The 56,467-nt window shown below is 62.9% G+C and carries 56 protein-coding genes and 1 tRNA gene (1 of these 57 only partly in view); 29 read left to right on the forward strand and 28 right to left on the reverse strand.

What is annotated here, in order from left to right; translation table 11 throughout:
- From F812_RS0115890 to F812_RS0115900, 3 genes are all read left to right on the forward strand, one after another.
- On the forward strand, window positions 1–774 hold the final stretch of the coding sequence (locus F812_RS0115890) for a PAS domain S-box protein (RefSeq protein ID WP_020086975.1). 1,689 nt of this gene lie to the left of the window's left edge; 774 of the gene's 2,463 nt are visible here — the last part of the coding sequence; its start codon lies off the left edge, out of view; the stop codon is at window positions 772–774.
- Between the two features lies 1 nt (window position 775).
- The gene (locus F812_RS0115895; protein WP_020086976.1) at window positions 776–1,399 is read left to right on the forward strand and encodes a response regulator transcription factor; all 624 of its coding nucleotides are present in this window, start codon (window positions 776–778) and stop codon (window positions 1,397–1,399) included.
- 443 nt (window positions 1,400–1,842) lie between these two features.
- Window positions 1,843–2,799 carry a LysR family transcriptional regulator gene (locus F812_RS0115900; protein WP_020086977.1) on the forward strand — a complete coding sequence of 319 codons (957 nt, stop codon included), beginning with the start codon at window positions 1,843–1,845 and terminating at the stop codon, window positions 2,797–2,799.
- An 82-nt stretch (window positions 2,800–2,881) separates the two neighbouring features.
- Here F812_RS0115900 and F812_RS24245 read toward each other — a convergent pair whose 3' ends face one another.
- Window positions 2,882–3,850: a LysR family transcriptional regulator gene (locus tag F812_RS24245; protein ID WP_020086978.1), complete on the reverse strand. Its 969-nt coding sequence runs from the start codon at window positions 3,848–3,850 to the stop codon at window positions 2,882–2,884.
- Window positions 3,851–4,112: 262 nt separating this feature from the next.
- Between F812_RS24245 and F812_RS0115910 the strand changes: the two genes are divergently transcribed.
- Window positions 4,113–4,931 (forward strand): LssY C-terminal domain-containing protein, encoded by an 819-nt coding sequence (locus F812_RS0115910; protein WP_020086979.1) that lies wholly within the window; start codon window positions 4,113–4,115, stop codon window positions 4,929–4,931.
- 98 nt (window positions 4,932–5,029) lie between these two features.
- Here F812_RS0115910 and F812_RS0115915 read toward each other — a convergent pair.
- Window positions 5,030–5,105 (reverse strand) — tRNA-Arg (locus F812_RS0115915).
- A gap of 110 nt (window positions 5,106–5,215) precedes the next feature.
- A complete protein-coding gene (locus F812_RS0115920) occupies window positions 5,216–6,142 on the reverse strand; it encodes a LysR family transcriptional regulator (protein WP_040498533.1) in 927 nt (308 codons plus the stop codon).
- 86 nt (window positions 6,143–6,228) lie between these two features.
- Between F812_RS0115920 and F812_RS0115925 the strand changes: the two genes are divergently transcribed.
- The 5 genes from F812_RS0115925 to fae all read left to right on the forward strand — a co-directional run bounded on the left by F812_RS0115925 (window position 6,229) and on the right by fae (window position 12,018).
- The gene (locus F812_RS0115925) at window positions 6,229–7,488 is read left to right on the forward strand and encodes a sarcosine oxidase subunit beta family protein (protein ID WP_020086981.1); all 1,260 of its coding nucleotides are present in this window, start codon (window positions 6,229–6,231) and stop codon (window positions 7,486–7,488) included.
- 28 nt (window positions 7,489–7,516) lie between these two features.
- The gene (locus F812_RS0115930) at window positions 7,517–7,813 is read left to right on the forward strand and encodes a sarcosine oxidase subunit delta (RefSeq protein WP_020086982.1); all 297 of its coding nucleotides are present in this window, start codon (window positions 7,517–7,519) and stop codon (window positions 7,811–7,813) included.
- Window positions 7,813–10,821 (forward strand): sarcosine oxidase subunit alpha family protein, encoded by a 3,009-nt coding sequence (locus F812_RS0115935; RefSeq protein ID WP_020086983.1) that lies wholly within the window; start codon window positions 7,813–7,815, stop codon window positions 10,819–10,821. The genes F812_RS0115930 and F812_RS0115935 overlap by 1 nt, the downstream gene beginning before the upstream one ends.
- Complete coding sequence (locus tag F812_RS0115940; protein WP_020086984.1) at window positions 10,814–11,401, forward strand: sarcosine oxidase subunit gamma; 588 nt, start codon at window positions 10,814–10,816, stop codon at window positions 11,399–11,401. Before F812_RS0115935 ends, F812_RS0115940 begins: the two co-directional genes overlap by 8 nt.
- A gap of 68 nt (window positions 11,402–11,469) precedes the next feature.
- Entirely contained in the window at window positions 11,470–12,018 is a 549-nt protein-coding gene (gene fae, locus F812_RS0115945) for a formaldehyde-activating enzyme (RefSeq protein ID WP_020086985.1), read from the forward strand.
- A 124-nt stretch (window positions 12,019–12,142) separates the two neighbouring features.
- On the opposite strand, the gene F812_RS0115950 is transcribed toward fae, so the two are convergent.
- From F812_RS0115950 to F812_RS0115975, 6 genes are all read right to left on the reverse strand, one after another.
- The gene (locus F812_RS0115950) at window positions 12,143–12,628 is read right to left on the reverse strand and encodes a group II truncated hemoglobin (RefSeq protein ID WP_020086986.1); all 486 of its coding nucleotides are present in this window, start codon (window positions 12,626–12,628) and stop codon (window positions 12,143–12,145) included.
- A gap of 139 nt (window positions 12,629–12,767) precedes the next feature.
- Window positions 12,768–14,075 carry a type III glutamate--ammonia ligase gene (gene glnT / locus F812_RS0115955; RefSeq protein WP_020086987.1) on the reverse strand — a complete coding sequence of 436 codons (1,308 nt, stop codon included), beginning with the start codon at window positions 14,073–14,075 and terminating at the stop codon, window positions 12,768–12,770.
- A 55-nt stretch (window positions 14,076–14,130) separates the two neighbouring features.
- Window positions 14,131–15,465 (reverse strand): FMN-binding glutamate synthase family protein, encoded by a 1,335-nt coding sequence (locus tag F812_RS0115960; protein WP_020086988.1) that lies wholly within the window; start codon window positions 15,463–15,465, stop codon window positions 14,131–14,133.
- Window positions 15,465–16,151, reverse strand: a complete 687-nt coding sequence (locus F812_RS0115965; RefSeq protein ID WP_026868188.1) for a GltB/FmdC/FwdC-like GXGXG domain-containing protein — start codon at window positions 16,149–16,151, stop codon at window positions 15,465–15,467. Before F812_RS0115965 ends, F812_RS0115960 begins: the two co-directional genes overlap by 1 nt.
- 24 nt (window positions 16,152–16,175) lie before the next feature.
- A complete protein-coding gene (locus F812_RS0115970; RefSeq protein ID WP_020086990.1) occupies window positions 16,176–17,072 on the reverse strand; it encodes a class II glutamine amidotransferase in 897 nt (298 codons plus the stop codon).
- Window positions 17,073–17,361: 289 nt separating this feature from the next.
- The gene (locus F812_RS0115975) at window positions 17,362–18,027 is read right to left on the reverse strand and encodes a helix-turn-helix domain-containing protein (protein WP_020086991.1); all 666 of its coding nucleotides are present in this window, start codon (window positions 18,025–18,027) and stop codon (window positions 17,362–17,364) included.
- Between the two features lie 370 nt (window positions 18,028–18,397).
- Between F812_RS0115975 and F812_RS0115980 the strand changes: the two genes are divergently transcribed.
- From F812_RS0115980 to F812_RS0116005, 6 genes are all read left to right on the forward strand, one after another.
- Window positions 18,398–20,173 (forward strand): trimethylamine N-oxide permease, encoded by a 1,776-nt coding sequence (locus tag F812_RS0115980; RefSeq protein WP_026868190.1) that lies wholly within the window; start codon window positions 18,398–18,400, stop codon window positions 20,171–20,173.
- Window positions 20,174–20,347: 174 nt separating this feature from the next.
- Complete coding sequence (locus F812_RS0115985; RefSeq protein WP_020086993.1) at window positions 20,348–20,953, forward strand: dimethylamine monooxygenase subunit DmmA family protein; 606 nt, start codon at window positions 20,348–20,350, stop codon at window positions 20,951–20,953.
- Window positions 20,950–21,909, forward strand: coding sequence for a PDR/VanB family oxidoreductase (locus F812_RS0115990; protein WP_020086994.1), 960 nt, complete (start codon window positions 20,950–20,952; stop codon window positions 21,907–21,909). Before F812_RS0115985 ends, F812_RS0115990 begins: the two co-directional genes overlap by 4 nt.
- Before the next feature lie 36 nt (window positions 21,910–21,945).
- Entirely contained in the window at window positions 21,946–22,986 is a 1,041-nt protein-coding gene (locus F812_RS0115995; protein ID WP_020086995.1) for a heme-dependent oxidative N-demethylase family protein, read from the forward strand.
- A 211-nt stretch (window positions 22,987–23,197) separates the two neighbouring features.
- Window positions 23,198–24,322: an aminomethyl transferase family protein gene (locus F812_RS0116000; RefSeq protein WP_020086996.1), complete on the forward strand. Its 1,125-nt coding sequence runs from the start codon at window positions 23,198–23,200 to the stop codon at window positions 24,320–24,322.
- 261 nt (window positions 24,323–24,583) lie between these two features.
- Window positions 24,584–25,105 (forward strand): SixA phosphatase family protein, encoded by a 522-nt coding sequence (locus F812_RS0116005; protein WP_020086997.1) that lies wholly within the window; start codon window positions 24,584–24,586, stop codon window positions 25,103–25,105.
- Between the two features lie 9 nt (window positions 25,106–25,114).
- On the opposite strand, the gene F812_RS25625 is transcribed toward F812_RS0116005, so the two are convergent.
- From F812_RS25625 to F812_RS24255, 5 genes are all read right to left on the reverse strand, one after another.
- On the reverse strand, window positions 25,115–26,188 hold the full coding sequence (locus tag F812_RS25625) for a sensor histidine kinase (protein ID WP_020086998.1): 1,074 nt from the start codon (window positions 26,186–26,188) through the stop codon (window positions 25,115–25,117).
- A 130-nt stretch (window positions 26,189–26,318) separates the two neighbouring features.
- On the reverse strand, window positions 26,319–26,678 hold the full coding sequence (locus F812_RS0116015) for a response regulator (RefSeq protein ID WP_020086999.1): 360 nt from the start codon (window positions 26,676–26,678) through the stop codon (window positions 26,319–26,321).
- Between the two features lie 303 nt (window positions 26,679–26,981).
- Window positions 26,982–27,845, reverse strand: coding sequence for a response regulator (locus F812_RS0116020; RefSeq protein ID WP_020087000.1), 864 nt, complete (start codon window positions 27,843–27,845; stop codon window positions 26,982–26,984).
- Window positions 27,846–27,979: 134 nt separating this feature from the next.
- On the reverse strand, window positions 27,980–28,537 hold the full coding sequence (locus tag F812_RS0116025) for a sigma-70 family RNA polymerase sigma factor (protein ID WP_020087001.1): 558 nt from the start codon (window positions 28,535–28,537) through the stop codon (window positions 27,980–27,982).
- A gap of 8 nt (window positions 28,538–28,545) precedes the next feature.
- Window positions 28,546–28,764, reverse strand: a complete 219-nt coding sequence (locus F812_RS24255) for a NepR family anti-sigma factor (RefSeq protein ID WP_020087002.1) — start codon at window positions 28,762–28,764, stop codon at window positions 28,546–28,548.
- A 692-nt stretch (window positions 28,765–29,456) separates the two neighbouring features.
- On the opposite strand from F812_RS24255, the gene F812_RS0116035 reads away from it, so the two are divergent.
- The 3 genes from F812_RS0116035 to modA all read left to right on the forward strand — a co-directional run bounded on the left by F812_RS0116035 (window position 29,457) and on the right by modA (window position 33,028).
- Window positions 29,457–30,350, forward strand: coding sequence for a GGDEF domain-containing response regulator (locus F812_RS0116035; RefSeq protein ID WP_020087003.1), 894 nt, complete (start codon window positions 29,457–29,459; stop codon window positions 30,348–30,350).
- 130 nt (window positions 30,351–30,480) lie between these two features.
- The gene (gene eat / locus F812_RS0116040; protein WP_020087004.1) at window positions 30,481–31,974 is read left to right on the forward strand and encodes an ethanolamine permease; all 1,494 of its coding nucleotides are present in this window, start codon (window positions 30,481–30,483) and stop codon (window positions 31,972–31,974) included.
- 253 nt (window positions 31,975–32,227) lie between these two features.
- A complete protein-coding gene (gene modA, locus F812_RS0116045) occupies window positions 32,228–33,028 on the forward strand; it encodes a molybdate ABC transporter substrate-binding protein (protein ID WP_245257691.1) in 801 nt (266 codons plus the stop codon).
- Between the two features lie 54 nt (window positions 33,029–33,082).
- On the opposite strand, the gene F812_RS0116050 is transcribed toward modA, so the two are convergent.
- A complete protein-coding gene (locus F812_RS0116050; protein WP_020087006.1) occupies window positions 33,083–33,493 on the reverse strand; it encodes a winged helix-turn-helix domain-containing protein in 411 nt (136 codons plus the stop codon).
- A 223-nt stretch (window positions 33,494–33,716) separates the two neighbouring features.
- Between F812_RS0116050 and F812_RS0116055 the strand changes: the two genes are divergently transcribed.
- Window positions 33,717–34,712, forward strand: coding sequence for a phosphotransferase enzyme family protein (locus F812_RS0116055; protein WP_020087007.1), 996 nt, complete (start codon window positions 33,717–33,719; stop codon window positions 34,710–34,712).
- Between the two features lie 31 nt (window positions 34,713–34,743).
- Window positions 34,744–36,216, forward strand: coding sequence for an aldehyde dehydrogenase family protein (locus F812_RS0116060; protein WP_020087008.1), 1,473 nt, complete (start codon window positions 34,744–34,746; stop codon window positions 36,214–36,216).
- A 12-nt stretch (window positions 36,217–36,228) separates the two neighbouring features.
- Here the strand turns inward: F812_RS0116060 and F812_RS0116065 are convergent, their stop codons facing one another.
- A complete protein-coding gene (locus tag F812_RS0116065; protein ID WP_020087009.1) occupies window positions 36,229–36,600 on the reverse strand; it encodes a hypothetical protein in 372 nt (123 codons plus the stop codon).
- Window positions 36,601–36,889: 289 nt separating this feature from the next.
- Between F812_RS0116065 and F812_RS0116070 the strand changes: the two genes are divergently transcribed.
- Window positions 36,890–38,560, forward strand: coding sequence for a hybrid sensor histidine kinase/response regulator (locus tag F812_RS0116070; RefSeq protein ID WP_020087010.1), 1,671 nt, complete (start codon window positions 36,890–36,892; stop codon window positions 38,558–38,560).
- Window positions 38,561–38,588: 28 nt separating this feature from the next.
- Here the strand turns inward: F812_RS0116070 and F812_RS0116075 are convergent, their stop codons facing one another.
- Window positions 38,589–39,326 (reverse strand): response regulator, encoded by a 738-nt coding sequence (locus tag F812_RS0116075; protein WP_020087011.1) that lies wholly within the window; start codon window positions 39,324–39,326, stop codon window positions 38,589–38,591.
- Window positions 39,327–39,549: 223 nt separating this feature from the next.
- Between F812_RS0116075 and F812_RS0116080 the strand changes: the two genes are divergently transcribed.
- From F812_RS0116080 to F812_RS0116090, 3 genes are all read left to right on the forward strand, one after another.
- Window positions 39,550–40,089, forward strand: coding sequence for a hypothetical protein (locus tag F812_RS0116080; protein WP_156827461.1), 540 nt, complete (start codon window positions 39,550–39,552; stop codon window positions 40,087–40,089).
- 46 nt (window positions 40,090–40,135) lie between these two features.
- On the forward strand, window positions 40,136–40,438 hold the full coding sequence (locus F812_RS0116085) for a hypothetical protein (protein ID WP_020665385.1): 303 nt from the start codon (window positions 40,136–40,138) through the stop codon (window positions 40,436–40,438).
- 211 nt (window positions 40,439–40,649) lie between these two features.
- Window positions 40,650–43,361: a bifunctional acetate--CoA ligase family protein/GNAT family N-acetyltransferase gene (locus F812_RS0116090; protein ID WP_020087014.1), complete on the forward strand. Its 2,712-nt coding sequence runs from the start codon at window positions 40,650–40,652 to the stop codon at window positions 43,359–43,361.
- An 18-nt stretch (window positions 43,362–43,379) separates the two neighbouring features.
- On the opposite strand, the gene ccoS is transcribed toward F812_RS0116090, so the two are convergent.
- The 9 genes from ccoS to F812_RS0116140 form a co-directional block, all read right to left on the reverse strand.
- The gene (gene ccoS, locus F812_RS0116095; RefSeq protein ID WP_020087015.1) at window positions 43,380–43,559 is read right to left on the reverse strand and encodes a cbb3-type cytochrome oxidase assembly protein CcoS; all 180 of its coding nucleotides are present in this window, start codon (window positions 43,557–43,559) and stop codon (window positions 43,380–43,382) included.
- Window positions 43,556–45,781, reverse strand: coding sequence for a heavy metal translocating P-type ATPase (locus F812_RS0116100; RefSeq protein WP_245257692.1), 2,226 nt, complete (start codon window positions 45,779–45,781; stop codon window positions 43,556–43,558). Before F812_RS0116100 ends, ccoS begins: the two co-directional genes overlap by 4 nt.
- A complete protein-coding gene (locus tag F812_RS0116105; RefSeq protein WP_026868192.1) occupies window positions 45,766–46,278 on the reverse strand; it encodes a FixH family protein in 513 nt (170 codons plus the stop codon). The genes F812_RS0116100 and F812_RS0116105 overlap by 16 nt, the downstream gene beginning before the upstream one ends.
- Complete coding sequence (ccoG, locus tag F812_RS0116110; RefSeq protein WP_020087018.1) at window positions 46,275–47,774, reverse strand: cytochrome c oxidase accessory protein CcoG; 1,500 nt, start codon at window positions 47,772–47,774, stop codon at window positions 46,275–46,277. The genes F812_RS0116105 and ccoG overlap by 4 nt, the downstream gene beginning before the upstream one ends.
- 27 nt (window positions 47,775–47,801) lie before the next feature.
- Entirely contained in the window at window positions 47,802–48,674 is an 873-nt protein-coding gene (ccoP, locus tag F812_RS0116115) for a cytochrome-c oxidase, cbb3-type subunit III (protein WP_020087019.1), read from the reverse strand.
- Complete coding sequence (locus F812_RS0116120) at window positions 48,661–48,843, reverse strand: cbb3-type cytochrome c oxidase subunit 3 (RefSeq protein WP_020087020.1); 183 nt, start codon at window positions 48,841–48,843, stop codon at window positions 48,661–48,663. The genes ccoP and F812_RS0116120 overlap by 14 nt, the downstream gene beginning before the upstream one ends.
- 10 nt (window positions 48,844–48,853) lie before the next feature.
- Complete coding sequence (gene ccoO / locus F812_RS0116125) at window positions 48,854–49,582, reverse strand: cytochrome-c oxidase, cbb3-type subunit II (protein WP_020087021.1); 729 nt, start codon at window positions 49,580–49,582, stop codon at window positions 48,854–48,856.
- Between the two features lie 15 nt (window positions 49,583–49,597).
- Complete coding sequence (gene ccoN, locus F812_RS0116130; protein WP_020087022.1) at window positions 49,598–51,211, reverse strand: cytochrome-c oxidase, cbb3-type subunit I; 1,614 nt, start codon at window positions 51,209–51,211, stop codon at window positions 49,598–49,600.
- Window positions 51,212–51,547: 336 nt separating this feature from the next.
- Complete coding sequence (locus F812_RS0116140; protein WP_020087024.1) at window positions 51,548–52,246, reverse strand: Crp/Fnr family transcriptional regulator; 699 nt, start codon at window positions 52,244–52,246, stop codon at window positions 51,548–51,550.
- A gap of 220 nt (window positions 52,247–52,466) precedes the next feature.
- Here F812_RS0116140 and F812_RS0116145 point away from each other — a divergent pair, with 220 nt between their 5' ends.
- A complete protein-coding gene (locus tag F812_RS0116145) occupies window positions 52,467–53,060 on the forward strand; it encodes a hypothetical protein (protein ID WP_020087025.1) in 594 nt (197 codons plus the stop codon).
- 36 nt (window positions 53,061–53,096) lie between these two features.
- On the opposite strand, the gene F812_RS0116150 is transcribed toward F812_RS0116145, so the two are convergent.
- Together F812_RS0116150 and F812_RS0116155 are read right to left on the reverse strand one after the other, a co-directional pair.
- Entirely contained in the window at window positions 53,097–53,915 is an 819-nt protein-coding gene (locus tag F812_RS0116150; protein WP_020087026.1) for a universal stress protein, read from the reverse strand.
- A gap of 21 nt (window positions 53,916–53,936) precedes the next feature.
- A complete protein-coding gene (locus F812_RS0116155; RefSeq protein WP_020087027.1) occupies window positions 53,937–54,251 on the reverse strand; it encodes a hypothetical protein in 315 nt (104 codons plus the stop codon).
- 174 nt (window positions 54,252–54,425) lie between these two features.
- Between F812_RS0116155 and F812_RS0116160 the strand changes: the two genes are divergently transcribed.
- Genes F812_RS0116160 through F812_RS0116175 form a run of 4 tightly spaced genes read left to right on the forward strand, consistent with a single transcriptional unit; the run spans window position 54,426 to window position 56,458 of the window.
- Complete coding sequence (locus F812_RS0116160; protein ID WP_020087028.1) at window positions 54,426–54,920, forward strand: DUF805 domain-containing protein; 495 nt, start codon at window positions 54,426–54,428, stop codon at window positions 54,918–54,920.
- A gap of 44 nt (window positions 54,921–54,964) precedes the next feature.
- Window positions 54,965–55,702, forward strand: a complete 738-nt coding sequence (locus F812_RS24260; protein WP_020087029.1) for a sulfite exporter TauE/SafE family protein — start codon at window positions 54,965–54,967, stop codon at window positions 55,700–55,702.
- A 30-nt stretch (window positions 55,703–55,732) separates the two neighbouring features.
- The gene (locus F812_RS0116170) at window positions 55,733–56,065 is read left to right on the forward strand and encodes a c-type cytochrome (RefSeq protein ID WP_245257693.1); all 333 of its coding nucleotides are present in this window, start codon (window positions 55,733–55,735) and stop codon (window positions 56,063–56,065) included.
- A gap of 54 nt (window positions 56,066–56,119) precedes the next feature.
- The gene (locus tag F812_RS0116175; protein ID WP_020087031.1) at window positions 56,120–56,458 is read left to right on the forward strand and encodes a c-type cytochrome; all 339 of its coding nucleotides are present in this window, start codon (window positions 56,120–56,122) and stop codon (window positions 56,456–56,458) included.
- The last annotated feature ends 9 nt before the right edge of the window (window positions 56,459–56,467 follow it).

Consider the following 56,467-nt stretch of genomic DNA (forward strand, 5'->3'; position numbering starts at 1 on the left):
ATCGCGACGGGCCGGGATGTGACAGGCCTCATCGAGGCGAAAGCGACCGATCGCAAGCGCCAGGCCGAGCTCACGCACGTGGCGCGTCTCAGCACCCTCGGCGGCATGGTCTCCGGCCTTGCGCACGAGTTGAACCAGCCACTTTGCGCGATCATGACCTACGCGCAAACCTGCCTTCGCAAGATTGGCGGAGAGAATCCGGATCTCGACGATCTGAAACACGGACTGAACCAGATCGTCCGGCAAGCCGAGCGGGCAGACGAGATATTCGTCCGCATCAGGAATTTCTCGCGCAAGCGGGAAATCAAGCGGCAACGAACCGACGTGCGGGAAATACTCAACAACTCGCTCGCCTTCGTGGAGACGGAAATCCACCACAACAACATCAAGCTTCAGATCCGCGCGCCCAAGAAAGCACGATTGGTCTTCGTAGACGCGGTTCAGATTCAACAGGTGCTGATCAACCTCATCCGCAACAGCATCGACGCGCTGAGCGGTGTCGACGAGGCAAAGCGCACTTTAAAAATAAACGTGACGGCGGACGGCGACAGCCTGACCAAGATTTCCGTGTCCGACAATGGGTGCGGATGTCAGGAGGCACACATGGACCGTCTCTTCGAGCCGTTTTTTACGACAAAGGAAGCCGGCCTCGGTGTCGGTCTCAGCATAAGCCAGGGAATCGTCGAGGCCCACGGCGGGAAGCTATGGCTTCACCAGACCTCGCCAAAGGGATCGACGTTCTGTGTGACCGTACCCAATTGGAAACGAGCCTGATATGTCCTCAGCAGCTAGCAAGAAAGCAACACCTACCGTCTTCATCGTCGACGACGATTTGGCCGTGCGGGATGCAATCCGCTGGTTGATGGAGCAGGTCAAACTCAAGGTTCAGGTCTTCGCATCTGCCGATGAGTTCCTCGCCAACTATGTTCCAGGCACGCGGGGATGCATCATTCTCGATATCCGGATGCCTGGAATGAGCGGGCTCGAGCTGCAGGAGCGCCTGAAGGCCTCAAAGGCGCTCATCCCCATCATCATCATAACCGGCCATGGCGATGTGCCGATCGCTGTTCGCGCCATGAAAGGCGGCGCGATCGAATTTCTGCAGAAGCCGTTCAACGATCAGCTCCTTCTCGACACCGTGCAATCGGCCTTGTCCACCTACGCGGAAATCTGGGATCAGGAGGCACGCCGGCAGGAGTGCAACAAGAACCTTTCCTCCCTCACCAAGCGCGAGATGGAGGTGTTGAACCTGTTGAGGACGGGCAAGCCCAACAAGCTTATCGCGACCGCCCTCAACATCTCCGTGCGAACGGTGGAAGGCCATCGCGCCACCATAATGGCCAAGACCGGCGCAAAATCGCTGGGAGCGCTGATCGAAATGCTGCACGCGCAAAGCTAGCCCGATGCAGACAGTCTCAAGGCGTGCGGACAGCAACCCGCGTCATGCGGGCTCGGAACGAACGAGCCATTTCAGCTTACCGCTTCAAGATTAGGGGCGCTGGTGGCTACGTCCAGCCTACTGTCCTACCCGGGGAGACCGTTTCGAATACAGCAACGACAGAACGTAGCCGACCAGCTGGCGACGGGGAGCGTCGCGTTGGCAACCTCAATAATCGAACGAAGCGAAATATCGGAACTCGCAAAAGAGACAGTCGGCCGTGTCGGCTAGTTTCATCTTCGCCACCGGCCTCAGACAGTTTATCGACTGTTTTCATCGCAACACCAAGATGCCCAAAACACTTGCATTTGCGCATCCAATACGCGTTGCGGAACGTGTTTTCACGGGGTTGCACGAAAGCAGCGCATAGCTCATGGCATTGGAAGCCCGGCAGGGAGGGCGCCATGGACCTAGAACAGCTAAAATTCGTAAAGGCGCTCGCAGACGAGGGCAGCTTTGAAGCGGCTGCGGCCCGGTGCGCAGTCGCTCTCCCGGCCATTTTGACCGCCATCACTCAACTCGAGGCCGAGTTTGGAAAACGTCTTTTCCGGCGCACGGCGACAAGCGTCCGATTGACCCCGTACGGCGAACACCTGCTCCCGCACATACTGGTTGCGATCCAGGTCCTGGATTCTCTCACTCACCACTCCCAAACGCCACCCACCAAATCCCACACCAGCGTGCATGTCGGGTTGTCACCGATCATTGGCATCCGCCGCGCCGAGGCGATCCTCTCGAGGTTTCGCGCCAAACACCCCGAAACGGACGTCATCTATCACGAGCGGAACTTCAACGAGCTGTGCCTTCTGCTCCAACAGCGTCAGCTTGATATTATTCTAGCGCCCTACGATCTGGACACGTCGCTCAACTTGGAGCTCTTCTGCGTCTCTTTGGAATGCGATCCTCTGATCTTTCTGCCGACGCCGTCGAGCAAACCTAAGTGGGAGCTGTTCGACAGCGTAACACTGGCCGATATCGCCAACGAAACGTTCGTAATGCTCTCCGACGGTTGCGGGCTCGCGAGCTTCACAAAACAGATCTTCAAGTCCCACAACATCGTGCTGCGTCAGCACTCAGGCGAGGCGAGCGGCTATGGCGCACTATACGAGTGGACACAAGCCGGCATTGGCTCCGGCATTCTTCCCCGGTCCTGCATCGCCGATAAGGAGTTCCCCGGAATACCAATCGTTCAGAACGGACATCCCGTCACGATCGAATATTTCGCGCTCGGAAGGCCATCGACAATCTCGCCGCGTCTTTTTTCCCAGCTTTGGGATTCTCTGCTCGAGACGAAGATCGTGCTTCCTCAGCTTACGGGGTCATTACCGCGGCTGCTGCGCCTGCTGAAGACGACGCTATAAGTCCGCGAGATCCGCAGCGCACGCCGGCCCACCGCCGCGCTGGACGCACCAGCGCCGTTCACTCATTCGATTTGGAGACGATCTAAGGCGCCGTCTTGATCAATCGGAGCTCCCGCTTGCGAGCAAGAGGGCCAGGGGCCTGGCGTGTGGAAACTGTTCTGGCTTCCCGCAGGGCCTCCCACAATTCGGAGAAGGGCGCGCGCGTAATAGTGGACGGTTTGCCCATCGTGAAATAGTCGATCGAGACCTCGCATCCATCGTGCACGATGGGAAGTGCCAGCGGAGCTTTTTCCGGCATACGGGACTTGGGAAGAATGCCGGAGCCGATCCCCGTCTCGGCCCATTCGATGATAGATTCATAGCTTCCGACATCTCCGATGTGCCGGCGCAGCATCATATCGTTCGATTCGAAGATGGCCTTCGTGAAGCTGGTCAGCCCACACGTGTCGGGAACCAGCACGAAGGTCTCGTTCACAATGTCGTGGAGCGTCACGCTGCCGGCATCGAGCCACCGTTGACGGTCCGACGACTTCGGAACGAACACCAACGGATCACGCTCCATCAGGATTTCCATGTGCTCGGTGTCGAGCCGCAATCCTTTGTCGTAGGGCGATATGATGATATCGACCTGGCCACCCCGCAGAAGCTCATAGAGCTCGCGGAAATTGTACTCCCTGTAGGCGATGTGGATATCTGGATGCTTCGACCTGAAGCCCGCCAGCATGGCTTCGGCACGCCGGATGCCGACGAGTGGCGACAGTCCGACCTGGATGCTGTTGACGACGCTCTTTTCGACGGCAGCTTTGGATCGCGCCTTCAAGGCTTCGATCGACTGCAGCACCTCGACAACGAACGGCAGCAGGTGCTCACCGTAGGCAGTCAGGCGAACGCTTCTCGTCGTCCGCTGAAAAAGCCGCTGTCCGAACTCGGCCTCGAGTTGGGCGATTCCATTCGACAATGTGGGTTGGGTGACGTTGCAGCGCGCCGCTGCCCCTCCAAAGCTTCCCTCGTCGACGAGGGCCTTGACGTACTTGAGTTGTTGGAAGTTCATGGCAACATCCCACGTGGGCTACCTATGCCATGCGATAAATTGTTCTCGTGAAGCAACCCCGTAAAAACACCTGTGATCATAGGGGTACATGGCTCGAAAGAGCCGGAAACTGTGCTGAAAAGCGGCTTGCTGGCCAAGACTTAGGCTCGGGGCCCCCACGCAATCAACTTGGCAGGGTGACGCATTTGCCGTCAGCTATCACAGAGCCCTTTATGGTCATGCCGCCAGCAAGAACACCCGGCCGAATGCTTGAGAGCACCCCATGAAAGCCGTCGCAAGGCTTCTTCAGCGACTGGCCGTGCTAGGCGTCGGCGTACTCGGCATCTGGCTGATCGTCTATGTCTTCGAGCTCACGGACAAGAGGGTGCCCACTCTTCTGGCACTCGGCATCACCTATGGCATCGCAGCCTACGTCATCCTGCCCCGCGTGGTTCGCATGGGGCTCAAAATTCTCCAGCGCAAGCATGTGCCGCACTTCACGGTCACGGGCGACGGGCTTCTCGGCGATCCCGTCAATCTCGCCCTCGTGGGCACGTTAGACCAGCTCCGCGCCGCCTTCTCCGCGACCGGCTGGGTCGAAGCGGATCCGCTCAATATCAACACCTCGTGGCGTATGGCTCAGGCCTTTGTCCTGAACAGACCCTACCCGACGGCGCCGTTCAGCACGCTCTACCTGTTTGGACGCGGACAGGACATCGGCTTTCAGAAGGCCATCGGCGATAGCCCGCGCAAGCGCCACCATGTCCGCTTCTGGGCGCAGGACGTCACCAATGCCGAGGCCAACGCAAACACACTCGACTTCTGGCTCAACACCGACCGGCCAGAAGATTCGGAGCTGGCGCTTTGGGTGGGCGCCGGCACGCGCGATACGGGCTTCTCGCTGACGCGCCTCACATTCCAGATTACGCATGCAACGGATGCCGACACCAATGCCGAGCGCGATTTCATCATCGGCGAGCTCACGCGATCGGGCACAATCCGGCATGCGATGCTGGTGAAGCCCGGAGACCGCCTGGAACGCGCCGCCAGTCACTACATCTGCGACGGCGAGATCGCGGTCGCGGAGATCGTGAAATCCTGAGAGCAAAATTCACGCGGGTGGATCGCAGCGTGATGCGCGCCCTCCACGTGGAAAGCCGCAACGAAAATCCAAGCGTTTTCAATGAAAATTCAGAAAAATGGCGACCCCGGCAGGATTTGAACCTGCGACCCTCAGATTAGGAATCTGATGCTCTATCCACTGAGCTACGGGGCCCGCCTGGCACCTATGAATACATGAGCCGCGTGGCAATTTCACAGTGAAAAAAGCGCGCAACGGCGGGGGCAAATGCGAGCTGCGCGGAGCCTCTGGACGCACCCAGGTTGCTACTGCAGCGCCCCGGCATCGAGAAGCACCCGCCGCGCCATCTCGCCGAGGTCACGGGGAATACGCCCCAGCTCACGATGACGCGCGACCAAAGTCAGTTTGCGGGTGATCTGTGGCCCGGGAAGCTGCGCCGTAATGAGGCCTGCCTCGGGCAACGCCGCCTCCCGGATGCAGAGCGGCGTGGTGATCGCAAACCCCAATCCGTTCGCCACCATCGAGGCCACACCGTAGGGCGTGTCGAACTCGAAGGACCGCGGCACATCGAGGCCGAGCCTGCGAATATGCGACTCGATATCGAGCCCGGTCTGGGAACGGCTGCTGAAACGGATCAGCGGCTGGGATTGCGCGAGCTTCCTGAGCGCCCCGACCGTGCGAGGCGCTTCCGTGCCCGCCGGAAGAAGCAGAACATAAGGCTCCTTGGCGAGCTGCCAGCGCTCGAGCCCCGCCCAGTCCTCGAGGTCGTCCACACCGAGGAACAGGTCGAGCCGCCGCGTCAGCAGATCGCTCGCGTGCGACGCTGTGAGCCCCGAGAGGATCCACACTTCGTCTGCCTTCGATGCGAGATAGGAGGCGAGCGGCGCCGTGAGTGCGCGCGCGAGCGAATCGACGAGCCCGACGCGAATGAGAGGCAGCTTGCCGTGCTCCGTTTCGCGCAGCAGCGGACCGATCTGACGCGCTTCCGCCAGAAGGGCGCTCGCACGCTGCCGCAAGAGCCCACCCGCGAGCGTAACGGCCAGCGGCCGCACGGTGCGATCGAACAGCTCGTGCCCGAGCTTCCGCTCGAGATCGGAGATGGCAAGAGACACAGCCGGCTGGGTCAATCCAAGCGCCCGCGCGGCCGAAGACATGGCCCCCGTCTCGCAGACGGACAGGAAAATTTCGAGCGACCTGAGGTCGAAAGGAAGTGAGGCAGAAGCGTCTCTCATGACGACAGTATAAATAACACTTATATCCCCCACAACCGCATTCGCCGTTAAGGGTAGAAGCCTCAGTCTCGAGGAGCGAGCAGACGATGTCTTGGTCCCACTACTCCATCTTTTCCGTCCTACGCGAATCCCTCCGCGGGCATACGGGCTGGGGCCCGGCCTGGCGCGATGCGGCCCCGAAATCCGATTACGACGTGGTGATCGTGGGCGGCGGCGGCCATGGCCTCGCGACCGCCTTCTACCTCGCCAAGCACTACGGCCCGCTGCGCATCGCAGTCGTCGAGAAGGGCTGGATCGGCGGCGGTAACGTCGGCCGTAACACCACCATCGTCCGCTCGAACTACCTGCTGCCCGGCAACATCCCCTTCTACGAGCTCTCTATGCAGCTCTGGGAGCAGCTCGAGCACGAGCTCAACTATAACGCGATGGTGAGCCAGCGCGGCGTGCTGAACCTTTACCATTCGGACGCCCAGCGCGACGCCTTCGCCCGCCGCGGCAACGCCATGCGCCTCCACGGCGTGGACGCCGAGCTGCTCGACCAGGACGCGGTCCGTAAGATGGTTCCGTTCCTCAACTTCGAGAACGGCCGCTTCCCCATTCACGGCGGTCTCCTCCAGCGCCGCGGCGGCACCGTACGCCATGACGCCGTCGCCTGGGGCTACGCCCGCGCCGCCGACAAGCTCGGCGTCGACATCATCCAGAACTGCGAGGTCAAAGGCTTCAAGCGCGAAGGCGATCGCATCGTCGGCGTTGAGACCACGCGCGGCTATATCGGCGCGCGCAAGATCGGCATGGCCGTCGCCGGCAGCTCCTCGCGCGTTGCCGCCATGGCGGGCCTGCGCCTTCCCATCGAGAGCCACGTGCTGCAAGCCTTCGTCTCCGAAGCCATCAAGCCGTTCATCGACGGCGTCGTGACCTTCGGCGCCGGCCACTTCTACATCAGCCAGTCCGACAAGGGCGGCCTCGTGTTCGGCGGCGATCTCGACGGCTATAACAGCTACGCCCAGCGCGGCAACCTTCCCGTCGTGGAGGATGTCTGCGAAGGCGGTATGGCGCTGATGCCGCGCATCGGCCGCGTGCGTTTGCTGCGCCACTGGGGCGGCATCATGGACATGTCGATGGACGGCAGCCCGATCATCGACCACACGCCGGTCCAGGGCCTCTACATCAACGCCGGCTGGTGCTACGGCGGCTTCAAGGCGACCCCGGCTTCGGGCCTCTGCTTCGCCCACCTGATCGCCCGCGACGCGCCTCATCCGGTCGCCAAGGCCTACCGTCTGGATCGCTTCGCCACGGGCCACGCGATCGACGAAAAGGGCATGGGCCCGCACCCGAACCTGCACTGACATCAACCCTGATAGGAAAGTCCCGGCGATGCGAATCGCATGTCCCTACTGCGGCGAACGGAGTCTCGACGAGTTCCTGTACTCGGGAGACGCCACGGTGAAACGGCCCGACTTCGCGAGCCCCACCGCGACCGAAGAATTTGTCAGCTACGTGTATGAGCGCACCAACCCGCCGGGCATGCACCGCGAGCTCTGGTACCACGCGGCGGGCTGCCACGCCTGGCTGGTCGTCACGCGCGGCGTGGCCACCCACCAGATCACGTCGGTCGAGGCCGCGCGTGAAGTCGCCCTCAAGGAAAAGTCTGCAACGAAGGACACTAAGTAATGGCCACGCCTGGACACCGCTCGGGCACGGGTTCGCAGCCGAACCGCCTCGACAGAGGCGGCCTGATCGACCGTAGCCGCACCATTCGCTTCACCTTCGACGGCAAGACCTACACCGGCCACCCCGGAGACACGCTTGCCTCCGCGCTTCTCGCCAATGGCGTGGTTCTGACCGGCCGCTCGTTCAAGTATCACCGTCCGCGCGGCATCCTGAGCGCAGGCTCCGAGGAACCGAACGCCCTCGTCGAGCTGCGTGACGGCGCGCGCCGTGAGCCCAACACCAAGGCCACCATGGCCGAGCTGTTCGACGGGCTGAGCGCGACCAGCCAGAACCGCTGGCCTTCGCTCGAGTTCGACGTCATGTCGATCAACTCGCTGCTGTCTCCGGTCTTCGTCGCAGGCTTCTACTACAAGACGTTCATGTGGCCCTCGGCGCTCTGGGAGAAGTTGTACGAACCCATGATCCGCCGCGCCGCCGGTCTCGGCCGGGCGAGCGACGATGCCGACCCCGACACATACGACAAAGCGACCGCTTTCGCAGACGTGCTCGTCATAGGTGCGGGATCGGCTGGCCTGATGGCCGCCCTCTCGGCCGCGCGCACCGGCGCCCGCGTCATCCTGGTGGATGAGAACGCCGCGCTCGGCGGACGCGCCATTGACGACGCGGCAGAGATCGACGGCAAGCCCGCCGCCGACTGGGTCCGATCGGTAGAGACCGAGCTTTCGCAGGCCAAGAACGTGCGCATCCTGCGCCGCACGACGGCGTTCGGCGCCTATGACGGCGGCACATACGGTGCCGTCGAGCGCGTCAGCGATCACCTTCCCAAAGCGGCCGAAGGCGCGCCCCGCCAGCGCTTGTGGCGCCTCGTCGCCAAGCAGACCGTACTCGCCTCCGGCGCAACCGAGCGGCCGATCGTGTTCGGCGGCAACGATCGCCCCGGCGTCATGCTGGCAGGTGCCGTCCGCACGTATCTCAACCGCTTCGGCGTCGCCCCCGGCCAGCGCGCCGTGGTGTTCACGAACAACGACTACGGCGCAACCACGGTAACCGCCCTCAAACGGGCAGGCGTGGATGTCGTAGCCCTCGTCGACAGCCGCCCCGAACTCTCCGAACAGGTGAAGCGCATCGCGGGAGAAGCCGGGACCAAGCTGATCTCGGGGGGCGTCGTGACCGGCGCCGTCGGCAAGAAGCGCGTGACCGGCGTGACCATCCAGACGCGCACCGACGACGAGATCAAGCTCGAGTGCGATCTGGTAGCCGTCTCGGGCGGCTGGAATCCCAACATCCAGCTCACAACGCATCAGGGCAGCAGGCCGGTCTGGAACGATACGCTCCATTGCTTCCTGCCGGGCGTCCTGCCCCACGGCATGTCGCTGGCCGGCGCCGTGGCGGGCGACCTCGCTTTACACAAAGCACTCGCCGGCGGCGCAACCGCGGGCGCCAGCGCAGCCACCTCCACCGGACGCCAGGCCACGCCCACGGCCGTGCCGAAGGCCGCCGAGGAGAGCGAGGCCATCACCCCGCTCTGGCGCGTCAAGAACCCGAACGGCAAGGCGTTCGTCGATCAGCAGAACGACGTCACCGCTTCCGACGTCGAGCTTGCCGAGCGCGAAGGCTTCCGCGCGGTCGAGCATCTGAAGCGCTACACCACGCTCGGCATGGCGACCGACCAGGGCCGCACCGCCAACGTCAACGCGCTCGCCATCATGGCCGAGATCACGGGCAGGTCGATCCCGGAGACCGGTATCACCGTGGCACGTCCGCCCTACACGCCTGTCGCGCTCGGAGCCCTCGCTGGCCATCACCGCGAGAAGAACTTCAAGCCCACGCGCCTTCCGCCCTCCTATCGCTGGGCGAAGGAGCAGGGCGCCGTGTTCGTGGAAACCGGCCTGTGGCTGCGCCCGGCCTACTTCCCGCGTCCCGGCGAGAAGGACTGGCTCGAGACCGTCAAGCGCGAGGTGACCACCGTCCGCAGCGCCGTAGGCATCTGCGACGTGTCCACCCTCGGCAAGGTCGATCTCCAGGGCGCGGACGCAGCCGCATTCCTCGACAAGATCTACATGAACGGCCTCAAGACGCTCGGCATCGGCAAGGCTCGCTACGGCGGCATGTTGCGCGAGGACGGCATCTTCCTGGACGACGGCACCGTCGCGCGCTTCGGTGAGAACCACTACTTCATCACCACGACCACGGCCAACGCCGTGAAGGCTGTGCAGCACATGGAGTATTGCCACCAGTGGCTCTTCCCCGAGATGGACGTGCAGATCGTCTCGGCCACGGAGCAATGGGCGCAGTATGCCGTCGCTGGCCCCAAATCGCGCGAGCTGCTGCAGAAGGTCGTCGACCCCGAGTTCGACATCACGGACGCGGGCTTCAACTACCTGCAGGTGGGCGAGATCACCGTCTGCGGTGGCATCAAGGCGCGTCTCTACCGCCTGTCGTTCTCCGGTGAGCGCGCCTACGAGATCGGCGTTCCGGCCCGCTACGGCGATGCCCTGATCCGCCGCCTCATGGAGGCGGGGCAGGAGTTCGGCGCCTGCGCTTACGGCACGGAAGCCCTCGGCGTCATGCGTATTGAGAAGGGCCACATCAGCGGCCCCGAGCTCAACGGTACGACGACGCCGCGCGACGTGGGCCTCGGCGGGATGGTGTCGTCCAAGAAGGACTTCATCGGCCACGTGCTCGGCAAGCGTCCGGGTCTCACCGATCCCGACCGGCCGACGCTTGTCGGCTTCCGTCCGGTGGACCGGCAGGCACGGCTTCGCTCTGGCGCGCACTTCATCGCCCGCGACGCCGTCCCGAGCGCCAGCACCGACGAAGGTTACATGACCTCCGTCGCCTTCTCGCCCTCGAACGGCCACTGGGTCGGCCTCGGCTTCCTGAAGCGCGGCCCAGACCGCATCGGTGAGATCGTGCGTGCCTACGATCCGGTCCGCGGCGGCGACACGTTGGTCGAAGTCGTATCCCCCGTATTCGTCGATCCAGAAGGAGTGAGAGTCCGTGGCTAAGCAGGGACTGACAGCAACCTCGGCCTTCCTCCACTGGAAGCCCGTCGCAAATTCGAACCTCACCGTCGATGCGCGCGAGACCCTGACCATGGCGAGCTTCGCGGCCGCCAAGGGCAAGAAGGACGAGCTCAACGCCGCAGTTCGCGCCGCCTACGGCGTGGATCTGCCCAAGACGCCGTCGCGTGTCGAAGGCCAGCAGGGCGTCGCCTTCGTGTGGGCCGGCCCGGAGCAGTGGCTCGCCGTAGCGGAGCGAAAGGACGGTCGCGATCTCGAGACCGAGTTCAAGAAGACCTTTGGCCCGCTCGCCTCCGTCGTGGACCAGTCCGATGGCCGCGTCGTGGTGCGCATCTCCGGACCCCGCGCCCGTGAGGTGCTCGCCAAGGGCATCCCGCTCGATCTCCACGAAACCGCATTCCGGCCCGGCAGCGCGGCCATCACGCACGCGAGCCACATCGGCGTGATCCTCTGGCAGATCGATGACAAGCCCACCTACGAGGTGGCGCTGTTCCGGAGCTACGTCGACAGCTTCGCCCACTGGCTGCTCGACTCGGCCGCCGAATACGGTGTGGCGCACGCCTAGGCGCGCCCCGCATAAGCAACGAAGGACGCCCGGCGCACCCGCACCGGCGCGCATCACGGGAGATCTCGATGAGTGGACGAATTGGAATCCGCGTTGGAGAAGCGCTCGTAGCCGGCGGCCCTCCGGGCACCGCGGCCGAGCCCGAGGTGGCCATCGGCGATCTCGACGGCCCGTTCGGGACGGCCTTCGCGAACCTGCTCGGCAACCAGGTGGTGGGCCACAGCCGTGTGCTCGCCCTCCTCAACACCGACGTGATGGTGCGCCCTGCCACGCTCTGCGTAAGCAAGGTCACCGTCACCAACGAGCGCTACACCAATATCCTGATGGGTACGGTGCAGTACGCGACCGCCATGGGCGTGCTCGACGCGGTGCGCAGCGGCGACCTTCCGAAGGCCATCGTCAACGACATCGGCATCATCATCTCGGTGTGGCTGAACCCCTCCGTCGCCACAATCGACAATCTGGATCACAAGATCCTGTTCAACATCCATCGCGAGGCGACCGCCCGCGCCATTCAGAAGGCCATGTCGAACGAGCCGTCCATCGACTGGCTCCTCGAGAACCAGGACAAGATCATTCACAAGTACTTCGAGAAGGGTCTCAAAGGCGAGATCTGAGATTGCGTTCCCAAGCCCAGTAACTAATTCGCCGCCGGCCCTTGGGTTCGGCGGCTTTTTCTTGCCTGAGTTTTGCGGAAAGCAAGGGCGAGAAAGAGCAGAGCCCTCGCCCTCTCGAAAGACACTAGTCCCGATTGACCAGCATCGTTGCGACGCGCGTGAACGGCGCCATCAGGCGCGCCTTCACATCGGCGGAAAGGCCGACGCGATCGATGGCGATCGACATGCAGTTGAGCCAGGCATCCTTAGCCTCGGCGTTGATCTCGACATGCTCGTGCATCTGGCGCACGTCCGAATGTCCGTACTTCTGGACGTAAAGGCTGGGACCGCCGAAGAAGCCCGAAAGAAAGTTGAACTGCTCGATGCGGGAGTGCGCTACGCCATGCCCGCGCAGATGCAGCACGAGGAGCACGCGCCCTTCCGGCTCGAATTCGATGATGTCGTAGAAGGTCTCGATGAGATTGCGCAGCCCCTCCTCGCCACCAACGAGGTCGTAGAGAACGGGCTCTGCGGAAGCGGAGCGGCGAGCATGAAAGCGAGTGCCGGAGGAGGAGTCCGCGTGTTCGGATTGAACCGCGAAAGATGAGTCGCTAGAGGCAGCGCTACCCATTAGTTTTCCTCCATAATCTCCATTTTTCTTGAATTATACTGCTGTTCGTCAGTCGCGACTTGCGCACCATCAAGTGAATTCACAAAGTTTGGGCTCGCATGGCACCCCGCTGCGCCATGCGAGCCCTTCGCCCTCGCGATTAGACGTCGAGCGTGTTCGCGCGTTCCCACTCGGTGAGATGCGACGTGTAGGAGTTCCACTCGGTCATCTTGAGCTTGATGTACGAGTTTGCGAAATCCTCGCCGAGCATCTGCTTCAGCTCGGTGTCCTTGTCGAAGTTGCGCAGCGCATCGAGCAGGTTGAGCGGCAGCTTCGGCGCATCCGTCACGGTATGGCCAAGCTGGTACATGTCGATGTCGTAGCGCTTGCCCGGGTGAGCCTTACGGTGGATGCCCGAGAGACCGGCCGCGATGATGACGGCCTGCAGGAGATACGGGTTCGCCGCACCGTCCGGCAGACGCAGCTCGAAGCGGCCCTTGCCCGGAACGCGAACCATGTGCGTGCGGTTGTTGCCAGTCCAGGTAACCGTGTTCGGCGCCCACGTCGCACCCGACACCGTACGCGGCGCGTTGATGCGCTTGTAGGAGTTCACCGTCGGATTGGTGATCGCCGACAGCGACTCCGCGTGGCGCATGATGCCGCCGAGGAAGTGATAGCCCTGCTGGGACAGGCCCATCTCGTCCGTATTGTCGTAGAACATGTTGGTCTTGCCGGCCTTGTCCCAGACCGAGATGTGCGCGTGGCAGCCCGAGCCCGTGAGACCCATGAAGGGCTTCGGCATGAACGTCGCGCGCAGGCCGTGCTTCTCGGCAATGGCCTTGGTCATGAACTTGAAGAACGCATGACGATCCGCCGTGAGCAGGCTGTCGTCGAAGTTCCAGTTCATCTCCCACTGGCCGTTGGCGTCCTCGTGGTCGTTCTGGTACGGACCCCAGCCGAGCTCCAGCATGTAGTCGCAGATCTCGGAGATCACGTCGTAACGGCGCATCAGCGCCTGCTGGTCGTAGCAGGACTTCGTTGCGCGGTCGGCGTCATCGGAGATCTGCGTCCCGCACGGCTTGGTCAGGAAGAACTCGCACTCGACGCCGGTCTTGACGTAGAGACCCTCTTTCGCAGCTTCCGCCATCACGTTCTTGAGAACGACGCGCGGAGCCTGCGAGACGGGCCGGTCCTCCATCATGCAGTCGGCCGCAACCCAGGCAACGTCCTTGCGCCAGGGAAGCTGGATGAAAGAAGACGGATCCGGCAGGCCGAACATGTCCGGGTGCGCCGGCGTCATATCGAACCAGGTTGCGAAGCCGGCAAAACCAGCGCCGTCCTTCTGCATGTCCGCGATGGCGACAGCCGGCACCAGCTTTGCGCGCTGGCTGCCGAACAGATCGGTAAAAGAGATGAGGAAGTACTTGACGCCGCGTTCTTTCGCGAGCGCCGCGAGATCCTGAACCATGAACGTTTCCTATTAATCTTGCTTCTTCGTTTGCGTCAGAAAGGAAAAGGGGCGGCTAAAGCCCGCCCCCTCCAACACCCGGAATCCAGGTTGTGCCTGCCAACGGAACGCGGGCCATCGCCGCGGCCTCGACAGTCAGCGCGCAAAGATCCTCCGGCTCGAGGTTGTGAATGTGATTATGGCCGCAAGCACGTGCGATCGTCTGCACCTCGAGCGTCATCACCTTGAGGTAGTTCGCCAGACGGCGGCCACCCTTCACCGGATCGAACCGCGACATGAGCTCGGGGTCCTGCGTCGTGATGCCAGCAGGATCCTTGCCCTCGTGCCAGTCGTCGTAGGAGCCGGCCGTGGTGCCGAGCTGCCGGTATTCCTTCTCGTGCGACGGATCGTTGTCGCCGAGCGCGACCAGAGCTGCGATACCGATGGCCACGGCGTCCGCGCCGAGCGCGAGTGCCTTCGCCACATCCGCGCCGTTGCGAATGCCGCCCGACACGATGAGCTGCACCTTGCGGTGCATACCGAGATCCTGCAGCGCCTGAACGGCAGGACGGATGCAAGCCATCGTGGGCAGACCGACGTGCTCGATGAACACTTCCTGCGTGGCAGCCGTGCCGCCCTGCATGCCGTCGAGAACGACCACGTCGGCGCCGGCCTTAACTGCCAGAGCAACGTCGTAGTAAGGACGGGTGCCGCCGATCTTCACGTAGATAGGCTTCTGCCAGTCGGTGATCTCGCGGATCTCCTGGATCTTGATCTCGAGATCGTCCGGACCGGTCCAGTCGGGGTGACGGCAGGCCGAGCGCTGGTCGATGCCCTTCGGCAGGTTGCGCATCTCGGCGACGCGGTCGGAGATCTTCTGACCCAGCAGCATGCCGCCGCCGCCGGGCTTGGCGCCCTGACCGACCACGACCTCGATCGCGTCAGCGCGGCGAAGATCGTCCGGGTTCATGCCGTAACGCGACGGCAGGTACTGATAGATGAGCGTCTTCGACTGACCACGCTCCTCGGGCGTCATGCCGCCGTCACCGGTCGTCGTCGACGTACCGGCGATCGAGGCGCCACGGCCGAGCGCTTCCTTTGCGTGCGCCGAAAGCGCGCCGAAGCTCATGCCTGCGATGGTGATCGGAATCTTGAGCTCGATCGGCTTCTTGGCAAAACGCGTTCCGAGCGTCACGCCCGTCGAGCAGCGCTCGCGATAACCTTCGAGCGGATAGCGCGAGATCGAGGCACCGAGGAACAGCAGGTCGTCGAAATGCGGGACCTTGCGCTTCGCGCCGCCGCCACGAATGTCGTAGATGCCGGTTTGCGCGGCACGACGGATTTCGGACAGCGTGTAATCGTCGAAGGTCGAGGATTTGCGCGGCGTTGTCGGAGGGTTATGGTATGACATCAGTATGCGTCCGCGTTATCGATGTTGAAGTTGTAGAGCTTGCGGGCTGAGCCGTAGCGCTTGAACTCGCTCGTCTTCACACCCTTGACCCCGGCGTTTTCCAGAAGCTTCGCGAGCGCCTCGTGATGCTCCGGACGCATCTCCTTCTCGATGCAGTCGGCACCCAGGCTCTTCACCTTGCCGCGCACGAACAGCTTCGCCTCGTAGATGGAATCTCCGAGCGCGTCGCCCGCATCGCCCAGAACGACGAGGTGGCCGCTCTGCGCCATGAACGCCGACATGTGGCCGATGTTGCCCTTGACGACGATATCGATGCCCTTCATCGAGACGCCGCAACGCGACGAGGCATTACCCTCGATCACGAGCAGGCCGCCGCGGCCCGTAGCGCCTGCATACTGGCTCGCATCGCCAGTGATGCGAACCTTGCCCGACATCATGTTCTCGGCGACGCCGGGCCCGGCCGAGCCGTGCACCGTAACGGTCGCCTGCTTGTTCATGCCGGCGCAGTAATAGCCGACGTTGCCGCGGATGTTGACATCGATGGGTGCATCGATGCCGACGGCGACGGCATGAAAGCCCATCGGGTTGAGAACTTCCCACGCCTTCTCGTTCGAGCCTTCCGACTGCCGATGAAGATCCTGGTTGAGGTCGCGAAGTGGGGTCTTCGCCAAATCTACTGTTTGCATGATGATGAATGCTCCCGTCTTTTCTTATCTTTCCCAGAAGTACACGGTCGCAGGCTCAGGCTCCCAGACCCGGGCCTTTTCGATGCCGGGCAGGTTGGCAAGCGCGCGATATTCGGAGCCGAACGCAACATACTGATCAGTCTCAGCCATGACTGCAGGCTTGCATGCGATCGGATCGCGGATGACACCGAAGCCGTCCTTGGTACCGACGACGAAGGTGAAGAAGCCGTCGAGGTCATCGAGGCTGTTGGTCAGCGCTTCGCCAAGGTTCTTGCCCTGGTTCATGCGCCACGTGAGATAAGCGGCAGCGACTTCGCTGTCGTTCTGCGTCTCGAAAGTCATGCCGTCGTGCTTGAGATCGCGCCGCAGATTGTTGTGGTTCGACAGCGAGCCGTTGTGAACGAGGCACTGATCAGCGCCCGTCGAGAACGGATGCGAGCCCATCGTAGTGACGGCGCTCTCGGTGGCCATGCGCGTATGACCGATGGCGTGCGTGCCGGTCATCTTCGCGAGATCGAAGCGCTTGGCGACTTCGGTCGGATAGCCGACCTCCTTGTAGATCTCGATAGAGGCGCCAGTCGCCATGATGCGAACCGAGGGGAACTCCGCGCGGATCGTAGCCTTCGCTGCGTCAGCCTTGTCCTCGGGAACAGTCAACACCGCATGGGTGGACTTCAGCGAGAAATCGACATTGCTGCCGATTGCCTTGCTGACGGCGGCATCGAGGCCCTTGAAGTCGGCGTCCGGGTTGGGAGACGAAATCGTGATCTTGACCTTCCCCTTCTCCGGGGTGCCGTAGATCGCAAAGCCTGCTGAGTCCGGGCCGCGGTCGCACATGGTGGCGAGCATCTCGGCCGTAAGCGCGCCGAGCTGCGGCTCGAGCGCCTTGTCCTTCAGAAATAATCCGACAATTCCACACATCTGACGCGTGCCCTCGGGTTGTTGATTATGAGGAAACACTACAAGAGACAAATGGCCGCGTCAATGTTCGAGAAACAAATTTTCTTCTAAAGAAACTCCCCGTCTCATCCAACTCAAGCATCCGGCCGCGCGACACGCCTCGCGCAGCAGCCGGATTCTCCGCATCGGCCCGCAACTTGAGCGATGCCGGGGAAGCGCGGCTCCGCCCTCGCTGCGTAACCGAACGCGCCTGTGCACACGTCCGCTGTGCGGTGCAATACACGGCTGAAGGGAAGCGGAGAGCTCTCCGTTACGCCTTCCGGCGCTCGTAAATGATGATCGAAAGATAGATCGCCGGCAGCTCGATCAGCTTGTCGGGGCCGTGCAGCTCGGCGGAATCGAACATGATCGAGTCGCCAGGCTCGAGAACATACGAGCGGTCGCCGTGCGCGTACGACACCTTACCGCTCAGCATGTAGAGGAACTCGATGCCCTCGTGGCGGAATTCCGTGTAGGTGTCCGCGTCCTTGTTGAGCGTGATGATGTACGGCTCGACGGCGATGTCGCCTCCCAGCGATTGACCGAGAAGCTGATAGTTGTGGCCGACCTTCGTGCCGCGGCGGCGAATGGCGACGCCTTCACCCTTCTTCACATACGAGCAGCCCCGCCCGCTGTCGTAAGTCGCAAGCAGCATCGTAAGCGGCAGATTGAGCGCCGACGCCAAGAGCTGCAGCGTGGAAAGAGAAGGCGAAATCTGGCCGTTCTCGATTTTAGAAAGCATGCCGGACGAAATATCCGCAACGGATGCGAGCTCCGAAACTGTGAGCCCCGCGTGCTTGCGATAGTCGCGCACCTGCGCGCCGATCGCGTTTTCGAGGGTACGAATGACGATGTCCGGCGCGCCGGATCCCGTCGTCAGATGCGCAGCCTTGGCTTTCGTGCCTGGCTTCTTCGTCACTTTACGCTTGGCCATCATCGCTATCGTTTTTGTTTCACATTGAGAGACGGCGAGACCCGCCTCTGTGCTCTGCGCTGACCTGAAAAGCTCGGTATTCCAGCGCAAACACCGACTTCTCCAAACATCCCCGCTCCGAAGATGCATCATTCTTCGCGAGGTGACAAACGGGGAAGACGCGGAGAAAGATGTTTCCTCTCGCGAATATTTGTTGACACAGAAACAACCGCTGCGTCATTATTGCCCAGGGGGTTGCATCAGGGGTCCGGTAACAGACGGCACCCCAAAAAGCGATGCGCCCGCCATTGCCCGTCTGCGACACCGAAGCGCTCAACGCATGTCCGATGGCGCTCTCGCAGAGGGAAACAAAAAAAGCTCTGGGGAGTAAAAAATGAATGTCGTAACGGGCGCGTTGGCGGCTGACTCGCCAACATTACATCGATCAATTGACTGGAGAGGCGCGTTCTGGGTCGCCAGTGGCGTTCCTGCTCTCGTTCTCTTTTCCATTGGCGGCATCGCTGGAACCACCGGCAATGTCGCCTTTCTTGTCTGGATGGCCAGCATGTGCATGGGCTTCATCCAGTCGTTTACCTACGCCGAGATCGCTGGCCTCTTCCCGAACAAGTCGGGCGGCGCATCCGTTTACGGCGCCTCTGCCTGGGTTCGTTACTCGAAGCTGATTGCTCCGCTTTCCGTCTGGTGCAACTGGCTGGCCTGGACGCCGGTGCTCTCGCTCGGTTGCTCCATCGCAGCCGCCTACATCCTGAACGCACTTGGTCCGATCCCAGGCGCGGAGTCGCCGGAAGTCCTCGCCTGGGTAAAGGCGAACGCCAGCTCTCTCGCCGCCGATAGCCCGCGCATCGCAGAATGGCTGGCAGCCAACGCCGGCAAGACGGCCGAGGATGCACGCGCGGCACTGCTCGCGGCCGACGGCGTCTCGGCACTCACACCCGCGTTCCGCAACTGGACTCTTGTCAGCGGCTCGCTCGGTCCGGTCTCCTTCTCCCTCAACTGGACGTTCTTCATCGGCGTCGCGCTGATGCTGATGACGTTCGCGATCCAGCATCGCGGCATTCTGGGCACCGCCAACGTACAGAAGTACATCGGTCTGCTCGTGATCGTCCCGATGCTCATCGTCGGCATCGCGCCCATCGTGACCGGCCAGATCAACTGGGACAACTACACGCCTCTCGCACCCTTGAAGCAGGCCTACGTGCCTGAACATGGCGAGTGGAACATCGGTGGCTGGACGCTGGTGCTCGGCGGCATGTTCATCGCGGCCTGGTCGACCTACGCGTTTGAGACCGCGATCTGCTACACGAGCGAGTTCAAGAATCCGAAGACCGATACCTTCCGCGCGATCTTCTACTCGGGCCTGCTTTGCCTCGTGCTCTACACGCTCGTCCCCTTCACCTTCCAGGGCGTGCTGGGCCTCAACGGAATGCTCGACGCCTCGATTGTCGACGGCTCGGGCGTTGCGGCCGCTATGGGCAACATGGTGGGCGGAGGCGGCTTCGTCACGTCAATCATGGTCATGTTGATGATCTTCGCGCTCATCCTCGCGATCATGACGGCGATGGGCGGCTCCTCGCGCACGCTGTACCAGGGCTCCGTCGACGGCTGGCTTCCGCGCTACCTGTCTCGCGTGAACACGCACGGCGCTCCCACCGCGGCGATGTGGTCCGACCTCATCTTCAACCTCGGCCTTCTTGCCATCGCCGCGGCCGATGCGACGAGCTACTTCTTCATCCTCGCCGTATCGAACTGCTGCTACATCATCTTCAACTTCCTGAACCTGAACTCGGGCTGGATCCACCGGATCGACAACGGCCACATCGAGCGGCCGTGGAAAGCTCCCACGATCCTGCTCGCGATCGGCGTACTTTTCTCCTTCGTCAACGCCGTGTTCCTCGGCGCAGGCGCCAAGGTCTGGAACCCGGTTGCACTCTGGGCAGCCACCATCGCGGCCGGCCTCATCATTCCGGTGTTCATGTTCCGCCACTATGTGCAGGACAAGGGCCGCTTCCCCGCTCACATGCTGGACGACCTCAACCTCACCGAGGCCGACCTCAAGGTGCGCAAGGCCGGCATCCTGCCCTATCTGACGCTCATCGCAGGCGTCACTGTTGTTCTTCTCGCCAACTGGTTCTTCCAGCTTCCGGCGTGATGACGAAAGGACGGTGGGCCGCCAGGCCCGCCGTCACACGACACTGACCGAACAAGAAACTGATAAGAAACTGCACCAATAAAAAAAGACACAGCGCTAGGGCGATCTCCGAGCACAGCGAGGAAATCGCCCGAAGCGCCGTAAGAAACCAATAATCCTAGCGGAGAACTGCGCATGCTTGTCGAGGGCATCAAAAGCAGGCCACAGTATCCTGGCTTGATCGCCGACTGCTACGCGAACCATCACGTCATCGCTGCAGATGGCGATGGAGCACAAGCCATCATCGATCTCTTCAATCAACACGGTCCGCAGATAAAAGGCCGCGTCACCATCGTCTACGCCGAGACCCTGCCCAACAGCGCCGACTACACGACACGCCTGAAGCAACTGCCCGTCGAGATCGTCCATGCGCTGCCGACGGTCGTCACGGCGATCCGGCGCCTGACCGGCGTGCTCCACGTGGCGCGCATGGGAACCCGCATCTACGCCGCGGGAACCGAAACCATGATCGGCCTCACCGTCCAACTCGCACAGGAGCTTGGCATGGACCCGCAAGCGGTCCTGACCGAGCATCGCGGCACTATGGCCCGCCGCGTACAGTGCGTTCATTGCAAGGGATTTACCGAGAACGTGAAGACGAACATCGTCAAGTGCGCGCACTGCGGCGCAAATCTTCTCGTCCGCGATCACTACTCGAAGCGCCTCGCAGCCTTCCAGGGCGTGTGCGTCGACGCCGAGGTTCCCGGCGAGCTCCCCGAGATCGTCGAGGTGTTCAAATGAGTGGCGCTGAAATTCCCGTCCGCGTCGCCCGCGTCGAAACCGTCGCAGAGCGCATCAAGCGCATCCGCTTCGTCCCCATCGACGGACGCCCGCTGCCCACCTTCTCGGCCGGCGCCCACACCGTGGTCACGATGCGCGACGGCGCCAAGACCATCAAGAACCCCTACTCGCTCATGGGTTCGCTGAGCGACACCACCGGCTACGAGATCAGCGTCCTCAAGACCAATAATTCGCACGGCGGATCGCTGTACGTGCACGAGAAGCTATACGAAGGCGCTTTCGTCACCATCAGCCACCCCTCGAATCTGTTCGCGCTCGACCTTCGCGCGCGCAAGCATCTCCTCATCGCGGGCGGCATCGGCATCACGCCGATCATGGCGATGGCCGAGCAGCTTCAGCAGATCGGCGCGCCCTTCGAGCTGCACTACTCCACCCGCACGCCGAGCTCGGGCGCATACGTGGATGAGTTGAAGCGGAAATACGGCCGCAAGCTTCACCACTATCAGACCGTCTCCGCCCAGCGGATCGATCTCACCAATCTCCTCGGTCAGCAGCCCCTCGGAACGCATCTCTATGTCTGCGGTCCCGACGCGATGATCGAGGATGTGCTGCGGCTCGCCAAGGAAGCCGGCTGGCCAAGCCAGCACGTCCACGCCGAGCACTTCACCGCCCCGCGCGGCGGCCTGCCGTTCGATGTGGAGCTCACGAAATCGGGCCGAACCATCCGCGTGAAGGAGGACGAAAGCATCCTCCAGGCACTCGAATCCGCTGGCCTCGAGCCTCCGTATCTCTGCCGCGGCGGGGCATGCGGACAGTGCGAGACGGCCGTGGTGAGCTGCGACGGCAGCATTCTCCACTACGACCACTATCTGACCGACGAGGAAAAGCAGGCTGGAAACAAAATCATGATCTGCGTTTCTCGCCTCAAAGGATCGCGGATCACTCTCGATCTCTGATGTCACCTCCCGAAAAGCGGTCTTAGGAGCAAGCTAATGAATCAGGAATTCAAGAAAGAGACCTTCCGGGACGATTACACGTTCTCGAACAGCCCGGAGTCGATCAGGCGCTTCCCCTTCCCGTTCTGGGAAGACAAGTACATGTACTCGGTGAACATCGAGCCGCACACCAAGGGCCCTGCGGGCTCGGTGTTCGAGTTCCCCATCGACATCAACGAGCACTACGTCTCCGAGATGGCGGATCGCGCCATCGTCCTCAAGGAGGACCCGCTCCGCTGCCAGGCCCTTCCTCACATGATGCTGGCGCAGTGGGACTTTCTCGAGCTGCTGATGACCTCCATGGCGCGGGATTACCCGCAGTGGTTCTCGCTCAAGACCGAGGGCGACAACTGGCACTGGATCAACCGCCCGCTCAACATCGACCAGAAGTTCGTCTTCGGCGATCCCTCGACGCTGCCCTACGAGCCGATGGAGTACATCGGCCGCCAGTGCCAGGGTGACTTCTCGATCCAGGACCAGCGCGACGGACAGCTCTGGATGGATGCGGGAATCATCACCACCCAGGCCGATTGGTCGCTCGATTTCGACGTCGGCATGAACTTCATGGAATGGCACGGCCCGGTGCCGCTCGCCCATGACATGAAGGTGTTCGATCGCGCGCTGAAGTTCCTCTTGAACCTCCAGCTCGGCCAGCCTGTGCGCCGCCTCAACTGGACGATGACCATCAACCCGCGTCTCGATACCAGCCCGGAGAACTACAACAAGTGGGGCAAGGACCGCACCACGGTCACGCCGGAGAATGTCGGCGACAAGGTGCACCTGCGCGTCGAGCTGCAGGCGCTGTGGCGCCTCCCGCGCTCGAACGCCATCCTCTTCTCCATCCGCGGCTATCTGATCAAGATGCGCGAGCTGGTCACGGTGCCGAAGTGGGGCCGCCGCATGCATCGCGTTCTGAAATCGCTCCCGCAGGAGCTCATCGACTACAAGGGCATCACACGCTACCGCGACACCACCCTCGAATGGCTGTCTCAGTATGACGACGGCGCACCGACCTCTCAGGGCGGCGGTCCTGATTGAGATCTGAAACTTGCAGCGGACGATTGAGCTTCCACGCACAATCGTCCGCTGCGCTCATTCCGGACGTTTCCGCTATGCGTCCCGCATTCAAATTTCCCGAATTTTGAATTTCTCACTAAGAAAAAAAGTTGACTCAAAAGAAACGACGTGCGAGAAATTTGAAAAAGCTCGGCATGCGTATGCGCAGCAGCCCAAAAAGTACTCGGAGGAAATGATGTCGAATATCACCCGCAAAACTGCGCTCGAAAGCCGCCACCGCGCGCTCGGGTCGGACCTGACCCAGTCCTGGAACGGCATGCCGATTCCTCAGAACTACGCCACCGATCCCTATGACGAGGTTGCAGCAACGCGCTATCGCGCAGGCCTCATCGAGGTCACCGGCCTCAACATCGTCAACGTCTCCGGTCCGGACGCCACGAAGTTCCTGAACTATCTCCTCACCACCGACGTTTCGAAGGCCGCCGTCGGCGACTCGCATATCTCGAACACCGTCAACGATGCTGGCGCACTCATCGACGACGTTCTCGTGTACGTCGACGGCCAGAACACGTTCCGCATCTCCCATGGCGGCGGCGCCTTCGGCGAAGCGCTGAAGGAGTACGCGTCGAAGTACGACGTCAAGATCGAGCCCGATGACGATGTGCACATTCTCTCGCTGCAGGGCCCCGTCGCGCTCGATGTGTTGGCTCCCCATACGCCGGCCGATCTGTCGAAGCTCGGCTACTTCAAGCATCTGAAGACAACGCTTTTCGGCCGCCCGGTTTCGATCGCACGCGGCGGCTACTCCGGCGAGCGCGGCTACGAAGTCTTCACCAGCCGCGAAGACGCGGGCTTCATCTGGGATTCGATCCTCGAAGCCGGAAAGGCAAAGGGCGTCATGCCGGTCTCCTGGACCTGCCTCGACATCGTCCGCGTCGAATCCGGCCTGCTGTTCTTCCCGTTCGATATGCCCCATGGCGACACCACGCCTTGGGAAGTGCGCGCCGACTGGACCATCGATCTCAGCAAGCCTGACTTCCGCGGCAAGGCGGCCGTAGCCGCGAGCAAGGGCAAGGAGCGCTCGTTCATCACCGGCCTGGAAGTGGATTCCCACGAAGCCGTCACCCCCGGCGCGAAGGTTTTCGCAGGCGGCAAGGAAGTCGGCATCGTGACCAGCACCACCTTCAGCCAGCATCTCGGCAAGTCGCTGGCCATGGCCCAGATCGCGCCGTCGCACACGGCACTCGGCACGGCCGTCGAGATCAACGACGGCGGCAAGGTGCTCAACGCTCACGTCGTGCGGATGCCGTTCTACGACCCGCTGCGTTTCCGGACCCATCCGGCCTCGGAGCGCTGATTACCTCACGCCTCCAACACTACTTCACTACGTCTTCCTCCCAAGTACGATGCTGTTTGGTGCCGATCTTTTGACCATCGAGGTTCCCCTGGTTTCTTTAGACGGCAATGTCCATCCAAACAGCTAAACTGGAGCCCAAGCCAAACTTGGGCTCCTTTTTTTATCCTCGGCCGCTCACGCTTTTTGAGCCGCTCGGATGGGGGTGCTCACATTGGCCGTCAGGGCCCTTGACGCCGCGCTGCAATCCGCCATGCTCGCGGCATGCTGACTCTTTCCATCCTCCGCCACGCAAAGTCGAGCTGGTCCGATCCCGAGCTTGACGATCACGACCGTCCGCTCGCCAAGCGCGGCGCGAAAGCAATTCCCGCGCTCGCCAAGTTCATCCGCCATGAAAAGCTGAGACCGACGCTGGCCTTGTGCTCGGATGCCATGCGCACGCGCGCGACCTTGACGCTGCTGCTCGCCGAGCTAGGCCCGCCCGCGCCGCGCGTGGTTTACGACGAAGCGCTGTACCTTGCCTCGCCCGAGGTCACGCGCACCGTGCTCGGCCAGTACGCCGAGGACGAGCCGCACGTGCTGCTGGTGGGCCACAACCCCGGCCTTCACGCGCTCGCGCTCGAGCTTGCAGGCGATGGAGACCGCAAGACGCTCGCCGCCCTCGCGCAAGAGTTCCCCACGGGAGCGCTGGCCGTGCTCACCTTCAAGGCTTCGAGCTGGAAGGACATCACGTCGGCCAGCGGGCACCTGGAGCATTTCACGACCCCGCGTCGCCTCGAATCCTGAGCGGTTACGTTACTCGGAGACGATCATTTCTTGCGGAAACCTGAGACGGCAGGAGAAACCCTCCCCATCGAAGCTGATATTGGGGCTCGCCGCACCGGGTCCCGCCAGCGACGAGATCAGACTGAGACCGAAACCACGGCGTGGCGTCACGGCCGGCACTGTCCCGCCCTGCTCGGACCATTCGAATTCGAGATACCGCTCGGCTTCCGTCTCGAACAGGGTCCAGCCCACGTTCACGGTGCCGGACTGACCGGAGAGCGCGCCGTGCTGCATCGCATTCGTAGCCAGTTCGTGCACGGCAAGTGTGAAGGTTTGCACCACCGAGCCGCGTAGCCGCACCGGCGGCCCGGATGTGGTTACGCGATGGATGACCTCGTGCAGCTCCCCGTCCATGATCTCGCCGATACCGGCCCCGCTTCCATCCCCCGCCGTCAGCATTTGATAGGCGCGCGAAATCGCCCGCAGCCGCCCGATCAAGGCACCACGCGCTTCATCCATCGGACGGCCCTCGCTCAAGGTCCTGAGCGAGATGGACTGCATGATCGCGAGAAGATTCTTGCCGCGGTGGACGTGCTCGCTCGCGAGCGAGCCTAATCTGTCCGCACGCCGGACTTCCTCCGCAGCCGTTGCCTGAAGCCGATCCAGGTCTGAGCCGAGCGTGGCAACGGATCCGGACAAGCGCGCCAACTCGCCATGCAGCCGCGCCCGTTCGAGCAAGAGGCTTGCCTTTGCGCGCAGAAGCCGTGGCGGAACAGGCCAGGGAAGATAGTCGAAAGGTGCAGCAAGACCGTCCGTGATCGCCTCTACACGCTCCGCATCAGCGGAAAGGAACACCACGGGGGTGCCAGCCAAGGCACCGAGCATATCGCCCATCTGCCGCAGCCTCGAACCGTCCATCCCGTCGAGTTGGACCAGCACAGCCGCGAACTGCTGGCTATCGCCGAGAGCTGCGGCGATGTCGTCCGACGGTGTCAGGAATTCGATGCGATCGGCGAGCCCCGCCAGAGCCTCCCGGTAGAAGGCATGCCGCGCAACCGCAGGATCGAGGACGAGAAGGCCAGCAATGGCCGAAGGACGTGTCATCCCAAGACCCGATATTGGTGGTTCGCACGGCGAACTCTGGTCAATCGATAGCGCACCGCGGCAACCAAAGTTCCCAAGGATTTGGGGTCCGGAACGCGGATCCCGTGGAGAGGCTCACGACGCTCGAGGATCATGCCTGATTTTGAGACGTCACGAGCTCGTTGACGAGCTTGCGCACCACGTCGAAGTCGAACGGTTTGGAGACCGTCATGCGCTCTCGAAATGCATCCGGCATGGCATGGGCGCCATGGCCCGTGGCGAACGCGAACGGAATGCCGCGCTCGCCCAGCGCCTCGGCCACCGCGAAGCAATCGTGATCGCCAAGCGTCACATCGAGGATCGCCGCATCGATCGGCGTGGAAGCCACGAGCTCCAGCGCCTGACTTTCCGAGTGCGCCGGCCCAACGGTTTCATGCCCGTACTCCGTGAGCAGGTCGCAGAGCATCATGGCAATGAGGGCTTCGTCATCGACAACCAGAACACGCGCCATTCTAGGTCCACCAATTACGGCTCGACGAGCAATGACATAGAAAGCAAGCCGGCAGGCATCCGGTGACTCGCGAAATATAGAACGCGAACCTCGGCCCGGATCGGCAAGCGCGAGCGTGAATCACGTCTGCTTTCAATTCAATGAAAAAGGCGATCATCCTTTTCGCGTTTATGTGATCGGAAGGAGCGGCCGGGGAGGCCTCTCGCTTCGCGCATCCGGGAGAATGCGCCTGGAACACCCCAGGCGACCAGAAGACGGCACGATACTCCCGGCGCCGGAGCGCCGGAAGAGACGCCGTTATGCTTAAGGCCTTGCGGACCGGCCGCCAGCCGAAGACGCGCCAGCGCCGAGACGCGGCCCTCTCTGGCTGCCAATGCCCGCCGGCGTCTCGGGAACGTGTGCATTCGTGCCGAAGAACAGCGCTTGGCTGACCAGCGCCCGAACGGTATTGGGCTCGAAAGGCTTGGTGATGAGAAAGGTCGGCTCCGGGCGCTCGCCCGTCAAAAGGCGCTCCGGGAAAGCCGTAATGAAGATCACGGGCACATTGAACCCGAGCAGGATCTCGTTAACCGCATCGAGACCCGAGCTGCCATCGGCCAGATGAATATCGGCGAGCACGAGACCTGGCTTTTTCTTCCGGACCTCCGCCAGCGCCTCGCGGTGCGTGCGTGCAATGCCCGACACCCTGTGGCCGAGACCTTTGACGAGGGCTTCGAGATCCATGGAGATCAGCGGCTCGTCCTCGATGATGAGAACGTCCGTTGCGGTCTGCTCCGCGATCTGCTCACCCGCCTCCTCGATCAAACGCGTAACGGCATCGTTCGAACACTCAAGAATTTCGGCGATCTGCTGCGTCGTGAACCCCTCTACGGAAGCGAGAAGAAAAGCCTGGCGCGGCAGCGGCGTGATAGCTTCCAGGCTGCGATCGGCCTGGGTTTTCGGCACCGCCGGCTCGTGGTTGACGCTGATCGAGTTCCAAACCTTGAGGAAGCACTTGTAGAGGCCGACGCGTTTCAGGCTGCCCTGCGGAAAGCTGTCTGGATCAGCCACAAGCGTTTCGAGCACGGCCACCACATAGGCATCCCCGCTCTCCTGGCTGCCGGTCAACGCGCGCGCAAAACGCCTGAGATAAGGCAGCTGAGGCGCAATCGTTTCAGCAAGCGACATGGTGTTTTCTCCCTACAAAGCAGACCATCACTGGCATGCGGACGGCCGCGACCCTCGTCATTAACGCCGGGCCGGGGGCAAAAGTTCCGAAACCAAATTTAAATGTTCCATATCAAACAACTAGGTGTCGGGCCTCAACCCCTCGCACTGTCCTTGACCAGCCCCGCGATCTGTGACGGAACGGTCGAGTGCGTGCCGGATTTGAGATCCTCGTCGCCGAGCAGCTCCACCAGTCTGTTGCGCGCGCGGTTTACGCGGCTCTTGATGGTGCCCACGGCGCAGCCGCAGATTTCCGCGGCCTCCTCGTAGGAAAAGCCTTCCGCGCCGACCAGCACCAGCGCCTCGCGTTGATCCGACGGAAGCGTCGAAAGCGCCGACCGGAAATCCGCGAGATCGAGATGGCCATACTGCTCGGGCTGAACGGCGAGCGAGTTCTGGTAATGATCTTCTGGGTCGTCCACCTCGCGGCGTAACTTCCGATGCTGCGAAAAATAGACGTTTCTGAGAATGGTGAACAGCCACGCCCGGAAGTTGGTGCCAGGCGTAAAGGAGTCCCGGCTGTTCCAGGCCTTGACGAGCGTTTCCTGTACCAAATCGTCCGCGCGCGCGGGATCGTTCGCGAACGAGCGGGCGAAGGCGCGAAGATGTGAAATCGCGCCGACCAGGGCTTCTTCGAAATCAGGTGCTGCCATTGGGACTTTCACCCGCCTTTGCCGCTGGTCTCGGACTTCTTGAGTTGATCGAGCAGGTGCAGGAACTTGTCAGGCACCTTCTCGCGCACAACCTCCTCGTAGCTCTCGCGCAACCTCCGCCCGAGCGCTCCCTGGATAGCCGCGTCGACGCTCGCCGGCGGCTCCGTATCGACGGCGCTCTCGGCTGTCACGCTCTGAGCCGGTTGAACGGATTTAGGTGTCGTCATCTTGATGAGATCCCTCGGAACCTTTTCACTTTCTCCAACCCAAGTTGCCCCGTCGCAGAACTCAGGACCATGACCGCACGCGCAGGACCGCCTCGGTCGTCTCCACACCCATGCGCGGCCGCTCCCTTGAGGGCAGCGTTCATTTTTACTGCGTTTATTTCCCCTGTCCCGCCGTGTCTCAATGTTTCCCGCAACTGCAAGCTGGCGATCCCATTGCCATTAAGCCCAGCGTTCTCAATACATTAAGCCAGATCGAGAGCCTTGAAGCCCGACCAAGACATTCTGCGAACCATCCCGTGGAACGCACGAAGGCCCAGCCGGTTCCATCGAAGGTGCGATTAAAATTCCGAAGACCCGCACCCCACGCTGCACGTTGCAATCCCGGGAACCGGCCCGCGGTTCCCGCGTTATCCCGCAGATATGGCCAGCTCTGATCGAGATCGCGCGATCAATGACGACGCTTCGGGCTTGCACAGCAGACGCCGCCCGCACCCCCTCCCCGACCCTAGAGCACGGGTGGCGTCATGCTCGTGGTGCCGGCAGGCAGCTTCCCTCCCAATACTGCTGTCGGCACCACACACTTCCCCGACCCTCCGAAGGGCGAACACCTTCGCTCCGTTCACGGTAATCACCTGTTCACCCTATCCGGTTAGGGTGCGTGGGTCGGTGGTCGATTTCAAAAAGAACAACGAATGCATGTCGTCATCATCGACCCGAGCCGGGTCGTTCAACAGAAGCTCGCAATCGAGCTTGAAGCTACGGGATGCTATGTCGATTGCTTTTCGGCATCGGATCTCGCGCTGCAATACATCGAATCCACGCGCTCCGTGGACGTGGTGCTGACCAGCCTCGAACTCGAGCCTATACCCGGCCTGGAGCTGTGCTGGAACCTTCGCACATTCGTCGGCGACAAGCGCCCGCTCCACATCATCGTCATGTCGTCGAACACCAGCGAGCGTGCGCTCGCGGAAGCGCTCGACTGCGGCGCCGACGACTTCACCGTGAAGCCGGTGCGCCGCGAGGAGCTCATGGCGCGCCTGCGCGCGGCCAACCGCATCATCACCATGCAGCGCCAGCTCGTCGAGCAGGCGCAGACCGACTACTTGACGGGCGTACTCAACCGCCGCGCATTTCTGGCGACCATGGAAGAGAAGCGCCGCGAGCTCGATGCCTCGGACAACCTTGCGCTGTGCCTTCTCGATATCGACCGCTTCAAGAGCATCAACGACACCTATGGCCATGATGTCGGAGATCTCGTCATCAAGACCGTCGCGCGCATCGCAGGCGAGGAAGCTCCCGTCGTTGCCCGCCTCGGCGGAGAGGAATTCGCCCTCGCGTTTCCCATTCTGGATGCAGACCAGGCCGCCCATTGGTGCGACGTCATCCGCCAGAACATCGCCGCCCACGAGTTCGACGGCGGCAGTGCTCCGTTCCACGCGAGTTGCAGTTTCGGCGTCTCGGCCTGGACCGCAAACGAGCCCCTGAGTCTCGCCCTGCAACGGGCCGACAAGGCCCTGATGAGCGCCAAGCAGGACGGCCGCAACCGCGTGCAGATTGCTGGAAAACCAGAACTCGTCGCGGCTTAATACAAGCAAAATCAACAGGTTGAAGAAATACGGGGGTTTTTTCCGTTTTGCTACAACCACCCCCCTCCCGAGAGACCGGTCTTAGCTTATCCTGAATGCGCCAAAATGGCGCACTCAGGGGAGCTAAACAATGCAACAACACTCCACGCAAGGCGTGACCTATGAAAAGGTCGATGACGCCTATTTCAAAGCACGCGGTCTAAAGCGACACGCCGGCGTTTGGTCATTATGGGCCCTCGGCGTGGGCGCGGTGATCTCCGGCCACTTCTCTGGCTGGAATCTCGGCCTGGCCCAGGGCGGCTGGGGTGGCATGTTCTTCGCCACCATCATCATCGCCACCATGTACCTGGGCCTCACCTACAGCCTCGCGGAAATGAGCCCGGCGATGCCGCACACCGGCGGCGCTTACTCGTTTGCGCGCACCGCGTTCGGTCCGTGGGGCGGCTTCCTCACTGGCCTTGCCGAAAACGTCGAATACGTGATCACGCCTTCGGTCATCGTCTTCTTCATCGGCAGCTATGCAGCCGCGATCCTCGGCGCGCCTGCGGAAGCACAGCCGCTCTTCTGGATCGCCTTCTACATCATCTTCGTCACACTGAATTACGTCGGCGTGGAGCTGTCGTTCCGCTTCTCGCTGATCATCACCATCCTGGCGCTGCTGTGCCTCATCGTGTTCAATCTGAGCGCGATCGGGCATATCGATTTCAGCCGCTGGGCCCTCAACATCGGCCCCGATGGCGCCGAGCTGCCGGAGGGCAACGGGCCGTTCCTGCCGTTCGGTGCCTACGGCATTCTCGCGGGCCTGCCGTTCGCCGTGTGGCTGTTCCTGGCCATCGAGCAGCTTCCGCTCGCAGCCGAGGAATCGGTCGATCCCAAGCGCGACATGCCAAAAGGAATTCTCGCGGGCATGTTCACGCTTCTGGTCTCCGCCTTCCTCATCCTGACGCTCAATCCGTCTGTGACAGGAGTGGGATCGCACAAGCTCGGTGCCTCCGGCGAGCCTTTGCTCGACGGCTTCCGCGCGATCTACGGCACCGAGATCGCAACGCTGCTCGCCATCGTCGCCCTTACCGGCCTGATCGCGAGCTTCCATACGATCATCTACGCCTATGGTCGCCAGATCTACTCGCTGTCGCGCGCCGGCTATTTCCCGCGCGCCTTCTCCCTGACCCACGGCACGCGTAAGACCCCGCACGTGGCACTCTTCGTGGGTGCCATCGTCGGTCTCTCCGTGATGATGATCGTGTGGTTTGCCGAAGGGGCCGACAAAGGCGCACAGCTCATCGGCGGTACGCTCCTGAACATGGCCGTGTTCGGCGCCATGTTCTCCTACGTGATGCAGGGCCTCACCTACATCAAGCTGAAGCGCGATTTCCCGACGCTCGAACGGCCCTACAAGAGCCCGCTCGGCACCGTCGGCGCGGCGCTCACCGTGATCATCGCGCTCGTCACCATCTACATGCAGCTCCAAGACCCGGTCTATCGGGTCGGCGTTTACTGGGTGGCTGCTTGGTTCGCCATCGGCATCCTCTACTTCGCGCTGATCGGCCGTCACAAGCTGATCCTCTCGCCCGAAGAAGAGTTCGCCCTCACCAAGGGCGAGAAGGCGTACGAGACGCACTAAGCTCGGCGGCAATCCATCGAGAGCGGAGGGCCGGGCTGCGATGCCTGGCCCTTTTGCTTGATCGCGCGGCTCCGTCTCGGTTCGCCCGCGGGCAAAATAACGACGGACACGCCAATATCGCCGGCAAAACCCGGCCATGACACTTCTACAACGCCATGACGCGAACCCGCGGTGTTTCGCGATGCTTGACAGAGACGCCGCCGGGGTGGATCGCTATATCCGATAAAATACAGCCGCCAATCAGGATCCACTCATGGCAAAATTCGCACGATTGTTGATGTGCACCCTCACGCTCGCCTTTGCGGGGCTCGCGCACGCGCAGGAGGCCCGCCCCTCCGAAAGCGCCGCCACCGGCACGAAGCCAGTCGTCGTCTTTGCGGCAGCGAGCCTCAAGAACGCGCTCGACACGATCGGCAAGGATTGGGAGAGCAAGACAGGGAACAAAGTGGCGTTGTCGTTTGCTGCGTCGTCAGCACTCGCCAAGCAGCTCGAATCCGGCGCGCCCGCCGATCTCTTCGTCTCCGCCGACCTCAAGTGGATGGATTGGGTCGCCGAGCGCAAGCTGATCGATCCCGCCTCCCGCAAGACCCTGCTCGGAAACACCCTGGTGCTGATCGCACCCAAGGAGAGCACCTTCTCCCTCAAGATCGAGAAGGGCTTCAAGCTGGCGGAAGCCCTCGGCGACGGACGCCTTGCCATGGGCGAGCCCAAATCCGTTCCCGCCGGCATCTACGGTCAGGCAGCCCTCACCTCACTGGGCGTGTGGGAGGCAGTGTCCGCGAAGGTCGCGGGCGCAGAGAACGTCCGCGTCGCCCTGGCTTACGTGGCACGTGGCGAGGCGCCCCTCGGCATCGTCTACGGCACGGACGCCAAGAGCGACCCGCAGGTGAAGGTGATCGATACCTTCCCGGCAGACAGCCATCCGCCGATCGTCTATCCGGTGGCCATCGCCGCTTCGTCGACCAGCGCGGAAGCCAGAAAATTCCTCGAATTCCTCTCGAGCCCGGACGCCGCGAAGGTGTTCGAAGGCCAAGGCTTCACCGTTCTGAAATGAGCGGAAACGGCAGGCCGGCGGTCGGCGAGAGCAACCCCGGCTTGCTTCCAACGTTCACACGTTTTCGAGATCGGACTCGAAAGCCACAAGCTCGGCGCGCGCGGCTTCCGCTGCGCGGTCCTCGATCCGCCGATAGGCCGCGATCAGCGCGCGGCCGAAGTCCGTCAGCTCCGCGCCGCCTCCATGCGCCCCGCCTGCCGCGGTGGTGAGGATAGGCCGCTTGAACAGCTTGGCAAGCTCGTCCGCCAGAAGCCACGCGCGCCGGTAGGACATCCCGAGATCCCGCGCCGCCGACGAGATCGAGCCCGTCCGCCCGATCGCCTCCAGCAGATCCACTTTTCCCGGCCCGAGCTGCCGCTCATCGGGAAACACGATGCGCAGCCGCAACATCGCCCGCGACAGAGGCCCCTTTTCCGCGATCGCCTTGCGCCGAGTTGCCGGGGCGGCTGCCTTCCGTTTCACCATCAATCGACCTGCTTCATCACGTCTGATTGCATCCAACGCCGTCCACACCCGCAAATCTATACCGCAGGCGGGGCCCGAGCGGGAGAGCATTGAGCGCGTGCATCCCCTTGTGCTTCCTGCGATATACTTTTGCTGTCAACACGTCCGCATACGTCGCGGACGCGTGTGTCACGGGGTGGGGCCGCCGGAAAAGTGCGGCCACGCAGCAGAGGAAGATCGAAGCGTGAGCGAAACGGAAGCAGCCCCGGCCGTCGAGTTGCTCGACAAGCTCGCCGCGCAATCGCTTCGCCGCTTCGCGCTTCCGCCCGATACCACGCCGACCCTCATCAACATTTCGGAGAACGCCACCTATCGCCTGGACGATCCTGCGACGGGCAACCGGTGGGCATTGCGGATCCATCGCGAAGGCTACCACTCGCCGACAGCCATTGCATCCGAGCTGGCGTGGCTCTCCGCGCTCAAGGAGGCGAGCGCCGCAGCCGTGCCAGCGCCCATCGCCGGCCGCGACGGCGAGCTGATCCAGTCCGTCGCCATCGACGGATTACCCAGCCCGCGCAATGTCGTGCTTTTCGCGTGGGAGGCCGGCCAGGAGCCTGCGCCCAACGACATAGCGGGCTTCGAGCGCCTGGGCGAGACGGCCGCCCACATGCATGGCCACGTGAAGGCGTGGAACCGGCCACCTTGGTTCGAGCGCCATAGCTGGACGTTCGAGACGAGCCTGGGCGCGACGCCGCACTGGGGGCGATGGCGGGATGGCATGGGGCTCACCCCGGAGATCGCAGCCGTTATTTCCGAGGCCGTGGCCGTGATCGAACGTCGCCTCGCACGTATCGGAACGTCGCCGTCCGTCTTCAATCTCGTTCATGGCGACATGCGCCTCGCCAATCTCCTGGTCGATGGCGACACCGTGAAGGTTATCGATTTCGACGACTGCGGCTTCTCCTGGTTCCTCTACGACTGCGCGACGACAGTCTCGTTTTTCGAGGATGCGCCGGAGGTACCGGAGCTGATCAAGGCTTGGACGCGCGGATACCGCCGCTTCGGCGCGCTGAGCCCGGAGGAGGAGACGGAGATCGAGACCTTCGTGATGCTGAGACGCATCCTGCTCGTCGCCTGGATCGGCTCCCATTCGGAAACCAACCTCGCGCAAGAGATGGGCGTCGCCTACACGCAAGGAACAGGGCCGCTCTGCGAACGCTACCTCTCCCGCTTTGCGTGACCCCTTCCGCTCGAAACCCCGACAGGATCTCATGACGCCGAAACTCTTCATCGATGGAACATGGCAGGCCGCAGCCCGGGGCGGCACCATCGACGTCGTCGATCCCGCGACCGAGCGGGTCTTCAGAACCTGCTCTGCGGGCACGGCTGACGACGTGGACCGCGCCGTCACAGCGGCAAAGCGCGCGGGACAAGGTCCCTGGGGACGCACCACCGGCCGTGAGCGCGCCGTTGTTCTGCGCGCAATCGCGGACGCCATCGAGCGCGAGAAGCAGGCGCTTGCCGAGCTCGAGGTTCGCGACAACGGCAAACCACTCGCGGAAGCCCTGGGCGACATCTCGGACGCCGCCTATTGTTTCAACCTCTACGCCGCCTACGCCGAAGAGCTGGATGCACGCCAGGGCGAAGCGATCGCCGTTCCGGACGACCGTTTCAAGACCACCGTGAAATATGTTCCCGCCGGAGTAGCCGGCCTTATCGTGCCGTGGAACTATCCGCTTCTGATGGCGGCATGGAAGGTAGCCCCAGCGCTCGCCGCCGGGTGCACCCTGGTGCTGAAGCCGTCTGAGTTCACCCCGCTCACAGCGATCGAGCTTGCGCGCATTTGCGAGGAAGCTGCGGTCCCTCCAGGTGTCGTCAACGTCGTGACGGGCTACGGCAACGACGCGGGAGCGCGCCTCGCCGCGCATCCCGACGTAAGAAAGCTCGCCTTCACCGGCTCCGTGCCGACCGGCATAGCCGTCGCCACCGCTGCCGCCCGGGACATCAAGAGCGTCAGTCTCGAACTCGGCGGAAAATCACCCATCGTCGTCTTCGACGATGCCGATCTGGAGCAGGTCGTCGAATGGGTGATGTTCGGAATCTTCTGGAACCAGGGGCAGGTCTGCAGCGCCACCTCCCGCTTGATCGTCGAGCGAGGGATTGCCGGGCGCCTGATCGAGCGCCTCGTAGAGGAGGCCCGCAAGATCACAATCGGCAACGGCATGGACGAGGGCGTGCTGCTGGGCCCTCTCGTGAGCCGCAGCCAGTACGACAAGGTCCTTGGCTATATCGAGATCGGAAAGCAGGAAGCCCGCCTCGCGTCCGGGGGGAGGCGCCCGCCCGGATTCGACGCAGGCTATTTCCTGGAACCCACCATCTTCACCGGCGTACCGCCCGATGCACGCATCTGGCGCGAGGAAATCTTCGGGCCGGTGCTGTGCGTCGCCGAGTTCGGCACCGAAGAGGAAGCGCTCACACTTGCCAACGGCAGCGAGTTCGGTCTCGCCGCCGCCGTCATGACCCGCGATCTCGAACGCGCCGCGCGCGTCGCCGACCGGTTCGAGGCAGGTGTCGTCTGGATCAATTGCTCGCAGCCGAACTTCCTCGAGCCTCCGTGGGGCGGCATGAAGAAGAGCGGCGTCGGCCGAGAACTCGGCACCTGGGGACTGATGAACTTCCTGGAACCCAAGCAGATCACGAACTACCTGAGCCCCGCCCCCTGGGGCTGGTACCTCAAGGGATAGCTGCGGCTCTCCTCAATCGAGATCGACCACCGACTTCACGAAAAAGGTGCGAAGCACACCGTCGTGCTCCCGGAAAGAAACGTACTCGCCGGGAACGATGCGATGCTTGTCGAGCTTGTAGCCCGGCTCGTCGTCCCCGCTCTGCGTCGGATCGTAATCGAACGCCCAGCTCCCGCCACGCCGCCGGATCAGATGGCCGATGGCATCCTTCTCATGCGGCCAGAACCGCTTCACGCGGCAGCGCTCGCGCGCGCCTTGCCATTCCTCGGCGTCGAGATGGCCATCGTCCCCCAAAGGAGCGATGAACTCATACCCCCGGTCATGGCTGCCGTTCGGAAACTCCGGATCGCGCGCGAGTTCCAGTCTGATATGCTTGAGCGTCACGCAAAGTCCTCCTTGATGGGCTCGTGGAAGAATATTGGGCTCGGACCGGAAACTCAGGATTGATCCGCGTCAAAATGCCGGTTCATCCCACGGCAGCAACGGTCTCCCGGACACGCGCCCTCCGCCGGCCTGCGTCCGTTCGCCAGACCACCTCCGGAACCATGTATGTTGGCGGACCCGGGCGCCGGTGCTAGATCAGAAAAGCTTTGGACCCCGAGGTCCGGAGGAGAGAGAGTTAACGGTCTCGCCGAAGACCGCAACGCGTCCTACCCCAGCTTCGAGAGAGGCCATGGCCGACACGCCCCATCCGCCACCGACGTCGAGACGCGACCCGACCGAGACGCTGCGGATCGCGGAAACGCAGATCTCGGCCATTCTGACCATCGCGGCGGACGCGATCATCTCCCTCGACGACCAGTTCCGCATCACGCTTTTCAACGACGGCGCGACGGCGATCTTCGGCTACGTGCCCGAAGAGATCATCGGCCACTCCCTCGAAAAGCTCATTCCCGAGCGGTTTCACGACGTTCACCATCACCACGTCGCGGATTTCTCCGCCTCCCCCATCGCGGCACGCAAGATGGGCGACCGGCGCGAGATCTTTGCGTTGCGCAAGGACGGTACGGAGTTTCCGGCCGAAGCCTCCATCGCCAAGCAGCAGGTCGGCGGCAAAAAAGTTTACATGGTCGTGCTGCGGGATGTGACGGAGCGTAAGCGCACCGAAGCCGCCCTCGCGCTCGCCAACACGGAGCTGGAGCAGCGCATCGCCGACCGGACCCGGGATCTCGAGGCCGAGATACACCGCCGCGAGGAAACCCAGGCAGCCCTCATCCAAGCCCAGCGCATGGAAGCGTTCGGCCAGCTCACCGGCGGCATCGCCCACGACTTCAACAATCTTCTCACCATCGTCACCGGGAACCTGGAGCTTCTCGGATACGATCTCGAGAACGAGACCTCCCGTGCCTACCTGAAGCGCGCCAGCGATGCGGCCGACATGGGCGCCGCCCTGACCAAGCGCCTGCTGACCTTCGCCCGCCGCCGCCGCCTGACGACACAGGTGATCGACGTCAACGATCTGGTACTGGGCCTGACGGAGATCCTGAAACGCTCCCTCGGCGAGCCGATCACGCTCACCACCGTCCTTGCCGGCAAGCTCTGGCACACCCGCACCGACCCGAGCGAGCTCGAGAATGCCATCCTGAACCTCGCCATCAACGCGCGCGACGCCATGCCGGCAGGCGGCGATCTCATCATCGAGACGAAGAACGCTCCGGCCGCCGACATCCCGGCGAACATAGGGCCCGGCGAGTACGTGCTGATCACCGTCAGCGACACGGGACAGGGCATGCCGCCAGAGGTGATGGAGCGAGCCTTCGAGCCCTTCTTCACCACCAAGGAGCCGGGGCGAGGCACGGGCCTCGGCCTCAGCACCATCTACGGTTTCGCAGAGCAATCCGGCGGCTACTGCACAATTAGCAGCACCCTCGGCAAGGGCACCTCGGTCAGCCTCTACCTGCCGCGCGCAGCGGCCGACGCGGATACGGTGCGGCCCGACGCGGCCGAGCCGATCCCGCTTTCCGAGAATTGCGAGGTCGTGCTCGTCGTCGAGGACAATCCCGAGGTTCGCGAGCTGACACTGCAGCGGGTCGAAGGTCTTGGATACGTCGTACACGAAGCCGAGAACGGGCCGGACGCGGTCCGCCTGATCGACAGCGGCGAGCCTGTGGACGTGATCCTGAGCGACATCGTGATGGCGGGCGGCATGTCCGGCTACGATCTGGCCCGCTGGGCGAAGGACAATGCCCCGCACATCAAGGTCATCCTCACCACCGGCTATGCCGCCGAGGAGGCGAGCAACGATCCCGCCGAGCTGATTGATGCACCGATCCTGCGCAAGCCGTATCCGAGGGCGGATCTCGCCAAGGCACTCCGCAACGCGCTCCGCGCGCCGAGCGGCTAGGCGCTCGTCTTCTCGCACCTGGAAGCGGCTACACCCGCTTCACCGCACCGGCAAAGGCGTAACCCACGCCGCGAACAGTCTTGACGAGCTGAGGCCGCTCGCTTTCCGGCTCGATTTTCTTGCGCAGGCGGGCAACCAGACCGTCGATCGAGCGATCCATCGGCGTCCAGTCGTGGCCCTTGAGCAGATCCATCAGCTCGTCCCGTGACAGCACCCGCCCCGGACGCTTGACGAAGATCGCCAGCAGATTGAACTCGGCGGTCGTGAGCTCGGAAATCCGGCTCTTGGGATCGCGCACCTCGCGCCGCTTCATGTCGATGGTCCACCCGTCGAACGTGAAACGGCTCCCGTCCGGCTTCTCCACCACGGGCTCCGCCTCCTCGGCGGCCACATAGCGCCTCAGCACGGCACGGATGCGCGCGATCACCTCGCGCATGAGGAACGGCTTCGAAATGTAGTCGTCCGCGCCCAGCTCGAGGCCGACGACGCGGTCGATGGGATCGCCCTTTCCGGTGATCATGATGATGGGCGTATTGCGCTTCGCCCGGAAGTCGCGGGCGAGCTTGAGGCCATCCTCGCCGCCGAGCTTGAGATCGAGCGTCATGAGCGCAACGGGCTGTTGGTCAAGATGCGCCTGCGCCTCGGCCCCGTTTCCTGCTTCCAGAACGCCGAAACCTTCCGCTTCGAGCCCCGCGCGCAGCAAGGCCCGAATATCCGGCTCGTCGTCCACGATCAGAACTTGCTCTTGCTGAGGCTGTTGAGACATCCGTCGCTCACCCGAACCGAAACCCTCGAGAACGCTGGAGACAGGCGCCCAAAAAAGGCGACTGACACATCGTGATACACAATCTCACAATCGGACCATACGCCTGGGACGCTGATCCCATCTTATGTCCCTAATCCACATTGGCCAGCGCGCCAAATGTCATGGTTCGTAAAGAATGTATTTGCATCGCCAAATTCGAGAATCCGAGACCGGAGAGCGTTTGGTGACGAAGGCCGCTAAGATCCCCGTTAAGGGTGCTGAGAGTGCCGGTACGCCGCCTGAGACGCTCGACGTAAGCGCTGCGAATACCCGGCAAACCTTCGTGCTTGGAATATTCCCGCTCGTTCCGGCTGCAAGCGAAGCCATCGAGCACCTCGCGGACACGTCCGCGCGGGATTGCGACGCGCTCCTCGTTTCGGACGGCATCCCCCATTTGGTGGACGGCATTCGGCCGCATGCCCGCGCGCTCCGCTGCACGGCGAGCGATCTCACCGGCTTTGGCCTCACGTCGCGACGGCTAGTGGACGCGACACCCCCGTTCAAGGCTCTGTGGGAGAGCATCCGGACGCCCGAGGGGCTGAAATCCGGCACGCTCGGAACCCAGAGGCTTTTCCAGCATCTGGTGCAGCGCGTCTCCAGCGGAGCGGCTGTCGTCATTGTACGTACGGTGACACCGGAGCAACGCCTCGCGACGTCCCGGACGTTGCTGGAGGCGGGCTGTGAGGTGCTGCTGACCCACGAAATAACCGCCCCCCCCAACTGATCCTCCCCATCGAGCTCCTTGCTTTCACATCCACACGAGGCTCCCGATGACACAGACTTTGGACGAAATGCTCGAAGCCGACGCATGGCAAACGCCGTTCATGAGGGTTTTCGATGCATGGATCACCTTCAACGGAGCAGTGTTCGAAGCCGCCTCCCAGACGAGCATGGCCTTGGCCAGCCAGCCCGCCGTATTCGCACGCGCGATGGCCGAGGGCTTCACGGCGCCGCTGCGGCCCGCGGAAGAACCGGACCAGGAAGCCGATACAGAGTGCTGCGGGGCGGAATGCACGTCGGAGACCTGCAACCGCGCCGCACTCGCGCGCATGATGCAGGAAATCCGTCACTGAGCCGTGCTAAAGGCAAGAGTGCTGAGGATAGCTGCTCGAGCGCGTCGAGTCGCCTGATGACGCACGGCCGCGAATCCCTCCGTATTCAAGCCATCTCCTTCCGATACGAGACGAAAGCCGCATTCAATGCAGTGGCTTGACTGTGCAAACTGCGCGCGTTTACTCGCAGCGCATCCTCCACGTCGCGTGACCGGATCGAAGAGGCTTTTGCATGACGGTTCGCAACCTCGAGTTCCTGTTTTCGCCGAGAACCGTCGCGCTCATAGGCGCAAGCCCTCAGCCGGGCAGCATCGGGCGCATCATTGCCAGAAACCTTGATAGCAGCACCTTTGCGGGTGAAGTCTTTCTCGTCAATCCACACCATACGGAGATCGACGGAACGGTCTGCTACCCCTCCGTCTCCGCGCTGCCGCGCACGCCCGATCTCGCGATCGTCGCAACACCCCCCAAGACAGTCCCCTCGATCGTGGCCGAGCTTGCCGCCAAGGGAACACGCGCCACCGTCATCATAACAGCCGGAATAGAGGGCGAGCTTCGCCTCAAGACCTTCGAGGCCGCGCGTCCGGCCTGCATGCGCATCGTCGGTCCGAATTGTATCGGCGTTCTCATGCCGCGCCTCGGGCTCAACGCCAGCTTCTCCCATCGCATGCCGCTCAAGGGCGATCTCGCGTTCATGTCGCAATCGGGCGCCCTCGTAACGGCGGTCATCGACTGGGCCCATGCCCGCGGCATCGGCTTCTCCAAGGTCGTCTCGATGGGCGACATGGCGGATGTCGATTTTGGAGATCTCCTGGATTTCCTCGCCGGCGATCCGGAAAGCAAGGCGATCATGCTTTACGTCGAGCAGATCACCCAGGCTCCCAAATTCCTCACCGCCGCCCGCCGGGCCGCCCGCGCCAAGCCCGTCATCGTGCTCAAATCCGGCCGCCATGCCTCCGGCGCCAGGGCCGCCCACTCCCATACCGGCGCCCTCTCCGGCTCGGACGCTGTCTACGATGCCGCCTTCCGGCGCGCGGGGCTCGTTCGCGTCGGCGATCTCGATTCGCTGTTCAGCGCGGCCGAGATGCTCTCCTTCACACCGAAGCTCGAAGGCGAGCGGTTGGCGATTCTCACTAACGGCGGAGGCGCAGGCGTGCTGGCTGCAGACCGCCTCGCCGACTTCAACGTCGAGCCGCCCAATCTGACCCCGGAGACCTTTGCGGCGCTCCACAAGGTGCTGCCGCCCACCTGGTCCAGAGGCAACCCCATCGACATCATCGGAGACGCCGGCCCCGAGCGCTACGCGGCCGCACTCGACATCCTCCTTCAGGACAAGGCGCTGGATGCCGTTCTCGTCATAAATTGCCCCACCGCGCTCGCCTCCAGCGAGGACAACGCCAACGCCATCATCCGCACGCATGCCGCCGACACGCGGATGCTCGGGCAGAGAAAGCCCGTGCTCACCAACTGGCTCGGAGACAGCGCCGCTACCGAGGCACGCCGCCGCTTCGCCAAGGCCGGAATTCCTACGTTCGATACCCCCGCCGAAGCCATCGAAGGCTTCATGCAGCTAGTTGCCTACAAGCGCTCTCAGAACGAGCTGATGCGCACGCCGCCCACGTCGCCTGGCAACCTCCATTTCGACAGCGAGCGCGCGGGCGCCGTGATCGCGAACGCCCTCTCCCGCAGCCGGTTCATGCTGACGGAAAAAGAATCGAAGGCCGTGCTCTCCGCCTACGGTATTCCCGTTGCGGACACGATCATCGCCAAAGACCCGGAAGCCGTCGCCGCAGCCGCAGAGAGGATATTGCAGACCACGCGCGCCTGCGTGATCAAGATTCTATCGGACGACATCTCCCACAAATCCGACGTCGGCGGCGTGCGTCTCGGTCTCAGAAGCCCGGAGGAGGCCCGCGAGGCGGCCCGTGCCATGCTGGCCGACGTCGCACGCATCCGCCCTGATGCCCGCCTCGAGGGCTTCACCGTCGAGCCAATGATCGAGCGGCCCGGCGCACACGAGCTGATCGTTGGCATGAGCGTGGACCGCACGTTCGGCCCCACCCTGCTGTTCGGCGCGGGCGGGACAGCCGTCGAGGTCATCAAGGACACGGCCCGCGCGCTGCCGCCGCTCGATCTGATGCTGGCCCATGACGCCATCCGCCAGACACGTATCAGCCGTCTCCTGCAAGGCTACCGCGACCGACCGCGCGCCGATCTCGACGCCATCGCCGAGGTGCTGGTCCGCGTGAGCTACATGATCGCCAATCATCCCGAGATCCGCGAGCTCGACATCAATCCCCTTCTGGCGGACGAAAAAGGGTGCATCGCGCTCGATGCCCGCATGCGCGTGGCGGATGCGCTGACGCAGCCGCGCCTGCCGCTTTCGATCCGGCCTTATCCCGCCGAATGGGAAAAGGACCTGGAACTGCCCCGCATCGGCAAGATCCATTTGCGCCCCGTGCGCCCCGAAGACGAAGCGCTCTACGATCGCTTCTTCGAGCGCGTCACGCCCGAGGATGCGCACATGCGCTTTTTCACCATGAAGCCGGATCGCTCACACCGCTTCATCGCCCGCCTCACCCAGATCGACTATGCGCGCGAAATGGCGTTCGTGGCCCTCTCCCAGCCGGACGGCGAGTTGCTAGGCGTGGGCCGCCTCGCCGCAGATCCCGACTACCTGCGGGCCGAGTATGCGGTGCTTGTCCGGTCGGATCTGAAGGGAAAAGGTCTTGGCTGGCTGCTGATGCAGCACCTCGTCGCTTACGCCCGCGAGGAAGGCCTGCAGCAGATCTTCGGGGAGATCCTCGCGACCAACATGACCATGCTGAACATGTGCCGCGACCTCGGGTTCCGCATCGAAACGGTGCCCGACGACATCACGCTCCGCCACGTGACGCTGGACCTCGGCGGCCCGCCCGGCGCACGCATGAAAACGAACGTGTAGATTGCGCCGGCCCCGCGATCAGCCGCGGCGCTGAGAGGGATCGTCGGGCGGCGTGGGCGCGTCATCGTCCTGAATGGCCCGCCAGCCAGCGCCTTCGAGATCCTGAAATTGACCGGAGTTGAGCGCCCAAAGAAAAGCGAGCAACCCGAGAAGCCCTAGCACGAGTGCGCACGGAATGAGCCAAGCCAACGCAGTCATGTCTTGCCTCCCACGCGTTCCAGCACGAGCCTCCGGCGTCTCAACCGCAAAGCGTTGCCGGTCACCGCGATCGACGAGAGCGACATCGCGAGCGCGGCAATCAGCGGCGTGACATGGCCCGTCATCGCCAAAGGCACCGACACTACGTTGTAGGCGAGTGCGATGGCAAAATTCTGAACCGCCATGCGCTGCGACGCCTGCGCGACTTCGAGCGTATCGAGAATGGGCGTGAGCTGCTGACCCTGGAACACCGCGTCCGCCGCGGTCTGGCTGATATCCGCAGCCGAAGACGGGGACAGCGAAGCATGTGCAGCCGCCAGCGCCGGAGCGTCGTTGAGCCCGTCACCGACCATCAGCACGCGCCGGCCCGTGGCCTTGAGATGCTCCAGCATTGCGATCTTGCCGTCCGGGCGAACCTCCCCCCACCAGTCGGTGATACCGACCTCGCGCGCAGCGGCCTCGACGGCCTCGCGCCGGTCGCCCGAGAGCAGGCACACGCTGTAACCCGCCTTGCGCAACCGCGCGACGACCTCGTGAGCATCCGGGCGCACGGCATCCTCGAAATGGAACGCGACGGGGCGGCCGCCGCCAACAGCGTACCAGAGCGAGCTGCGTTTCGTATCAGAAGGCGTGCTGCCCTTGACCCATTCCGCAGATCCGAGCCTACGTTCGCCATCGCCTCCGCTCACCGACAGTCCAGATCCTGGAACCTCAGACACGCCTGCTGCGGGAACGATCTCGAGCCCCCGGTCACGCGCCGCGCGCACGACCGCCTTCGAATAGGGATGCCGGCTCGAGATCGCGAGCGCCGCGGCCGAACGCAATGTCTCGTCGCCGATCTCGGCTGCGTTGCGAAGCGCGGGCTCGCCGCGCGTGAGCGTTCCGGTCTTGTCAAAAACGACGGTGTCGACCTCCGACAGGCGCTCGAGCCCATCGGCGGCCTTCACGATGACGCCCTTCCCGAACAACCGGCTCGTCGCTGCCACTTGAACGGCAGGAACCGCCAGCGCGAGCGCGCAGGGGCAGGTGATGATGAGCACGGCAACGGCGTTGGTGAGCGCAGGTTCCCAGCCAGCTCCCAACAGCATCCAGCCGATGAAAGTCGCAGCCCCCAGCACATGCACGGCCGGCGCATAGAGACGAGAGGCGCGATCAGCGAGACGCACGTATTGCCCACGCCCCTGCTCGGCCGAGAGCATGAGACGCGCGATTTCCGCGAGCAACGTGCTCTCGTCGGTGGCCGTCGCTTCGACTGTGATCGCCCGCGTAAGATTGACGGTTCCGGCGTGAACGGTGCCGCCCCGCGCAACGGTAGCGGGCAGCGTCTCGCCCGTAATGAGGCTCGCGTCGATATCCGTCGTGCCGTCGATGACGCGCCCGTCGACAGGAACACGCTCTCCGACCGCGACCTGGATCCGCATGCCCGGCTTGAGCGCGCGGGCGGGCACGCGCTGAGCCGTGCCGTCCGCACCGATGACGAGCGCCGTGAGCGCCTTGAGACCGATGAGGTTCTCGGCCGCGCTCCGCGCGCGCAATCTCACCTGCTCGTCGAGATAGCGTCCGATGAGCAGGAAGAACGTGAGCATGATGGCGGCGTCGAAATAGACGTGCGACGTGCCCCGAATGGTCTGGAACAGGCTCATGCCCGTGGCCAGCAGGATGCCGAGAGAGATCGGCACATCCATGTTGAGCCGGCCCGCCCGCAACGCTCCCCCCGCCGAGCGGAAGAAGGGCTGCGCCGAATAAGCGATCGACGGCATCGCGATCAGCGCCGACAGCCAGTGGAAGAGAGAGGCGGCCGCCCGGTCCATATCGCTGACTTCTCCGGCCCACACCGACACAGAGAGCAGCATGACGTTGGCCGCCGCAAAACCCGCCACGCCGAGACGGCGCAACAGGTCGTTCGCGCGCGCTTCGGCGAGGTTGACGGCCGTTTCCGGCGCCTCGGCGGCATTGAATCCGGCCCGCTCCAGCGCGTCGATCAGAACCTGAGGCTGCGCTTCATCCGGATGGAAAGTGACGGACGCGCGCTTGGCCGAAAGGTTCACACGCGCGTCGACGACACCCGGCACCTTGCGCAACGCGCGCTCGATGGAGGACATGCACGCGCCGCAATGCATGTTCTCGACGACCAGTGAGGCAGTCTCGGTCTTGGGCGGCTCACCGCGTCCGGCGTCACGCCCGCTCAGCTCTTGAAGGGGAATATCTAAGGCGCGACCCACAGCCGCCTCCGAACCTGAAAGTCCGGCTTCGCGGCGTCATGGCTGGAAAAGGCCTGCACGTCGGCGATCCAGGTACCCTGCCCTGCGGTTTCGAGCATGGCTTCGTATATGCCGGGATTGACCTCGACGAGGTTGAGCTTGCTGTCGAACCGGTTCGTCGCCGGGCGTCCCACTTCGGCGACGAGCTTCTTGCCGGCGACGGGCGCGCCCTCCCGATCCTTGAGAGACACGCGCAGCCGAAGGGGATCGCCGCCGAGCTCGACGCCCTCTTCCCAGCCGAGTGCCGACTGGCGGGTATCGGATTCGATGCGCTGGTTGTAGGCGAGCCCATCCCGGTATGCGTTCACGTTATCGACGCCGCCGAACGTCGTGAGCGCCTTGTAGATGAGCGTCGCGTCCGCCACCACGATGACGGCGAAAAAGCCGACGAGCGACATCAGCACATGCGTTCCGGTGAGCCCGCGCCTTGGCCCCGAAGGTTGGGAGGAGAACATCATTGTCCAGAGCTCCTGAATGTCGTGTCGGTTATCACCGTATCGCCGCTCTCGACGTTCGTCACGCTCACTTTGAGGTTCGTGGAACTGCTGAGCTGCTGGCGCAAGGCCGGCGGAACCGAAACGTAAACTTTATAAGCCCGAACGCTGTCTGCCTCCACCGTCAAAGGCGTGTCGCTTCCATCGAAGCCGACGATCGAGACGTGCGCGCCAGCAAGGCCATCGACCCCCACGCGGAACTGCTGATGCGCATGTGTCTTGTTGAGGATCTTGACCGTGTAGCCGTTGCGAACTCCACCATCAGACAACGTTACGAAAATGGGGTTACGATCGGCGATCACGCTCACCTGTAGCGTCGAACGCGCCATCCAGGCCCAGCCCATCAGACCGATCACTAGAGCGATCAGCACCGAATAGAGCACAGTGCGAGGGCGCACGAAGCGAACGGGAGAACGCTCGGCGCCTGCCGGCGCTTCGACGTTGAGGAAAGTATCGTACGAGATCAGGCCCTTCGGCCGTCCCACCTTGCCCATGATATCGTCGCACGCATCGATGCAGAGCGCGCACTGGATGCACTCGAGCTGAGCGCCGTCGCGAATGTCGATACCCATCGGGCAGACCGCCACGCACGCCTTGCAGTCGATGCAATCGCCACGATCGAGCCAAGACTGCCCCTTCTTATGGGGACCGCGAGGCTCACCCCGGTGGTCGTGATAGGAGACGAGCAGCGATTCCGCATCGAACATCGCCGCCTGAATACGCGGCCACGGGCACATGTAGATGCAGACCTGCTCGCGCGCGATCCCGCCGAGAAGATACGTGGTCGCGGTAAAGACCCCCAGGAAGACATAGGCGACAATCGGTGCGTCGCCGCGAATAAGCTCGCCCGCAAGCGTCGGCGCATCGCGGAAATAGAACACCAGCACGCCGCCGGTCGCGAGGGAGATCAAAAGCCACGTGACGTGGGTCGCTGTCTTCTTCCAGATCTTCTCGAACGTCCATCCCGCGCTGTCGAGCCGCATACGCGCATTGCGATCGCCCTGCCAGAAGCGTTCGACCGCGATCATGAGGTCGGTCCACACCGTCTGAGGACAGGCGTACCCGCACCACATGCGTCCGGCGATGGCGGTGACCAGAAACAGGCCCAGCGCCGAGATCACGAGGATGCCGGTGATGAAATAAAGCTCCTGCGCCCAGATCTCGATCGGACCGAAAAAGAGACGCTGATTGGCGAAATCGAGCAGGAACGCCTGGTTGGGAAGGGTCGGGCCGCGATCCCAGCGGAACCAGGGCAGGAGGTAGTAGATCCCGAGCGTGACGGCCATCACCAGCCACTTGATGGACCGGAAAGTGCCTTTCGCACGCTTGGGATAGATTTTCTGCCGCGTTCCGTAGAGCGAGCGGAGTGCTTTGGACGAGACCGCCGCGACATCGATACGAGCGATTCCAGGCGCAGCCTCGGCAGGTGTGCCGTTCTTGCTGACCGATACCGGCTCCATGTTCGTCACAGCGGTCTCCGCCTCCTGTTACTTACCGCCACCCAAAGAGTGGACATAGATCGCAAGCATCTTGATGGTGACGGGATCGAGCTTGCCTTCCCACGCGGGCATCACGCCACCCCGGCCATTGCGAACCGTCTCCTCGACATCCGCCTTCCGTCCTCCGTAGAGCCAGATGGCATCGGTGAGATTCGGTGCGCCGAGTTCCAGGTTACCCTTTGCATCCGCGCCGTGACATGCCGCACATTGTTCCGCGAACACGGCCTTGCCGCGCTCGATCGCCGCGGCATCACCCGCAGCGCCCGAAAGGGAGAGAACGTAGTCAGCCGTGTCCGAGATCTGCGCATTGGTCAGAAGCTGATCGAGCCCGAAGCGCGGCATCGCACCTTCATGAGCCTTCTCGTGGCCCGAGCGAATGCCGTAGCTGATCGTGTTCTGGATGGCCTCGTTGGAGCCGCCCCAGAGCCAATCGTCATCGTTCAGGTTGGGATAGCCCTTGAAGCCCTGCGCGCCTTTGCCATGGCACGGCGCACAGTTGTTTCCGAACTGCGTGGCGCCGCCCCGCAGAACGAACTCCATGAGATCCGGGTTCTTTTCGATCTCCTCGATCGGCTTGGAAGCGATCGCCTCCAGGAACGAGGCCTGGCTCTGCTTGGCGAGCGCGACATCCTTCATCACCTCCGCGCGCTGGCTATAGCCGAGGATACCACGCGTGTAGCCATCAATTCCTGGCCACGTGGGATAGAGCACCCAGTAACCGATGGACCAGACGATCGACGCATAGAGAACGTAGAGCCACCACTTCGGCAGCGGCTTGTTGAGCTCCTTGAGATCTCCGTCCCAGACGTGTCCCGTCGTTTCGACGCCGGTGACGGCATCGATTTCCTTATTTCCGGCCATGTGACTGCTCCCCAGTGACATCGTCATGCTCGAGCGGAAGACGTGCCGCAGCGTCGAACCGCGCCTTGTTGGAAGGACGCAGTGCGTGGATGACGACGCCGAGCAAGACCGCGCCGAATATGCCCATCGCAATTAGCTGAGAAGCCGCGGAAAGATTTTCGTAGCTCATAGGCTCCTCCTCACCGCAAGTTGGGTCCGGCCGCGTCGAACTTCGTGAAGTCGACGAGCGTTCCGAGCATCTGCAGATAGGCGATCATCGCATCGAGCTCCGTCGCCGGACCTTCGGGATTGCCGTCGAACTTGCGCACCTGAGCCTTGGGATAGCGCTCGAGCACGCCCTTCGCCTCCTTCGAATCCGGCTGGGTCTGGGCAATGAGATCGGTCTTGGCCTTCTCCAGCATCTCATCGGTGTAAGGCACGCCGGCGAGCCTGAGCGCCTTCATTCTCTGCTCGATGTCCTCCCCGTTGAGCTTACGCGCGGCAAGGAACGGATAGCCAGGCATCACGGAAGCAGGGACCACCTCGCGCGGTGCCTTGAGATGATCCACGTGCCAAGCGTCCGAGTACTTGCCGCCGACGCGCGCAAGATCCGGACCGGTGCGCTTCGAGCCCCACTGGAACGGATGGTCGTACATGCTCTCCGCGGCGAGGCTGTAGTGGCCGTAACGCTCCACTTCATCTCGCAGCGCGCGGATCATCTGGCTGTGGCAATTGTAGCAGCCCTCGCGGATATAGATGTCCCGTCCCGCGAGCTCGAGCGGCGAGTAGGGACGCATCCCCTGCACCTTCTCGATGGTCGATCCGAGGAAGAACAGGGGTGCGATCTCGATCAGGCCACCGATCGACACCACGATCAGGATGCCCACCAGAAGCACCATGGAGTTCTTTTCGAAGAAATCATGCTTCATGACTGATTGTCCCCCTTACTCAGCCGGATGGGCCAAGAGACCGGTGCGCAGCTCCGGAGCGGCGGCGACACGAGGCTGTTGCTTGATGTCGACCGGCTTGGCGCCCTGCACCGTCTTCCAGACGTTCCAGGCCATCATCAGCGAGCCGATGACGAACAGGAGACCGCCCGTCGCACGGATGATGTACGGCCAGTACATGGCCTCGACCGTTTCGACGAAGGAGTAGGTGAGGAAGCCCAGGTGGTCATAGGCGCGCCACATGAGGCCCTGCATCACGCCCGACACCCACATCGACGAGATGTAGAGAACGATGCCGATGGTCGCGATCCAGAAGTGCCACTCCACGAGGCGGAGCGAGTAGAGACCTTCACGCTTCCAGAGCCACGGCACGAGGCAGTAGATGGCGCCGAAAGACACCATGCCGACCCAGCCCAGTGCACCCGAGTGCACGTGGCCGATGGTCCAGTCCGTGTAGTGGCTGAGCGAGTTCACCGCCTTGATGGACATGAGCGGACCTTCGAAGGTCGACATGCCGTAGAAGGCCACCGACACGACGAGCAAGCGCACCACCGGATCCGTTCTGAGACGGTCCCAGGCGCCCGAAAGCGTCATCAGGCCGTTGATCATGCCGCCCCACGAGGGCATCCACAGCATGATCGAGAAGGTCATGCCGAGCGTCTGCGCCCAGTCCGGCAGCGCCGTGTAGTGAAGGTGATGCGGGCCAGCCCAGATGTAGAGGAAGATCAAGCTCCAGAAGTGGATGATGGAGAGACGGTACGAGTACACGGGCCGCTCCACCCGCTTCGGGATGAAGTAGTACATGATGCCGAGGAAGCCGGCAGTGAGGAAGAAGCCGACCGCGTTATGGCCGTACCACCACTGCGTCATCGCATCCTGAACGCCTGCGAACAGCGAATAGCTCTTGGAGCTGAGCAGCGAGATCGGAATCGCCAGATTATTGACGATGTGCAGCATCGCAATGGTGACGATGAAGGCAAGATAGAACCAGTTCGCCACGTAGATGTGCGGCTCCTTGCGCTTCCAGAGCGTTCCGAGGAACACCAGGAGATAGGCAACCCACACGATCGTCAGCCAAAGGTCCACGTACCATTCGGGCTCGGCGTACTCCTTGCTCTGCGTCGCGCCGAGAATGTAGCCGGTCGCGGCGAGCACGATGAAAAGCTGATAGCCGAACACCACGAACCACGGCGTCCAGTAGCCCGCGAGGCGCGCGCGGGACGTGCGCTGCACCACGTAGAGCGAGGTCGCGATCAGAACGTTTCCGCCGAACGCGAAAATCACCGCCGATGTATGCAGCGGCCTCAGTCGCCCGAAGTTCGTCCAAGGGAGATCGAAGTTCAGCACCGGGAACGCGAGCTGCCAGGCGATGACATCGCCCACCAGAAACCCGACCACGCCCCAGAACACCGCGGCGAGCGTGGCGAACTTGATGGGCCCGTCCATGTAGGACTGCTGTTCCTCAAGCCCGCCCTTGCGCGGATTGGCCATGATGTAAAGTCCGGCGCCGATGGCGGCGACCGCGATCAGGAGACCGTGGATCCGGATGACTTCGTCGAGGCCGGCGAAAGCCAGCACTCCGCCCAGGATCGCGAAAAGGGCTGCGGACATGACCCCTAACGCGCCGGAGACTGCAATAACCTCTTCACTGGTTGATTTCATTGGCTGCCCCTTGCCCGTCCCTACGTGCGTTCAATTTGAACCATTCTGAGATTGATGATGATGTGACCCCTGCACTGCTTTGACTGCGATCAACACGGCTGAGATCGAAACAATCGGACGCAGGGTATGCATCGGCTCACTCGACGACGAGCATGGCCTCAAAATTCGGATGCCTGAGCTCGAAAAAGAAGACGCGCGCTGACACCCCATCCCGATACGGAAGGGCGTCAGCGCAACAAATTGACGGAAATCAGCAAAGCCCGCAAACGCGGGGCGCTTACGGGCTTATTCGTTGGCGAGATCCGTAAGGCGGACGACGTCGCAAAGCGTGACGGTCGTGCCACCCTGCTCGACGCCGATCACGCCCATCGTGCGAAGCTTGGTGAGAGTGCGGCTCACGGTCTCGATGGTCAACCCGAGGAGATCCGCGATATCGCTTCTGCGCATCGCGAGCGTGACCGTATGATCGTCGGCTTCACCTGAGCGGCGATGGAGCGCGAGCAGGAACGAGGCCACCCGCTCGACCGCGCTACGCTGCCCCACCGTGACGAGCAGGCTCCGCGTCGCGGCAAGCTCCTGGCAAACCGACTTGTAAAGCTTGAGCGCGAGATTGGCGTCGCTCTCCGCGAGGCTTTCGAGCGTTGCGGCCGAGAGGCAACGGACTTTCGACGTGCAGGTCGCCTGAGCACTCAGAATGTGCTCGTCGAGCGCGCCGAGACCGATGAGGTCGCCCGGATAAGCGAAATCGATGATCCGGCGGCGGCCGTCACAAAGCGTCTTGTAGATGGCGATCACGCCTTCCTCGACCCGGAACACGTGGAGCCGCGGATCACCCTCGCAGAAGACATGCTCCTTGCTCTCGAGCTTGCGCACGGTTGCGTGCGACAAACGCTCGTCGAGGCTGTTGGATGCGGCCGGCGAAGTGGAAATTCTGGGGGCCTGGGGGCGGAAAGAGCGGGGTTCTACGGTCTGAATTCCGAGCATCGATCTCTCCTCGCCGTGATTTGCGCTGGAGAGGATTAAAAAGGGTCTTGGAACCGCCGATATGCGCCGTTCGTGATGAATTGTGAGAGAATGTAACAAGCACGAGAGATGAGGGCAGACTCACGAATAAAGCCGACAACAGCACTCGGCATATGATTTTAATCAATCCGCATCCGGCATACTGACGCTAGCTTTGGCGGCATTCCTGCGAGGAGCCCCCATGCCGAAGCGAGCGTCTGGCCCGACCGTTCCGCCCACCGACGTGCCGGCTTCGGCAGAGGCCAGGTCGTCCGCCGCCATCGATCCCCGCAATGTGACCTTTGCCGACCGCCATCTGCAGGAGGAGATCTCCAACGCGCTCGAAGAATTGGCCGACAGCTTGCCCGAGCTCGCCGATCTCAGGCTCGCGCGCAGCCTGAGTGCAATTCTGGAGCCGAGTTGGTCGGAGCACGTCGATTTCCAGGAAGCCGCCCTCTTCCCCATCATCATTCGCCACAAAGGCGGCCTGGAGGAAGCGGTGAGCCTGCTCGGCCGCCTCAGCACCGAGCATACCGAGCTGGCCGACCGCCACACTGAGGTGAGTGAGTACATCGAGATGCTGGTCGCAGGCGAACTGACGAACTACGACACATTCGGCTATCTCCTGCGCAGCGCGTTCGAGGCGCGCCGCCACCACGCCGTGGCGGAGAGCTGCATCGAGGATATGCTGCCCCGCCTGCTGACACCGGCAGACCGAACGATGCTGACGGAATGGAGAAAGGAGCGGTCGACGCCGCCATTCCCCATCAATCTCATTCTTGATCGGCGGCACTGAGACACCGCACGCAGAGGGCTTAGGCCCAGGCGCTCGCTAGTGCGACATGAGCACCGGCAGGACCGTTGTCCTCAGCACCTTGCGCGTCGCGCCACCGAGAACGAACTCGCGAAACCGCGAGTGGCCGTAGCAGCCCATCACGAGAAGGTCGCTGCCCCACGCCTGCATGTAGTCCGCGAGCGCATCGCCGACAGCGGCATCGGGAGCGGACAGCTCCACCGCCTCGCATTTGATCCCGTGACGGGCGAGCGCCGTGCAGAGATCGCCCGTCGGAACATCGTCCACGGTTGCACTGTCGTCCTTGGGATTGACCCAAACGACATTCACCGCATCCGCTTGCTTCAGCAAAGGCAATGCATCGAAAACGGCGCGCGTACCCTCGCGCCGTCCGTTCCACGCAACGGTAATCCGCTTCCCCACACCACCCGCATCGCAACCGGCGGGAACGAAGAGCACCGGGCGCCCCGACTGGAGCACGAGTTGCTCCGTCCCCTCGTCGTCGGATATGCCGGAAATGATCAGGTCGGCCGCGCGTCCGTAGTTCACCGCGCTCCGCCAGACGGGCAGAAGGCCCGCATCGTCGTCCACCCACTCGGCGCTGATGCCGGCCTCCCGCGCCGACGTCTCGAACGCCGCCTTCAGGCGCTGCGCCACCGCAATAAACACCTTGCGGTGCTCCTCCACGACGGACGACGTCGCACCGGGCACGAAGGACGGCTGAAGTATGTAGGGAGGGACCACGGCCAGGCCGATGAGATGCGCGCCGCACCGCCGCGCGAGATCGAAGGCAGGCGCCATGACCGTCTGGAACTCGGGCTCACCGGTGACGTGAACGAGAATGGTTTTGTAGGTCATGATCCCCTTCGCCTCCTGCCGTCAGCACACGCTCGGCTCGCACAATTCTATGCGGAATTTCTGGTGCTTGCGGGTGCGGCTGAAGTCGAACTGCCTATTGTCGAGGCAAGAGACGCGGCCTTGAACGCCGACGTCGTCGCCGAGCGGGATCTCTTCGAAGGTCAGAACCTCGTTAAGATCACAGCCCTTTTCATGCTTGAGCTGATCCTTGAGAATGATGCGCCACGGCCCTTCCTGCACCGGCTCCGGCTGATCCTGCGCGTGCACCGGCAGCACCACGCTCGCACCAACAGCCAGCGCACTCGCCATCATCCACCAACGGCCCTTCGTCGACATGTCAGCTTCCCTCCGCTTTTCGATCGCTCCTCTTAATGATAGGAAAATGAGGTTCGAAACTTTGACGCGCGTCAAGGTACGAGACTGTCGGAGAACACATCTTACTTTCGTCAACGCGTCATAAGAGTCCAAACCGGGACGCGGCCCTTCCAGAGCCACGGATGAGCGCGCGAGATGACGACGAACGTAATCGACCTGTTCCTATCCCTGAAAGGCCGCATCGACCGGCAGGTCTGGTGGATCGGCATGCTCGCGGCCTTTGTCGCGACGATGGTCGGCATCGGCCTGTTCAATCGCGACTCGTTCGACGAAAGCGCCAACGCCGTGTCCGGTGCCCCCACCATGGCTGCCTTCATCTGGGCGGCCCTATGCGGCTATGCGGCAACGTCGCTCACTGTAAAGCGTCTCAACGATGCGGCCTGCCCGCGATGGCTGGGGCAGTTGTTCGCACTGGCCGGAGCCACCATCGTCATCGGGTGGGGACTCGGATTTTTCCTTCATCCCTTTGTGTTGAATGGCGAATCTGCGGTCTTCTGGGTGCTCGCCCTGTCGGCCGTTCCTGCCCTCATCGAATCCGCTGCCCGTCCCAGCGCGCCTGACGACCCGAACCGGCAAACCGATCAGCTTGATCGCGCGCAAGGAGCGCCCGGCCCGGACATACGAAGCTGAATGATCTACGTCAGTTGAACACCGGACACCCTTCCTTGGACCCTGTGATCCTCAGCATCGTCACCGGATTGAGCCTCGGCTTTGCGAGCACGCTGCATTGCGCCGGCATGTGCGGCGGCATCTCGTCGAGCCTGCTTCTCGCGGCAGGCCCCGGAGACCTCCGCAGCCAAGGCAACGCACTCGCGCTGACCCACAGCGGTCGCATCACGGCCTACGCCCTCGCAGGTGCCTTGATCGGCGCTCTCGGCACTCCGGTCGTCGGATGGCTCGACCGGGAGCTTGCCTTCCGGCTGGCGCAATGGGCTGGCGCCGTGGCGCTCATGTGGATCGGACTTTCCACCGCGGGCCTGCTTCCGGCATTGAACGGCATCGACCGCCTCTTAAGCCCGGTCGCGAATTTCCTCGCACGCCTCACCCGGCCCGCACGGGGACGCGCCTGGGCTCCCTTCGCCGCAGGGCTCGCGTGGGGGCTCATGCCCTGCGCGATGGTCTACGGCGCGCTCTTCATGGCCATGCTCACGGGATCGGCATCCCTCGGCGCCCTCGCCATGCTGGCGTTCGGCGTCGGCACCTTGCCCGGCCTCTTTGCAGCAACTTTCGGCGTTCGCGCGCTCGCCGCCGCAGGACAGCGCCAGCACTTGCGCATGGCAGCCGGCCTTGCCATCGGCGCACTCGGCTTTTTGACAGTGTGGCTTCCCCACCCGGCAAATGGCGTCATCTGCGCACCGGGCGACAGCGCAGTCTTGAGTTGGATCAACGGTGCGCTTTCGCCGGCGCTTTAGTTTTCTCCCGTCTTGAGCATGGAGGTTACCGTGCACGCATCTCTTCGGAGCCTGGCAGCAGCCGCGCTTCTCATCCCCGCTGCAGCCCACGCCGACACCCTCGGAAGCGCAAGCGAGGGGCAGGCATATGCCAAGGCACACTGCGCCGAGTGTCATACCGTGGACAAATCGGGAGACGTCTCGCCCGACTTCGCCGCCCCTTCCTTTGTCAGTGTGGCGAACACGCCTGGCATGACGGAGCGGGCGATCGCGGTTTGGCTTCAGACCTCCCACCCCACCATGCCGGACCTCATCATTCCGGAAAATGTCCGCGACAACCTCATTGCCTATATTATGACGCTGAAAGAGCCGGCCAGCCATTAGGCAACGTCCGGCGCGTCGGCCTGCACACCACCCATGCGAAGGTTGGAGGAACGAATGGTGAGAAACCCGGCCGCGCTACTCGGCGCATGCCTTGCCGCGGCCCTGCCGATCGCCGCCTGCTCCGACGCCTCGATCCACGACAAAGGCCGCGCCGCGCTCGAATCGCGCTGCGCCCGCTGCCATGCCATTGGCGTCGACGATAAGAGCCCCCACGCCCAGGCGCCGCCGTTCCGCGAGATCGTGCACCGTTATCCGCCCGAGAACCTCGCCGAATCCCTCGCGGAAGGCATCGTCTCCGGTCATCCGGACATGCCGCAATTCGTCATGGACCCCGACGAGATCGGCGCGGTCATCGACTATCTTTCCAACCTCCTTGCGAAGACGAGCAAATAGCCGGCAGCA

It is taken from the genome of Hyphomicrobium zavarzinii ATCC 27496 (assembly GCF_000383415.1).
GTDB lineage: Bacteria > Pseudomonadota > Alphaproteobacteria > Rhizobiales > Hyphomicrobiaceae > Hyphomicrobium_C > Hyphomicrobium_C zavarzinii.

Coding starts and splice junctions, on each gene's coding strand:
- F812_RS25625 (WP_020086998.1), bottom strand. CDS start 26,188: ATGACACGTCCTTCGGCCATTGCTGGCCTTCTCGTCCTCGATCCTGCG.
- ccoN (WP_020087022.1), bottom strand. CDS start 51,211: ATGTCCGCAGCCCTTTTCGCGATCCTGGGCGGAGTGCTGGCTTTCGCC.
- F812_RS0116005 (WP_020086997.1), top strand. CDS start 24,584: ATGCTGACTCTTTCCATCCTCCGCCACGCAAAGTCGAGCTGGTCCGAT.
- F812_RS0116120 (WP_020087020.1), bottom strand. CDS start 48,843: ATGAGCTACGAAAATCTTTCCGCGGCTTCTCAGCTAATTGCGATGGGC.
- F812_RS0115990 (WP_020086994.1), top strand. CDS start 20,950: ATGAGTGGCGCTGAAATTCCCGTCCGCGTCGCCCGCGTCGAAACCGTC.
- F812_RS0116145 (WP_020087025.1), top strand. CDS start 52,467: ATGCCGAAGCGAGCGTCTGGCCCGACCGTTCCGCCCACCGACGTGCCG.
- F812_RS0116035 (WP_020087003.1), top strand. CDS start 29,457: ATGCATGTCGTCATCATCGACCCGAGCCGGGTCGTTCAACAGAAGCTC.
- F812_RS0115995 (WP_020086995.1), top strand. CDS start 21,946: ATGAATCAGGAATTCAAGAAAGAGACCTTCCGGGACGATTACACGTTC.
- F812_RS0115895 (WP_020086976.1), top strand. CDS start 776: ATGTCCTCAGCAGCTAGCAAGAAAGCAACACCTACCGTCTTCATCGTC.
- ccoS (WP_020087015.1), bottom strand. CDS start 43,559: ATGACTGCGTTGGCTTGGCTCATTCCGTGCGCACTCGTGCTAGGGCTT.
- F812_RS0116090 (WP_020087014.1), top strand. CDS start 40,650: ATGACGGTTCGCAACCTCGAGTTCCTGTTTTCGCCGAGAACCGTCGCG.
- F812_RS0115960 (WP_020086988.1), bottom strand. CDS start 15,465: ATGTCATACCATAACCCTCCGACAACGCCGCGCAAATCCTCGACCTTC.
- F812_RS24255 (WP_020087002.1), bottom strand. CDS start 28,764: ATGACGACACCTAAATCCGTTCAACCGGCTCAGAGCGTGACAGCCGAG.
- F812_RS0116015 (WP_020086999.1), bottom strand. CDS start 26,678: ATGGCGCGTGTTCTGGTTGTCGATGACGAAGCCCTCATTGCCATGATG.
- F812_RS0115975 (WP_020086991.1), bottom strand. CDS start 18,027: ATGATGGCCAAGCGTAAAGTGACGAAGAAGCCAGGCACGAAAGCCAAG.
- F812_RS0116060 (WP_020087008.1), top strand. CDS start 34,744: ATGACGCCGAAACTCTTCATCGATGGAACATGGCAGGCCGCAGCCCGG.
- F812_RS0116155 (WP_020087027.1), bottom strand. CDS start 54,251: ATGTCGACGAAGGGCCGTTGGTGGATGATGGCGAGTGCGCTGGCTGTT.
- F812_RS0115930 (WP_020086982.1), top strand. CDS start 7,517: ATGCGAATCGCATGTCCCTACTGCGGCGAACGGAGTCTCGACGAGTTC.
- F812_RS0116075 (WP_020087011.1), bottom strand. CDS start 39,326: ATGTCTCAACAGCCTCAGCAAGAGCAAGTTCTGATCGTGGACGACGAG.
- eat (WP_020087004.1), top strand. CDS start 30,481: ATGCAACAACACTCCACGCAAGGCGTGACCTATGAAAAGGTCGATGAC.
- F812_RS0115900 (WP_020086977.1), top strand. CDS start 1,843: ATGGACCTAGAACAGCTAAAATTCGTAAAGGCGCTCGCAGACGAGGGC.
- F812_RS0115970 (WP_020086990.1), bottom strand. CDS start 17,072: ATGTGTGGAATTGTCGGATTATTTCTGAAGGACAAGGCGCTCGAGCCG.
- F812_RS0115985 (WP_020086993.1), top strand. CDS start 20,348: ATGCTTGTCGAGGGCATCAAAAGCAGGCCACAGTATCCTGGCTTGATC.
- ccoP (WP_020087019.1), bottom strand. CDS start 48,674: ATGGCCGGAAATAAGGAAATCGATGCCGTCACCGGCGTCGAAACGACG.
- F812_RS0116175 (WP_020087031.1), top strand. CDS start 56,120: ATGGTGAGAAACCCGGCCGCGCTACTCGGCGCATGCCTTGCCGCGGCC.
- F812_RS0116160 (WP_020087028.1), top strand. CDS start 54,426: ATGACGACGAACGTAATCGACCTGTTCCTATCCCTGAAAGGCCGCATC.
- F812_RS0116070 (WP_020087010.1), top strand. CDS start 36,890: ATGGCCGACACGCCCCATCCGCCACCGACGTCGAGACGCGACCCGACC.
- F812_RS0115950 (WP_020086986.1), bottom strand. CDS start 12,628: ATGGGTAGCGCTGCCTCTAGCGACTCATCTTTCGCGGTTCAATCCGAA.
- F812_RS0116140 (WP_020087024.1), bottom strand. CDS start 52,246: ATGCTCGGAATTCAGACCGTAGAACCCCGCTCTTTCCGCCCCCAGGCC.
- modA (WP_245257691.1), top strand. CDS start 32,228: ATGGCAAAATTCGCACGATTGTTGATGTGCACCCTCACGCTCGCCTTT.
- F812_RS0116020 (WP_020087000.1), bottom strand. CDS start 27,845: ATGTCGCTTGCTGAAACGATTGCGCCTCAGCTGCCTTATCTCAGGCGT.
- F812_RS0115925 (WP_020086981.1), top strand. CDS start 6,229: ATGTCTTGGTCCCACTACTCCATCTTTTCCGTCCTACGCGAATCCCTC.
- F812_RS0115910 (WP_020086979.1), top strand. CDS start 4,113: ATGAAAGCCGTCGCAAGGCTTCTTCAGCGACTGGCCGTGCTAGGCGTC.
- F812_RS0116050 (WP_020087006.1), bottom strand. CDS start 33,493: ATGGTGAAACGGAAGGCAGCCGCCCCGGCAACTCGGCGCAAGGCGATC.
- F812_RS0115935 (WP_020086983.1), top strand. CDS start 7,813: ATGGCCACGCCTGGACACCGCTCGGGCACGGGTTCGCAGCCGAACCGC.
- F812_RS0116085 (WP_020665385.1), top strand. CDS start 40,136: ATGACACAGACTTTGGACGAAATGCTCGAAGCCGACGCATGGCAAACG.
- fae (WP_020086985.1), top strand. CDS start 11,470: ATGAGTGGACGAATTGGAATCCGCGTTGGAGAAGCGCTCGTAGCCGGC.
- F812_RS0116000 (WP_020086996.1), top strand. CDS start 23,198: ATGATGTCGAATATCACCCGCAAAACTGCGCTCGAAAGCCGCCACCGC.
- ccoO (WP_020087021.1), bottom strand. CDS start 49,582: ATGAAGCATGATTTCTTCGAAAAGAACTCCATGGTGCTTCTGGTGGGC.
- F812_RS0116025 (WP_020087001.1), bottom strand. CDS start 28,537: ATGGCAGCACCTGATTTCGAAGAAGCCCTGGTCGGCGCGATTTCACAT.
- F812_RS0116150 (WP_020087026.1), bottom strand. CDS start 53,915: ATGACCTACAAAACCATTCTCGTTCACGTCACCGGTGAGCCCGAGTTC.
- F812_RS24245 (WP_020086978.1), bottom strand. CDS start 3,850: ATGAACTTCCAACAACTCAAGTACGTCAAGGCCCTCGTCGACGAGGGA.
- ccoG (WP_020087018.1), bottom strand. CDS start 47,774: ATGGAGCCGGTATCGGTCAGCAAGAACGGCACACCTGCCGAGGCTGCG.
- F812_RS0116105 (WP_026868192.1), bottom strand. CDS start 46,278: ATGATGTTCTCCTCCCAACCTTCGGGGCCAAGGCGCGGGCTCACCGGA.
- F812_RS0115920 (WP_040498533.1), bottom strand. CDS start 6,142: ATGAGAGACGCTTCTGCCTCACTTCCTTTCGACCTCAGGTCGCTCGAA.
- F812_RS0115965 (WP_026868188.1), bottom strand. CDS start 16,151: ATGCAAACAGTAGATTTGGCGAAGACCCCACTTCGCGACCTCAACCAG.
- glnT (WP_020086987.1), bottom strand. CDS start 14,075: ATGGTTCAGGATCTCGCGGCGCTCGCGAAAGAACGCGGCGTCAAGTAC.
- F812_RS0115980 (WP_026868190.1), top strand. CDS start 18,398: ATGAATGTCGTAACGGGCGCGTTGGCGGCTGACTCGCCAACATTACAT.